Source organism: Azonexus hydrophilus, from assembly GCF_001956855.1.
In the GTDB taxonomy this organism is placed as follows: Bacteria; Pseudomonadota; Gammaproteobacteria; order Burkholderiales; family Rhodocyclaceae; genus Azonexus; species Azonexus hydrophilus_A.
On the sequence record NZ_MTHD01000004.1, the window covers coordinates 112668 to 169337 of the forward strand.

At 62.8% G+C, this 56670-nt stretch carries 53 protein-coding genes and 3 tRNA genes (1 of these 56 cut by a window edge); 22 read left to right on the plus strand and 34 right to left on the minus strand.

Features of this window, described 5'->3' with window-relative positions; translation table 11 throughout:
- Positions 1–185, minus strand: partial view of a CBS domain-containing protein gene (locus BJN45_RS11805; protein ID WP_083651294.1) — the start only. It extends 400 nt beyond the left edge of the window; only the first 185 of its 585 coding nucleotides appear in the window; the start codon lies at positions 183–185; its stop codon lies beyond the left edge, outside the window.
- A 216-nt stretch (positions 186–401) separates the two neighbouring features.
- Between BJN45_RS11805 and BJN45_RS11810 the strand changes: the two genes are divergently transcribed.
- Positions 402–971, plus strand: coding sequence for a DUF2062 domain-containing protein (locus BJN45_RS11810; protein ID WP_076095482.1), 570 nt, complete (start codon positions 402–404; stop codon positions 969–971).
- 7 nt (positions 972–978) lie between these two features.
- Here the strand turns inward: BJN45_RS11810 and BJN45_RS11815 are convergent, their stop codons facing one another.
- The 8 genes from BJN45_RS11815 to BJN45_RS11850 form a co-directional block, all read right to left on the minus strand.
- The gene (locus BJN45_RS11815; protein WP_076095483.1) at positions 979–3603 is read right to left on the minus strand and encodes a hybrid sensor histidine kinase/response regulator; all 2625 of its coding nucleotides are present in this window, start codon (positions 3601–3603) and stop codon (positions 979–981) included.
- 232 nt (positions 3604–3835) lie between these two features.
- A tRNA-Ala gene (locus BJN45_RS11820) sits at positions 3836–3911 on the minus strand.
- 68 nt (positions 3912–3979) lie between these two features.
- Positions 3980–4975, minus strand: a complete 996-nt coding sequence (locus BJN45_RS11825; protein ID WP_076095485.1) for an L-threonylcarbamoyladenylate synthase — start codon at positions 4973–4975, stop codon at positions 3980–3982.
- A complete protein-coding gene (locus BJN45_RS11830; protein WP_076096094.1) occupies positions 4975–6126 on the minus strand; it encodes a 5-(carboxyamino)imidazole ribonucleotide synthase in 1152 nt (383 codons plus the stop codon). The genes BJN45_RS11825 and BJN45_RS11830 overlap by 1 nt, the downstream gene beginning before the upstream one ends.
- A gap of 5 nt (positions 6127–6131) precedes the next feature.
- A complete protein-coding gene (gene purE, locus BJN45_RS11835) occupies positions 6132–6629 on the minus strand; it encodes a 5-(carboxyamino)imidazole ribonucleotide mutase (protein ID WP_076095487.1) in 498 nt (165 codons plus the stop codon).
- A complete protein-coding gene (gene folD / locus BJN45_RS11840; RefSeq protein ID WP_076095489.1) occupies positions 6629–7498 on the minus strand; it encodes a bifunctional methylenetetrahydrofolate dehydrogenase/methenyltetrahydrofolate cyclohydrolase FolD in 870 nt (289 codons plus the stop codon). The genes purE and folD overlap by 1 nt, the downstream gene beginning before the upstream one ends.
- Before the next feature lie 72 nt (positions 7499–7570).
- Positions 7571–8182 (minus strand): indolepyruvate oxidoreductase subunit beta, encoded by a 612-nt coding sequence (locus BJN45_RS11845; RefSeq protein WP_076095492.1) that lies wholly within the window; start codon positions 8180–8182, stop codon positions 7571–7573.
- Positions 8179–10065, minus strand: a complete 1887-nt coding sequence (locus BJN45_RS11850; RefSeq protein ID WP_076095495.1) for a thiamine pyrophosphate-dependent enzyme — start codon at positions 10063–10065, stop codon at positions 8179–8181. Before BJN45_RS11850 ends, BJN45_RS11845 begins: the two co-directional genes overlap by 4 nt.
- Positions 10066–10344: 279 nt before the next feature.
- On the opposite strand from BJN45_RS11850, the gene aceE reads away from it, so the two are divergent.
- The 4 genes from aceE (at position 10345) to BJN45_RS11870 (ending at position 17012) form a co-directional block, all read left to right on the plus strand.
- Positions 10345–13011, plus strand: coding sequence for a pyruvate dehydrogenase (acetyl-transferring), homodimeric type (gene aceE / locus BJN45_RS11855; protein WP_076095496.1), 2667 nt, complete (start codon positions 10345–10347; stop codon positions 13009–13011).
- Positions 13012–13025: 14 nt separating this feature from the next.
- The gene (gene aceF, locus BJN45_RS11860) at positions 13026–14654 is read left to right on the plus strand and encodes a dihydrolipoyllysine-residue acetyltransferase (RefSeq protein WP_076095498.1); all 1629 of its coding nucleotides are present in this window, start codon (positions 13026–13028) and stop codon (positions 14652–14654) included.
- A gap of 10 nt (positions 14655–14664) precedes the next feature.
- Positions 14665–16431, plus strand: coding sequence for a dihydrolipoyl dehydrogenase (lpdA, locus tag BJN45_RS11865; RefSeq protein ID WP_076095500.1), 1767 nt, complete (start codon positions 14665–14667; stop codon positions 16429–16431).
- A gap of 89 nt (positions 16432–16520) precedes the next feature.
- Positions 16521–17012 carry a thioesterase family protein gene (locus BJN45_RS11870; protein WP_076095502.1) on the plus strand — a complete coding sequence of 164 codons (492 nt, stop codon included), beginning with the start codon at positions 16521–16523 and terminating at the stop codon, positions 17010–17012.
- On the opposite strand, the gene ppk2 is transcribed toward BJN45_RS11870, so the two are convergent.
- From ppk2 to BJN45_RS11885, 3 genes are all read right to left on the minus strand, one after another.
- Positions 17009–18118 carry a polyphosphate kinase 2 gene (gene ppk2 / locus BJN45_RS11875; RefSeq protein ID WP_076095504.1) on the minus strand — a complete coding sequence of 370 codons (1110 nt, stop codon included), beginning with the start codon at positions 18116–18118 and terminating at the stop codon, positions 17009–17011. The two genes, BJN45_RS11870 and ppk2, sit on opposite strands and share 4 nt — an antisense overlap.
- A gap of 58 nt (positions 18119–18176) precedes the next feature.
- Positions 18177–18632, minus strand: coding sequence for a SixA phosphatase family protein (locus BJN45_RS11880; protein ID WP_076095506.1), 456 nt, complete (start codon positions 18630–18632; stop codon positions 18177–18179).
- A 70-nt stretch (positions 18633–18702) separates the two neighbouring features.
- Entirely contained in the window at positions 18703–18903 is a 201-nt protein-coding gene (locus BJN45_RS11885; protein WP_076095508.1) for a hypothetical protein, read from the minus strand.
- Positions 18904–19027: 124 nt separating this feature from the next.
- On the opposite strand from BJN45_RS11885, the gene BJN45_RS11890 reads away from it, so the two are divergent.
- A complete protein-coding gene (locus tag BJN45_RS11890) occupies positions 19028–19258 on the plus strand; it encodes a hypothetical protein (protein WP_076095510.1) in 231 nt (76 codons plus the stop codon).
- A 39-nt stretch (positions 19259–19297) separates the two neighbouring features.
- Here the strand turns inward: BJN45_RS11890 and BJN45_RS11895 are convergent, their stop codons facing one another.
- From BJN45_RS11895 to mltA, 12 genes are all read right to left on the minus strand, one after another.
- Positions 19298–20062 carry a class I SAM-dependent methyltransferase gene (locus BJN45_RS11895; RefSeq protein WP_240494564.1) on the minus strand — a complete coding sequence of 255 codons (765 nt, stop codon included), beginning with the start codon at positions 20060–20062 and terminating at the stop codon, positions 19298–19300.
- Positions 20063–20084: 22 nt separating this feature from the next.
- Positions 20085–20270: a hypothetical protein gene (locus tag BJN45_RS11900; protein WP_076095514.1), complete on the minus strand. Its 186-nt coding sequence runs from the start codon at positions 20268–20270 to the stop codon at positions 20085–20087.
- 117 nt (positions 20271–20387) lie between these two features.
- Positions 20388–20463 (minus strand) — tRNA-Phe (locus BJN45_RS11905).
- Positions 20464–20553: 90 nt separating this feature from the next.
- Positions 20554–22071 (minus strand): sensor histidine kinase, encoded by a 1518-nt coding sequence (locus BJN45_RS11910; protein WP_240494565.1) that lies wholly within the window; start codon positions 22069–22071, stop codon positions 20554–20556.
- The gene (locus BJN45_RS11915) at positions 22049–22720 is read right to left on the minus strand and encodes a response regulator transcription factor (protein WP_076095516.1); all 672 of its coding nucleotides are present in this window, start codon (positions 22718–22720) and stop codon (positions 22049–22051) included. The genes BJN45_RS11910 and BJN45_RS11915 overlap by 23 nt, the downstream gene beginning before the upstream one ends.
- Positions 22721–22959: 239 nt before the next feature.
- Positions 22960–24642: a cation acetate symporter gene (locus BJN45_RS11920; protein WP_076095517.1), complete on the minus strand. Its 1683-nt coding sequence runs from the start codon at positions 24640–24642 to the stop codon at positions 22960–22962.
- Positions 24639–24956 carry a DUF485 domain-containing protein gene (locus BJN45_RS11925; protein ID WP_076095519.1) on the minus strand — a complete coding sequence of 106 codons (318 nt, stop codon included), beginning with the start codon at positions 24954–24956 and terminating at the stop codon, positions 24639–24641. Before BJN45_RS11925 ends, BJN45_RS11920 begins: the two co-directional genes overlap by 4 nt.
- A gap of 150 nt (positions 24957–25106) precedes the next feature.
- Complete coding sequence (gene groL, locus BJN45_RS11930) at positions 25107–26759, minus strand: chaperonin GroEL (protein WP_076095521.1); 1653 nt, start codon at positions 26757–26759, stop codon at positions 25107–25109.
- Positions 26760–26804: 45 nt separating this feature from the next.
- Positions 26805–27095 carry a co-chaperone GroES gene (locus BJN45_RS11935; protein WP_076095523.1) on the minus strand — a complete coding sequence of 97 codons (291 nt, stop codon included), beginning with the start codon at positions 27093–27095 and terminating at the stop codon, positions 26805–26807.
- Positions 27096–27560: 465 nt separating this feature from the next.
- A complete protein-coding gene (locus BJN45_RS11940) occupies positions 27561–28943 on the minus strand; it encodes a hypothetical protein (protein WP_139326345.1) in 1383 nt (460 codons plus the stop codon).
- A gap of 873 nt (positions 28944–29816) precedes the next feature.
- Entirely contained in the window at positions 29817–31019 is a 1203-nt protein-coding gene (locus BJN45_RS11945; RefSeq protein WP_076096098.1) for an ammonium transporter, read from the minus strand.
- Positions 31020–31177: 158 nt separating this feature from the next.
- Positions 31178–32401, minus strand: a complete 1224-nt coding sequence (gene mltA, locus BJN45_RS11950) for a murein transglycosylase A (protein ID WP_076095526.1) — start codon at positions 32399–32401, stop codon at positions 31178–31180.
- 47 nt (positions 32402–32448) lie between these two features.
- On the opposite strand from mltA, the gene BJN45_RS11955 reads away from it, so the two are divergent.
- Both BJN45_RS11955 and BJN45_RS11960 read left to right on the plus strand, forming a co-directional pair.
- A complete protein-coding gene (locus BJN45_RS11955) occupies positions 32449–33333 on the plus strand; it encodes an ATP-binding protein (RefSeq protein ID WP_076095528.1) in 885 nt (294 codons plus the stop codon).
- Complete coding sequence (locus BJN45_RS11960; RefSeq protein WP_076095530.1) at positions 33330–34286, plus strand: Nudix family hydrolase; 957 nt, start codon at positions 33330–33332, stop codon at positions 34284–34286. The genes BJN45_RS11955 and BJN45_RS11960 overlap by 4 nt, the downstream gene beginning before the upstream one ends.
- Before the next feature lie 12 nt (positions 34287–34298).
- Here BJN45_RS11960 and BJN45_RS11965 read toward each other — a convergent pair whose 3' ends face one another.
- The 5 genes from BJN45_RS11965 to BJN45_RS11985 are packed head-to-tail and all read right to left on the minus strand — an operon-like array spanning position 34299 to position 38035.
- On the minus strand, positions 34299–34508 hold the full coding sequence (locus tag BJN45_RS11965; protein ID WP_076095532.1) for a DNA gyrase inhibitor YacG: 210 nt from the start codon (positions 34506–34508) through the stop codon (positions 34299–34301).
- 10 nt (positions 34509–34518) lie between these two features.
- Positions 34519–35277: a cell division protein ZapD gene (zapD, locus tag BJN45_RS11970; protein WP_076095534.1), complete on the minus strand. Its 759-nt coding sequence runs from the start codon at positions 35275–35277 to the stop codon at positions 34519–34521.
- A gap of 59 nt (positions 35278–35336) precedes the next feature.
- Positions 35337–35960: a dephospho-CoA kinase gene (coaE, locus tag BJN45_RS11975; protein WP_076095536.1), complete on the minus strand. Its 624-nt coding sequence runs from the start codon at positions 35958–35960 to the stop codon at positions 35337–35339.
- Between the two features lie 7 nt (positions 35961–35967).
- Complete coding sequence (locus BJN45_RS18060; RefSeq protein WP_076095538.1) at positions 35968–36666, minus strand: SPOR domain-containing protein; 699 nt, start codon at positions 36664–36666, stop codon at positions 35968–35970.
- Between the two features lie 4 nt (positions 36667–36670).
- Entirely contained in the window at positions 36671–38035 is a 1365-nt protein-coding gene (locus BJN45_RS11985) for a TrpB-like pyridoxal phosphate-dependent enzyme (RefSeq protein ID WP_076095540.1), read from the minus strand.
- Between the two features lie 123 nt (positions 38036–38158).
- On the opposite strand from BJN45_RS11985, the gene BJN45_RS11990 reads away from it, so the two are divergent.
- From BJN45_RS11990 to BJN45_RS17520, 4 genes are read left to right on the plus strand one after another with little or no spacing between them, the layout of a single operon-like run.
- Positions 38159–38698 carry a DOMON-like domain-containing protein gene (locus BJN45_RS11990; protein WP_076095542.1) on the plus strand — a complete coding sequence of 180 codons (540 nt, stop codon included), beginning with the start codon at positions 38159–38161 and terminating at the stop codon, positions 38696–38698.
- A complete protein-coding gene (locus BJN45_RS11995) occupies positions 38695–39915 on the plus strand; it encodes an exo-beta-N-acetylmuramidase NamZ family protein (RefSeq protein WP_076095544.1) in 1221 nt (406 codons plus the stop codon). Before BJN45_RS11990 ends, BJN45_RS11995 begins: the two co-directional genes overlap by 4 nt.
- Before the next feature lie 4 nt (positions 39916–39919).
- Positions 39920–41161 (plus strand): anion transporter, encoded by a 1242-nt coding sequence (locus BJN45_RS12000; protein WP_076095546.1) that lies wholly within the window; start codon positions 39920–39922, stop codon positions 41159–41161.
- Positions 41162–41219: 58 nt separating this feature from the next.
- Entirely contained in the window at positions 41220–42782 is a 1563-nt protein-coding gene (locus BJN45_RS17520; protein ID WP_083651258.1) for an ATP-binding protein, read from the plus strand.
- On the opposite strand, the gene ftsX is transcribed toward BJN45_RS17520, so the two are convergent.
- Genes ftsX through ftsY form a run of 3 tightly spaced genes read right to left on the minus strand, consistent with a single transcriptional unit; the run spans position 42783 to position 45315 of the window.
- Positions 42783–43682 (minus strand): permease-like cell division protein FtsX, encoded by a 900-nt coding sequence (ftsX, locus tag BJN45_RS12015; RefSeq protein WP_076095548.1) that lies wholly within the window; start codon positions 43680–43682, stop codon positions 42783–42785.
- Positions 43679–44329 (minus strand): cell division ATP-binding protein FtsE, encoded by a 651-nt coding sequence (locus BJN45_RS12020; RefSeq protein WP_076095549.1) that lies wholly within the window; start codon positions 44327–44329, stop codon positions 43679–43681. Before BJN45_RS12020 ends, ftsX begins: the two co-directional genes overlap by 4 nt.
- Positions 44326–45315, minus strand: coding sequence for a signal recognition particle-docking protein FtsY (gene ftsY / locus BJN45_RS12025; protein ID WP_076095551.1), 990 nt, complete (start codon positions 45313–45315; stop codon positions 44326–44328). The genes BJN45_RS12020 and ftsY overlap by 4 nt, the downstream gene beginning before the upstream one ends.
- Positions 45316–45424: 109 nt before the next feature.
- Here ftsY and BJN45_RS12030 point away from each other — a divergent pair, with 109 nt between their 5' ends.
- The 5 genes from BJN45_RS12030 to BJN45_RS12050 are packed head-to-tail and all read left to right on the plus strand — an operon-like array spanning position 45425 to position 49392.
- Entirely contained in the window at positions 45425–46783 is a 1359-nt protein-coding gene (locus BJN45_RS12030) for a M16 family metallopeptidase (protein ID WP_076095552.1), read from the plus strand.
- 11 nt (positions 46784–46794) lie between these two features.
- Positions 46795–48084 (plus strand): M16 family metallopeptidase, encoded by a 1290-nt coding sequence (locus BJN45_RS12035; RefSeq protein ID WP_088179077.1) that lies wholly within the window; start codon positions 46795–46797, stop codon positions 48082–48084.
- Positions 48081–48623: a 16S rRNA (guanine(966)-N(2))-methyltransferase RsmD gene (gene rsmD / locus BJN45_RS12040; protein WP_076095556.1), complete on the plus strand. Its 543-nt coding sequence runs from the start codon at positions 48081–48083 to the stop codon at positions 48621–48623. The genes BJN45_RS12035 and rsmD overlap by 4 nt, the downstream gene beginning before the upstream one ends.
- Positions 48624–48628: 5 nt before the next feature.
- The gene (coaD, locus tag BJN45_RS12045; RefSeq protein ID WP_076096102.1) at positions 48629–49114 is read left to right on the plus strand and encodes a pantetheine-phosphate adenylyltransferase; all 486 of its coding nucleotides are present in this window, start codon (positions 48629–48631) and stop codon (positions 49112–49114) included.
- A 20-nt stretch (positions 49115–49134) separates the two neighbouring features.
- Positions 49135–49392: a YfhL family 4Fe-4S dicluster ferredoxin gene (locus tag BJN45_RS12050; protein ID WP_076095558.1), complete on the plus strand. Its 258-nt coding sequence runs from the start codon at positions 49135–49137 to the stop codon at positions 49390–49392.
- A 63-nt stretch (positions 49393–49455) separates the two neighbouring features.
- Here the strand turns inward: BJN45_RS12050 and BJN45_RS12055 are convergent, their stop codons facing one another.
- Both BJN45_RS12055 and mutM read right to left on the minus strand, forming a co-directional pair.
- A complete protein-coding gene (locus tag BJN45_RS12055) occupies positions 49456–51405 on the minus strand; it encodes a dynamin family protein (protein WP_076096105.1) in 1950 nt (649 codons plus the stop codon).
- A gap of 66 nt (positions 51406–51471) precedes the next feature.
- On the minus strand, positions 51472–52305 hold the full coding sequence (gene mutM, locus BJN45_RS12060) for a bifunctional DNA-formamidopyrimidine glycosylase/DNA-(apurinic or apyrimidinic site) lyase (RefSeq protein WP_076095559.1): 834 nt from the start codon (positions 52303–52305) through the stop codon (positions 51472–51474).
- Positions 52306–52392: 87 nt separating this feature from the next.
- On the opposite strand from mutM, the gene BJN45_RS12065 reads away from it, so the two are divergent.
- The 5 genes from BJN45_RS12065 to BJN45_RS12085 all read left to right on the plus strand — a co-directional run bounded on the left by BJN45_RS12065 (position 52393) and on the right by BJN45_RS12085 (position 56655).
- Positions 52393–54054, plus strand: coding sequence for a tetratricopeptide repeat protein (locus BJN45_RS12065; RefSeq protein ID WP_076096107.1), 1662 nt, complete (start codon positions 52393–52395; stop codon positions 54052–54054).
- Positions 54051–54620 (plus strand): lipoprotein insertase outer membrane protein LolB, encoded by a 570-nt coding sequence (gene lolB, locus BJN45_RS12070; RefSeq protein ID WP_076095561.1) that lies wholly within the window; start codon positions 54051–54053, stop codon positions 54618–54620. The genes BJN45_RS12065 and lolB overlap by 4 nt, the downstream gene beginning before the upstream one ends.
- On the plus strand, positions 54617–55465 hold the full coding sequence (gene ispE / locus BJN45_RS12075) for a 4-(cytidine 5'-diphospho)-2-C-methyl-D-erythritol kinase (protein WP_076095562.1): 849 nt from the start codon (positions 54617–54619) through the stop codon (positions 55463–55465). Before lolB ends, ispE begins: the two co-directional genes overlap by 4 nt.
- A 73-nt stretch (positions 55466–55538) precedes the next feature.
- Positions 55539–55615: transfer RNA gene (locus BJN45_RS12080), tRNA-Gln, on the plus strand.
- Positions 55616–55704: 89 nt separating this feature from the next.
- Entirely contained in the window at positions 55705–56655 is a 951-nt protein-coding gene (locus tag BJN45_RS12085; protein WP_076095564.1) for a ribose-phosphate pyrophosphokinase, read from the plus strand.
- Positions 56656–56670: the final 15 nt, after the last annotated feature.

Sequence of the window (56670 nt, forward strand, 5' to 3'; positions counted from 1 at the left end):
GAAATCATCCGCGCATTGGCTTCATTGATCAGTGCGGCAGGCGCGATGCTGACCGCGTTGATCCGGGAAAAATCGGTCATCGCCTCGATTGCCGGCGAATCCGCGGCAATCAGGTTGAAACCGGAAATACACAAAGAAGCATTCGGGGAAAGCTTGTGCGCACGCACGTGGACAGGCAGGGTCATGATGTCTTCCTCCATCAGGAATTATTATTTTGCGGCTTCGGCCGCTTGCTTTGAGAATCCGGATCAAGCCCGGCTTCCTGACGCACAGTATTCAGCGAACATCGCGCCGATGCAAGCGGGGCAAGCGGCCGCTGAAAGACATTTTTTCCAAGCGGCGAAGCGGTATCATTCGTCGCCTTTCCCCCTCGCCCTTCCAGCCCGACCACCACCGCCAACATGAACCGACTTGCCAGCCGCCTGCGTGCCCTCATCCCGACCCGGGAGCAGATCATGGAGAACCGCTGGCTGGCGTGGCTGCGCCCCTTCCTCGCACATCCGCGGCTATGGCACTGGTCGCGCCGCGGCGTTGCCCTCGGGGTCGCAATCGGCGTCTTTTTCGGCCTGCTCATCCCGATCGCCCAGATCCCGTTCTCGGCCGCCGCCGCCGTCCTGCTGCGCGCCAACGTCCCCGCCGCCGCCGCCAGCACGCTGGTCACCAACCCGGTCACCTTCGGCCCGGTGTATTACGCCGCCTACAAACTCGGCGTCTGGATCCATGGCGGCGAAACTGCCGATGCGCCACCCAAACTGGCGCCAGCGGAAGACGGGAACAGCGGCCTCTGGGACCGGGTCAGCAAACTCGGCCTGCCGCTGATCACCGGCCTCGGCATCATGGCCGTGATCTTCGGCCTGGCCAGCTACGCGATCATCAGCGCGGTCTGGTACTGGCGGGTCAAGGCCAGACGCCGGCAGGCAATCCGCTATTACCAGACGAGGAAAGCCGGCAAGACCACAATGCCGGAGTAAAACAGCTTCAAGGGCGGTGACGACCGCCGCGCCAGCGTGCCAGCGTCGAGAACAGCACCTCGGGCTCGAAGGGCTTGCTGATGTAGTCGCTCATCCCGACCGCCAGACATTTCTCCCGGTCGGTGCTCATGGCGTTGGCGGTGATGGCGATGATCGGAATATCCGCGGATATTTCCTCGCGAATGCGCCGGGTCGCCTCATAACCGCTCATCACCGGCATCTGGCAATCCATCAGCACCACATCGAAGCGCTCCGCCCTGAGCCTATCCAGAGCCTCCTGCCCATCACCGGCAACGACCACTTCGGCACCCGCGACTTCGACCAGCAAATCCAGGGTCACCTGCTGGTTGATTTCGTTGTCTTCAGCCAGCAGGATGCGCATGCCGCTGATCGGCGACGCCCGCTCAGTACGCGCATCGTCCTTTTCCTCGATGACGACAGGGGCAGAGGCGTTGCCGAAGACATTGGTAAAGCTATCGAGCAGTGACGACGCGCTCACCGGCTTGGTCAGGTAACCGTCGAGGCCATACTGAACAACACGCTGCTGAACCGCTTCGTTGCCATAGGCGGTCACCATGATGATCCTCGGCTGGACGATGCCGGGAGACTGACGAATGCAGCGCGCCGCCTCGAAGCCATCCATCCCCGGCATTCGCCAGTCCATCAGGACCAGGTCGAAAGGCGAGGAATCCGTACAACGCCGCAGTTCGGCCAGCCCCTCTTCGGCAGATGCCGCCAGCCTGGGGCGATAGCCCAGACTGACCAGCAGGGCATCGAATATTTCCCTGGCCGTGGGACTGTCGTCGATGACGAGAATGCGCAGATGCCGGATATCCGGTGCCGGCAGCCGCTCCACCACAGCGCCACTGGCGCTGCCGAACGCAGCCGTGAAGTAGAACTCGCTCCCTCGGCCCACTTCGCTGCGGACGCCCATTTCACCATGCATCAGATGCACCAGCTGCTTGCTGATCGCCAGCCCCAGCCCCGTACCGCCGTACTTTCGCGTCACCGACGCATCGGCCTGACTGAAGGGCTGGAAAAGCTGTGCAATCTGTTCCTCGCTCATGCCGATGCCGGTATCGCGAACGGAGAACAGCAGCTTGACCGTCCCGGCATCCGCGCCGACAAGTTTTACCGTCACGACGACGATTTCGCCGCTGTTGGTGAACTTGACGGCATTGCCGCACAGGTTGATCAATATCTGGCCCAGCCTGAACGGGTCGCCAACCAGACGGCGGTCAACATCGCCGGCAGTATTGATCAGGAACTCTAGGCCTTTTTCCTGCGCCTTGGGCGCGATGAGCGAAGTCACATGCTCGAGCACATCCTCCAGCTGGAATTCGATCCATTCCATCTTCAGCTTGCCCGCCTCGATTTTCGAAAAATCGAGAATGTCGTTGATGATGCCCAGCAAGGCACCTGCCGCCGACCTGGCCTTGCCCAGGTAGTTTCGTTGCTGGCCGGTGAGCTCGGTACGCAAGGCCAGGTCCGTCATGCCGATGATGCCGTTCATCGGCGTGCGTATTTCGTGACTCATGTTTGCCAGAAACTCGCTCTTGGCTATCGTCGCCGCCTCCGCCTGCTCCCTCGCCACCTGCAACTCTGCTGTCCGTCGGGCGACCAGTTGTTCAAGCTGCGACTGGTACGCCTTCAACGAAGCCTCGGCCTCGATCTGACGCAGCAGTGCGGCCCGTGCCACGAGGACCAGGAACAGCGACACCAGCGCGATCAGCACGGCGGCGCTGCCATACCAATACACGTGCCGCCACCATTCGGCGAGATAGTCATCCTCGGCAATCGCCGCCAGCACATACAACGGGTAATCGCCAACCTGGCGGAAACTGTAGATCCGCTTGACCCCGTCGGCCGGGCTGTACTCGTCGTAGACGCCCTGCCTGACACCCTGCGCCCGCAGCCGCGCCACCGGATGATCCGGCATGGCCTGCCCCATGTTTGCTTCGAGCCGCGGATGACGAACCATCAGCCGCATCCCGGCATCGCGCATCAGAACCGTGCCACGCGCCCCCATATTGACCGATGCGTAGAACGTTTCCAGTTGCTCGAGCCGCAACACCACGCTGACGATGCCGGCAAACCGGCCGCTGTCATCGGTAATTCGCCGGCTCAGCGAAATGCTCCAGGTCCCGTTGGCGCGTGAAACCAGTGGCGGAGAAATGATCAGCCCGGACGCTCTGTCATCCCGGTGCATCCGGAAATAATCCCGATCCGAAATATTGACCTCCGGGACCGTTGCCAGAGAACTGTGCCGGAATTTTCCGGCAGCATCGACGATATGGATCGCATGCGCCTCCGGCAGCGCAGCCCGTTTCTCGCCGAGCAGCCCCGAAAATGACCCGGCAGAGGCGTTTGCCAGCCTGATTTCCTGGCCGGGTCCCACTTCCAGGTGACCAAGGACATCCTTCAGCATCAGATCAACTTTCTCGACGACTGCCAGCGCATGCTGCTCGAGAATGATGCTTACATTTTCCGTTTCCCGCAGTACCTGGCGCTCCAGATTCCGTCGCTCATCGAACAGGCTGAGACTGATCAGAATGGAAAACCCCAGCGAACTCAATGCACCGGCCAGCATGACGAGCCGGAACACGGGCACCCCGCGAAGCCTGTTGATCATGTTTCAATTCCATCACGACGCCGTTGCGCACCGGCAAGCCGGGGCACGTCGACATCAGTCTCCTCCGGATTTATCCCGGACAAGCGGTCCCGGACATGACCGGCTTGTCTTCCAGCAGATGCTGGTGTTTTGTTTGAGTATAAGTTCGGCGTCGACGAATGGCAAAAGCATTAATCGCGAGTTTCTGGCGGCAGGAACGACAAAGGCCAGAGCAAGCTCTGGCCTTTGAAACTGGTGGACCGAATGAGGATCGAACTCACGACCTCCGCATTGCGAACGCGGCGCTCTCCCAGCTGAGCTATCGGCCCGTAGAGCCCGCATTATAGTTAGCGCCGGGAGGTTTCCACAAGCGCGCCACATTGCGGGGAAAACAAAATCAGGTTTGGCCTGCGCCAGCCGCTGCCCGGCGCAGGCGGTCGGCAACGGCGGTCCATTCGGCGCCGGTCGGCAGTGCCTCGACGACGATCAGGTCGACGCCGGCATGGTCCATGTCGCGCAACGCAGCGTAAAGTTCGTGGGCGTAGCCGACCGGGTCGGCCGGCAGCATCCGCCAGGCGTGCGGCATGCCGGCCTGCGGTGGCTGGTTGGGGCTGATCACGGCACACGTGCCACCGCGGTGGCGCTGGGCGTTGATGAAATCGAGCAGACGCTCGCCGGCAATCATCCGCAACGGCGTCGTCGGTGCGTAATGCGCGGCCAGCGAACCGGAAACGCGCGGTGCGCCGTCGCTGGTTTCAATCGCCGGCAGGCGGCCGAGTACGGCTTCCAGGTGCAGCGGCGAAATATGGCCGGGGCGCAGCACCACCGGTTCGCTGCGCGAGCAGTCGATGATCGTCGATTCGATGCCGACCGCACAGGGGCCGCCGTCGAGGATCATCGGGATGGTGCTGCCGAGTTCTTCTGCGACATGCGCGGCGGTGGTCGGGCTGATGCGGCCGAAGCGGTTGGCCGATGGCGCGGCGATGCCGGCACGCTTGCCCCGGACGGCGGCAAAACGGCGCAGCAGTTCGAGGGCGACCGGGTGTCCGGGCACGCGCAGGCCGACGGTATCCTGGCCGCCGGTTACGGTCGACGGCACCCAGGCCTGCTTTTTCAGGATCAGCGTCAGCGGACCGGGCCAGAAGGTTTCCATCAGCTCCCAGGCAACCGCCGGAACATCTTCGGCCCATTCGTCTACGGCATCGTGGCCGGCGAGGTGAACGATCAGCGGATGATCGGCGGGGCGGCCCTTGGCGGCAAAGATTTTTGCCACCGCCGCCGGATTGGCCGCATCCGCCCCCAGCCCGTACACCGTCTCGGTCGGGATCGCGACCAGCTCACCGGCGACGAGCAGGTCGACGGCGCGCTGGTAATCGGCGTCCGCTGGCGTCATCAGTCCTTGATGCCAATGGCGGCACGGGCGGCGAGTGCCGTCTTCTGCACGGCTTCGGCGTTGTCGCCGATGACCGTGAAGTGGCCCATCTTGCGCCCCGGACGGGCGTGGTGCTTGCCGTAGAGGTGCAGCTTCAGGTTGGGAATGGCGTGCAACACCGACCAGTCGGGTTCGCGGTAGGTATCGCCGGGTTTGCCATTTTCGTACCACAGGTCGCCGAGCAGATTGACCATCACCGACGCGGAGTGAGCGCGCGCTTCGCCCAGCGGCAAGCCGCACAGCGCCCGCACCTGCTGTTCGAACTGGTCGGTGACGCAGGCGTCGAGGGTGTAGTGACCGCTGTTGTGCGGCCGCGGCGCCATTTCGTTGACGATCAACCGGCCGCGGCTGACAAAGAATTCGACGCCCATGGTGCCGACGTAGCCGAGCTTTTCGGCAATGCGCGCGGCGATGTCTTCGGCGTCGCTGGTCAGGCAGCCGGTGGTCCGCGCCGGCACGATGGAGACATCGAGGATGCCGCGGGTGTGCTGGTTCTCGCCGGTCGGGAAGCAGGCGACCTTGCCCTGCAGGTCACGGGCGAGGACGACCGAGACTTCGTAATCGAGCGTCAGGCGCTGTTCGAGCACGCATTGCTCGCCGTTGAAATGGGCGAAAGCAGCAAGCGCTTCGTCACGGTTGTTCACCGTCGCCTGGCCCTTGCCGTCATAACCGAAGCGGGCAACCTTGAGGATTGCCGGGAACAGTTCGTTCGGCGCGGTTTTCAGGTCATTTTCGCTGTCGACCGCAATAAACGGCCCGTGCGGAAAACCGTTGTCGCGCAGGAAGGATTTCTCGCTGACACGATGCTGGCAGACCGCCACCGCCGCCGCGTGCGGACGCACCGGCACGAATTTGGCGAGGTAATCGAGCGTCGCCGCCGGCACGTTCTCGAATTCGGTGGTGACTGCCGCGCAACCGGCAGCAAACTCGTCGAGAGCGGCGTAATCGCCGTAATCGACGCAGAAATGGCGCTCGGCGATCTGCCCGGCCGGGGAATTCCGGTCCGGGTCGAGGACCCAGACCTGGTAACCCAGTTCGTGCGCGGCACTGACGAAAAAGCGGCCAAGCTGGCCGCCGCCGAGCATGCCCAGCGTTGCGGGCGGGAGAATCATGGTGTTCATGCTTCGGGCAGTTTCATCGCCAGGACCTTGTCGGTCTGCGCCTTGCGGAAGGCCTGCAGTTTCTCGTTCAGCGCCGGGTCTTCATTGGCCAGCATGGCAATGGCGAACAGCGCGGCGTTGGCGGCGCCGGCCTCGCCGATGGCGAAGGTGGCAACCGGGATGCCCTTGGGCATCTGCACGATGGAATGCAGCGAATCGACGCCGGACAAGGCCTTCGATTGCACCGGCACGCCGAGCACCGGGACGATGGTCTTGGCGGCGAGCATGCCTGGCAGGTGGGCTGCACCGCCGGCACCGGCGATGATCGCCTTCAGACCACGCGGACCGGCAGTTTCGGCGTATTCGAACAGCAGGTCGGGCGTGCGGTGGGCGGAAACGACGCGGGCTTCGAAAGCAACACCGAAGTCCTTGAGCATGACGGCAGCGGCCTGCATGGTCGGCCAGTCGGAGTCGGAACCCATGACGATACCGACGGCAATCTTCTTTTCAGACATCAGCGCAACCCAGCCTTTCTTTCAGCGGCCTCGATGGTATTGGCCAGCAGCATGGTGATGGTCATCGGGCCGACGCCGCCCGGTACCGGCGTGATCTGCCCGGCGACTTCGAGACAGCCGGCGTAATCGACGTCGCCGCACAGTTTGCCCGCATCTGGCCCATCTTGCAGACGGTTGATGCCGACGTCGATGACGACGGCGCCCGGCTTGATCATGTCACCGGTGACGAACTTCGGCTTGCCGACCGCGGCAACGACGATGTCGGCGCGGCTGGTGTGAAATTTCAGATCGCGGGTGCGCGAGTTGCAGACGGTGACGGTGGCACCGGCATTGATCAGCAGCAGCGCCATCGGCTTGCCGACGATGTTGGAGCGGCCGATGACGACGGCTTCCTTGCCGTTCAGATCAACCTTGCCCTGCTCGAACATCTTCATGACGCCGTACGGCGTGCACGGAATGAACCGCGGATTGCCCTGGGCCAGCGCTCCGACGTTCTCGGCATGGAAGCCATCGACGTCCTTGTCGGCAGAAATGGCTTCGAGCACCTTCTCTTCGTCGAAGTGCTTCGGCAGCGGCAGTTGCACGAGAATGCCGTGAATCGCCGGGTCGGCGTTCAGCTCGGCAATCTTTTTCAGTACGGTTTCCTGGTCGACCGCAGCATCGTAAGTAATCTTCTCGGAATGCATGCCGATGGCCAGGCAGCCATTGACCTTGTTCTTCACGTACACCTGGGAAGCCGGGTCCTCGCCAACCAGAATGACCACCAGACCGGGCTTGTGCCCTTTGGCCGTCAGGGTTTCCACGCGGGACTTGAAGCCTTGCCGGAGTTCTTCCGCCAGCGCCTTGCCGTCAATGATATGTGCCGTCATCGTCGTATCCGTCAAAAAGAAAAGGGGAAAGGCGACTGCCTTTCCCTTTGATTCGGCGCGGATTTTACCAGATTACGCGAGCGCTGCTTCAGCCGCACCCACGGCCGCCCGTCCGGCCTCGAATGCCCGCCGGTTGAGCTCGACCAGTTTCTCGCCCTTGCGCGCGAAACGCTGAAGCACGCAGGCCAGCAGCGTTTCGGCACCAAACGGCAGATGATCGGCAATGGCGCCGAGCATGACGGTATTGCCGAGGCGGATGTCGCCCAGCTCCTGGGCGATCGTCGTCGCGTCGAAGGCGACCACCTTGTTGCCGGATTTGCGGATTTCGGCCAGCGGGTCGTCGGGATAATCAAAGAGTCCGAGTTCGACCACCGGCGGCACCAGCCGGGCGGTGTTCATCAGCGTGATGCCGCCGCGCTTGAGCATGTGCTGCCAGCGCATCGCCTCGGCCGACTCGAAACCGAGCAGTACGTCGGCGGTGCCCGGGGTGATCTGCGGCGACAGCACTTTTTCCCCGAAACGCAGGTGCGACGAGACGACGCCGCCGCGCTGGGCCATGCCGGCGACTTCGGTCTTCTTGGCGTCGTGCCCCAGCGCGATGGCGGCTTCGGCGAGGATTTCGGTGGCGGTCATGACGCCCTGCCCGCCAATGCCGACGACGAGGATATTGGTCGTTGCACTCATGCTGAACAGCCTCCCTTGATGAACTGCAGCGGCGCAGTCGGCACGTGATGGACGATCGCCTTCGGCGCGCAGGGCTGGACGCACAGGCCGCAGCCGGTGCACACCGAAGTCTCGATGCGGACGAAGGCGAGATCGACTTCCTTGCCGCTCGGTTTCACTTCCTTGCCACGCCGCGTCACGTGAATGGCCGGGCAGCCGACGTCGATGCAGTTGCCGCAACCGGTGCACTTGTCGTCGATTACCTCGAACGGTTTCAGCTTGTGATAATCCTTGATCAGCACACAGGGCTGGTCGGTGATGATCACCGACACGTCGGGCACTTTCACTTCCTCGCGGATGGTCTTGAACAGCACCGGCAATTCGTAGGGATTGACGACGTGGATGCGCTCGTCCTTGACGCCCAGCGCCGACACCAGCTTGGCGAAGTCGATGCGCGGCGCTTCGTCGCCATGGATGTCGCGGCCGTTGCCCGGGTTGTCCTGGCCGCCGGTCATGCCGACGGCGCGGTTGTCGAGCAGCAGGACGGTGACGTTGCCCTTGTTGTATACCATGTCGAGCAGGCCCTGCATGCCCATGTGCAGGAAAGTCGAATCGCCGATCACGGCGACCACGCGCTTGTCCTTGTCGGCCTCGCCGCGGCCTTTATCCATGCCCAGCGCGATGCCCATCGACGCGCCCATCGACACGCAGGTGTCGAGCGCGTTCCACGGATGCCCGGCGCCCAGCGTGTAGCAGCCGATGTCGCCGGAGATGTTGAGGTTGCGCACCTGCGACAACGTGTAATAAACGCCGAGGTGCGGGCAGGCGACGCACATCGTCGGCGGCCGCGGGAACACCGGCAATGCTGCGGTCAACGGTCCGGCAACGGCATTTTCCGGCAATGCTTCACCGAGCAGTCGGGCAATCGCCGGCTTCAGCACATTCGGCGCCAGTTCGCCCTGCAGCGGCAGGATTTCCTTGCCGATGACCGCCAGCCCCTGCGCCTTCAGTTCGGTCTCGACCAGCGGTTCGACTTCCTCGACGATGACCACCTGGTCAACCAGTGCAGCCAGTTCGCGGCACTTGGCGAACGGAAGCGGATGCGAAAAGCCGAGCTTGAGCACCGGCGCGTCCGGGAAGGATTCCTTGACGTGCATGTAGGCCGGGCCGGAGGTGATGAAACCGACACGGCGGTCGCTGCCCGGCTCGATGCAGTTCAGCGGCGAACTCTCCGCCACCACCCGCAGATCGCGCTCGCGCTGGAACATCAGCGGAATGCGCTTGCCGGCATTGCCCGGTACCATGACGAAGCGCGACGGATCTTTCTTGAAGCCAAGGCCCGTATGAGCCACGCGCTCGCCGACGGTGACCAGCGACTTGACGTGGTTGATGCGCGTCGTCATGCGCAGGATCACCGGCACTTGGAACTGCTCGGACAAGGCAAAGGCGTCGAGCGTCATCGCGTAGGCTTCCTGCGAATCCGCCGGCTCGAATACCGGCACATGCGCGAAACGCCCCCAGTAGCGCGAGTCCTGCTCGTTCTGCGACGACGACAGGCCGACGTCGTCGGCAATGGCGATCACCAGGCCGCCGCTGACACCGGTCAGCGTCAGCGTCATCAGCGCATCGGAGGCGACATTCATGCCGACATGCTTCATGCAGCAGAACGCCCGCGAGCCGGCATAGGCGGCGCCGATGGCGACTTCCAGCGAGACCTTCTCGTTGACCGACCACTCGGCATACAGATCCGGGTAGGTGGCGATTTCTTCCAGCATCTCGGTGGACGGGGTACCGGGGTAGGCGGCGGCAACCTTGACGCCGGCCTCCCATACGGCCCGGGCGACGGCTTCGTTGCCGGACAAGAGAAGCCGGCTGGCGGCCGGGGCGGGCATGACTGCAGCCATGAATGCTCCTGATAGCGAATGCGGAACCCGTAATTATAGAAACGCCGCAACAAGGCAATTTGATACAGCGCAAGTCATTGCGGATTTGTTTTTGTTTCACATTCGACGCGCAAATTTTTCAATCATCGGCCATTCAAATTATTGCACGATGCGAATTTTGTTTTTACAATGCGGAAAGAACACTAGGTGTAAACACGGGGTGTGATCCTCCGTGCAAAGCGTTAAAGTTGTCCTGCTCAACCGGCAAGACAGAATGAAAACCAACGTAGGAGACAAACCATGGCCGACCAGCCGAACGCCCTGCCCGACACGGACCCGCAGGAAACAAAGGAATGGACCGACGCGCTTGAAGGCGTCATCAGCAACGAAGGGCCGCAACGAGCCCACTACCTGATCGAGACGCTGATCGGTCAGGCCCGCGAAGACGGCATCGACATCCCGTACTCCGCCAATACCGAATACATCAACACCATCCCCGCCGCCCAGCAGCCCAAGTACCCGGGCAATCCGGACATGGAAATCAAGATCCATTCCTACATCCGCTGGAACGCCATGGCCATGGTCGTGCGCGCCAACAAGGACACCAACGTCGGCGGCCACATCGCTTCCTTCGCTTCGGCTGCCGCGCTGTACGACGTCGGCTTCTCGCATTTCTGGCGCAGCATCAACGATCCGTCCGGCGGCGACCTGATCTTCTTCCAGGGCCACTCGGTACCGGGCGTCTATTCGCGCGCCTTCATGCTCGGTCGCCTGACCGAGGAACAGATGGACAACTTCCGCCAGGAAACCGACGGCAAGGGCATCTCGTCCTACCCGCATCCGTGGCTGATGCCGGACTTCTGGCAGTTCCCGACCGTCTCCATGGGCCTCGGCCCGATCCAGGCCATCTACCAGGCCCGCTTCATGAAGTACCTCGACTCGCGCGGCCTGGCCAAGGCCGGTGATCGCAAGGTCTGGGCCTTCCTCGGCGACGGCGAGACCGACGAAGTTGAATCGCTCGGCGCCATCGGCATGGCCGGGCGGGAAAAGCTCGACAACCTGATCTTCGTCATCAACTGCAACCTGCAGCGCCTCGATGGCCCGGTGCGCGGCAACGGCAAGATCATCCAGGAACTCGAATCCGAATTCCGCGGCGCCGGCTGGAACGTCATCAAGCTGATCTGGGGCACCCACTGGGATGCGCTGTTCAACCGCGACAAGAAGGGCATCCTCAAGAAGCGCATGATGGAACTGTGCGACGGTGAGTACCAGACCTTCAAGGCCAAGAATGGCGCCTACGTCCGCGAGCATTTCTTCAACACGCCGGAACTGCGTGAACTGATTGCTGACTGGACCGACGACGATGTCTGGAACCTGAACCGCGGCGGCCACGACATCTTCAAGATCTTCGCCGCCTACAACGCCGCCGTGACCCACAAGGGCGCCCCGACGCTGATCCTGGCTAAGACCATCAAGGGCTTCGGCATGGGCCAGGCCGGCGAGGCAATGAACATTTCCCACCAGCAGAAGAAGATGGACAAGGAGCAGATCGCCCGCTTCCGCGACCGCTTCGGCCTGCCGGTGCCGGACGACAAGCTCGAAGAACTGCCCTACCTGACCTTCGCACCGGAATCGGAAGAATACAAGTACATGCAGGCGCGCCGTGCCGCGCTCGGCGGTTACCTGCCGCAGCGCCGGCGCAAGGCCGAGCCGCTGGCGATCCCGTCGCTCGACAGCTTTGCCGCACTGCTCAAGGCATCCGGCGAAGGCCGCGAACTGTCCACGACGATGGCCATCGTCCGCATCATGAACATGCTGCTGAAGGACAAGAACGTCGGCAAGAACGTCGTGCCAATCGTGCCGGACGAGTCTCGCACCTTCGGCATGGAAGGCATGTTCCGCTCGGTCGGCATCTGGAACCAGCAAGGCCAGAACTACGTGCCGGAAGACCACGACCAGCTGATGTTCTACAAGGAATCGAAGACCGGCCAGGTGCTGCAGGAAGGCATCAACGAGTCGGGCGCGATGAGCGACTGGATCGCCGCCGCCACGTCGTACTCGGTGCATAACGTCCAGACCATTCCGTTCTACATCTGCTACTCGATGTTCGGCATGCAGCGCGTCCTCGACCTGTGCTGGGCGGCTGGCGACCAGCGCGCCCGCGGCTTCCTGATCGGCGGGACCGCCGGCCGTACGACGCTGAACGGCGAAGGCCTGCAGCACGAAGACGGCCACAGCCTGATCCTGTCCAACCTGATCCCGAACTGCATCTCCTACGATCCGACCTTCCAGTACGAAGTCGCCGTCATCGCCCAGGACGGCATGCGCCGGATGTTCCAGGAACAGGAAGACGTCTTCTATTACCTGACGGTGATGAACGAAAACTACGAGCACCCGGAAATGCCGGTCGGTTCGGAAGCCGACATCATCAAGGGCATGTACTCGTTCAGGAAGGGCGCCGACGCCACCGGTCCGCGCGTGCAACTGCTCGGCTCCGGCACCATCTTCCGCGAAGTCATCGCCGCCGCCGACCTGCTCAAGCAGGACTGGGGCGTCGAGTCCGACCTGTGGGGTTGCAGCAGCATGAACGAACTGGCGCGCAACGGTATCGACACCCAGCGCTGGAACATGCTGCATCCGCTGGAAGAACCGAAACTGTCGCACGTCGAACAGAAACTGGCTGGAGCCAAGGGCCCGGTCATCGCTTCGACCGACTACATCAAGCTGTTCTCCGAGCAGATCCGTCCCTTCGTCAAGGCGCCGTACGTGACGCTGGGCACCGATGGTTTTGGCCGCTCCGACACCCGCGAGAAGCTGCGTCATTTCTTCGAAGTCGATCGTCACTGGGTGACGCTGGCTGCCCTCAAGGCACTGGCCGACAACGGCGAAATCAAGCGCGAAGTCGTCGCCGCCGCCCTGGTCAAGTACAACCTTGACCCGAACAAACCCAACCCGATGTCGGTTTAACAGGGAGAGACAACATGAGCCAGATCATTGAAGTCAAAGTCCCGGACATTGGCGATTTCGACAGCGTTCCGGTCATCGACCTGTTCGTGAAGGTCGGCGACAGCATCAAGGTCGACGACGCGATTGCCACCCTCGAATCCGACAAGGCGACGATGGACGTACCGTCCACTGTCGCCGGCGTCGTCAAGGAAGTTTTGGTGCAGGTCGGTTCCAAGGTCAGCGAAGGTGTCGTGCTGATCAAGGTCGAAGCCGGCGCAGCCGCCGCTGCGCCAGCACCGCAAGCTGCAGCCCCGGCGCCCGCCCCCGCTCCCGCTGCCGTCGCAGCACCGGTTGCCGCCCCGGCAGCGGCTGGTGGTGTGGTCGAAGTCAAGGTGCCGGATATCGGCGATTTCGCCGAAGTCCCGGTCATCGAGCTATACGTCAAGGTGGGCGACAACATCAAGGTCGACGATGCGATCGCCACCCTCGAATCCGACAAGGCAACGATGGATGTTCCGTCCACCGTCGCCGGCACGGTCAAGGAAGTGCTGGTCCAGATCGGTTCCAAGGTCGGCGAAGGCACGGTACTGATCAAGGTTGAAAGCGGCGCTGCACCAGCTGCTGCCGCACCGCAGGCTGCTGCACCGGCACCTGCACCGGCCGCCGCCGCGCCAGTTTCTGCCCCGGCCAGCACGTCGACCGCAGCAGCCGCACCGGCTGCGCTGGCACCGGCGCTGCCGATCGGCTCGAAGGTTCACGCCTCGCCGTCGATCCGCGCCTATGCCCGCGAACTCGGTGTCGATCTGGCCAAGGTAGCAGCCACCGGTCCGAAAGGCCGCATCGTCAAGGAAGACCTGACCAAGTACGTCAAGGGCGTGATGTCCGGTGCCAGCGCTGCCCCGGCCGCTGCCGGCGCCAGCCTCGGCGGCGGGCTTGATCTGCTGCCGTGGCCGAAGGTCGATTTCGCCAAGTTCGGCGAGATCGAAGTCAAGCCGCTGTCGCGGATCAAGAAGATTTCCGGTCAGAACCTGTCGCGCAACTGGGTGATGATCCCGGCCGTGACCTACCACGAAGATGCCGACATCACCGACCTCGAAGCTTTCCGCGTCCAGTTGAACAAGGAAAACGAGAAGTCCGGCAACAAGCTGACCATGCTCGCTTTCCTGGTCAAGGCCTGCGTCAAGGCGATGCAGCGCTTCCCGGAATTCAATGCCTCGCTGGATGGCGACAACCTGGTGCTGAAGAAGTACTTCAACATCGGCTTCGCCGCCGACACGCCGAACGGCCTGGTCGTCCCGGTGATCAAGAACGCCGACAAGAAGGGCGTTTTCGAGATTGCCAAGGAATCCGGCGAGCTGGCCAAGCTGGCCCGTGACGGCAAACTGAAGCCGGCCGACATGTCCGGTGCCTGCTTCACCATTTCCAGCCTGGGCGGTATCGGCGGCACCTACTTCGCGCCGATTGTGAACGCGCCGGAAGTCGCCATCCTCGGCGTCAACAAGTCGGCCATGAAGCCGGTCTGGGACGGCAAGCAATTCGTGCCGCGCCTGACCCTGCCGCTATCGCTGACCGCCGACCACCGCGTCATCGATGGCGCGCTGGCGACCCGCTTCAACGTCTATGTCGCCGAACTGCTGGCCGACATGCGCCGCATGATCGTTTAAGGGGAACGCGATGAGCCAGATTATTGAAGTCAAGGTCCCCGACATCGGCGATTTCGCCGAAGTGCCGGTCATCGAGCTGTTCGTCAAGGTGGGCGACAGCATCAAGGTCGACGAGGCCATCGTCACGCTGGAATCCGACAAGGCGACGATGGATGTACCGTCGCCGGTCGACGGCGTGGTCAAGGAAGTGCTGGTCCAGCTCGGCGCCAAGGTGGCCGAGGGCAGCCTGCTGATCAAGGTCGAAACCGGCGCCGCAGCCGCAGCGAGTGCTCCAGCCCCGGCCGCCGCGCCGGTCGCCGCTCCCGTTGCCGCACCGAGCGCTGCCAGCCATGGCGGCTCGGCCGATCTCGAATGCGAGATGCTGGTCCTCGGCGCCGGCCCCGGCGGCTATTCCGCCGCCTTCCGCTCAGCCGATCTGGGCATGAAAACGATCATCGTCGAGCGTTACGCAACGCTTGGCGGCGTCTGCCTGAACGTCGGCTGCATCCCGTCGAAGGCGCTGCTGCACGTCACCGCCGTCATGGACGAAAGCAGCCACCTGGCCGATGCCGGCGTCAGCTTTGCCGCACCGCAGGTCGATATCGACAAGCTGCGCGCGCACAAGGAAAAGGTCGTCGGCAAACTGACCGGCGGTCTGGCCGGCATGGCCAAGGGGCGCAAGGTCGACATCGTCCGCGGCTACGGTCACTTCCTCGATCCGCACCATATTGAAGTCGAGGAAACCACCGGCAACGGGCAGGAAAAGACCGGCGCCAAGAAGGTCATCAAGTTCCAGAAGTGCATCATCGCCGCCGGTTCGGCCGCCGTGCATCTGCCCTTCATCCCGCGCGACCCGCGCATCGTCGACTCGACCGGCGCACTCGAACTGCGTTTTGTCCCGGAGAAGATGCTGGTCATCGGTGGCGGCATCATCGGCCTGGAAATGGCCACGGTGTATTCGACGCTGGGCGCCAAGGTCGATGTCGTCGAAATGGCCGACGCGCTGATGCAAGGTCCGGATCGCGACGCGGTCAAGGTCTGGGAAAAGCTGAACCTGTCGCGTTTCGACAAGATCATGCTGAAGACCAAGACGGTTGCGGTCGACGCCAAGGACGACGGACTTTACGTCAAGTTCGAAGGTGAAGGCGCGCCAAGCGAACCGGTCAAGTACGACATGATCCTGCAGGCTGCAGGCCGTGCGCCGAACGGCAAGAAGTTCGCCGCCGACAAGGCCGGTGTCATCGTCGACGAACGCGGTTTCATCCCGGTCGATGCCCAGATGCGCACCAACGTCCCGCACATCTTCGCCATCGGCGATCTGGTCGGCCAGCCGATGCTCGCCCACAAGGCGGTGCATGAGGCGCACGTTGCCGCCGAAGTCGCCGCCGGCCAGAAATCGGCCTTCGATGTCCAGGTCATCCCCGGCGTCGCCTACACCCACCCGGAAGTCGCGTGGGTTGGCTACACCGAAGACCAGGCCAAGAAGGAAGGGCGCAAGGTCGAAACGTCGAAATTCCCGTGGGCCGCTTCCGGTCGCGCCATCGCCAACGGTGCCGACTACGGCTTCACCAAGCTGATCTTCGATGCCGAAACGCACCGCATCATCGGCGGCGCCATCGTCGGCCCGTCGGCTGGCGACATGATCGGCGAAGTCTGCCTGGCGATCGAGATGGGTTGCGATGCCGTCGATATCGGCAAGACCATCCACCCGCACCCGACACTCGGCGAATCGATCGGCATGGCCGCCGAAATCGCCCACGGCACTTGCACGGACGTTCCGCCGCCGCGCAAGAAGTAAGGTCCTCTGCGTTACGCTAAGTTGTTGTTTTAGCGTTCGTCTTGGGCGACGGCTAACGCCGTCGCCCTTTTTTATGCTAAAAACGGCGGATGCCCAATACCGCCCATCCCCCCCGCCGCTCCGCAGCAGAACAGGCCCGCCTTGAAGCCACGCTGCGCGACATGTTCGAACACCGCATCTGCTTTAATGAAGTGCTTGGCCTGAAGGTCGTCTCCTTCGATCCAGCCGCAGCCCGCCTTGAATTCGCCATGCGGCCCGAACTGATCGGCCATTACCTGCATGGCCGCCTGCACGGCGGCGTGATTGCCGCCGCCCTCGATACCGTCGGCGGCTTTGCCGCGGTCGTCGGCATCGCCGAAAAGTTTTCCAGCGAATCCGCCGAACAGGTCGCGCACCGCTTCGGCCGCATCGGCACCATCGACCTGCGCACCGACTTCCTGCACCAGGGCATCGGCAAGACATTCACGGCCACCGGGCGGATCACCCGCCTCGGCGGCCGCATCGCGTCGATCCAGATGACGCTGGAGAACGAAACCGGCCTGCTGATCGCGACCGGCAGCGCCGCCTACGTCGTCAGTTAAATCAGCGCCACCGACTGCTCGCCGCGCTCATACACCACGTTGGCGCGACCGACGATCAGCGGATCGAGATTGCCGATCCGCGCCGTATCCTTGTTCGTGTACGGCAACTTGTGCAGGACGTAGCGCAAGGCATTCAGCCGTGCCCGTTTCTTGCAGTTCGACTTGATCACCGTCCATGGCGAATCCGCCGTGTCGGTGTGGAAGAACATCGCTTCCTTGGCCTTGGTGTAGTCGTGCCACTTGTCGAGCGAAGCCATGTCGATCGGTGACAATTTCCATTGCTTGAGCGGATGCACCTTGCGCTCGCGGAAGCGGCGGCGCTGCTCTTCCTGGCTGACCGAGAACCAGAACTTGATCAGGTGCGTGCCGTTCCTGACCAGCATGCGCTCGAACTCCGGCGCCTGACGGACGAATTCGCCATATTCCTGATCGGTGCAGAAACCCATGACCCGTTCAACACCGGCCCGGTTATACCAGGAGCGGTCGAACAGCACGATTTCACCATTGGTCGGCAGATGCTGCACGTAGCGCTGGAAATACCATTGGCCACGTTCCATCTCGGACGGCTTTTCCAGCGCGACAACACGGGCGCCCCGCGGGTTCAGATGCTCCATGAAACGCTTGATCGTGCCCCCCTTGCCCGCTGCGTCGCGGCCTTCGAACAGGATCACCACCTTCTGCCCGGTTTCCTTGACCCAGGCCTGCAGCTTCAGCAACTCGACCTGCAGCCGGTATTTCTGGCGCTCGTAGTTGCTGCGCTGCATCAGATTCTTGTAGGGATAGCCCCCTTCGCGCCAGTCCTTGGCCAGCTCCTCATCGGGATTGACAATGGCGTCGTCGACGACGATACGCTTCTGCTTGAGCAGGCTCTTCAGCATCAGCAGCGCTTCCTCGTCCGGCGAATTGGCGAGGATATCGCGCATCGCCGCCATTTTTGCCTCTTGCGCGGCGTCGACCGCAGCATGCACGGTGAACCCCTCGATCCCGGCCGGCGTCTGCACCGGCGGCACATCGCCGCTGGCCACCGGGCGCTTGCGGGTCGTGCGGGTACGAGGTGCGGGAGTTGCGGTCGACGGTGCAACCGTCTTCTTTTTCGCGGTAACCATGAATGCCCCTTGTCGGCGTTGCCAAAGGGTCTATTTCACGCCGAAGGTCAGCGCTTGTCTAGTCCAGCAGTTCGACCGGAATCACCGCCCGCAGGACAGTCTGCGTCTCACCCCGGCGCAGACGGTTGCTCAGCCACCAGACGGCGCCCTTCTTGATGCTCCAGTCGGCTTCGTGGCCAGCCAGCAACAGCGACGCCAGATGCCCCAGCGACGGCTGATGACCGACGATCAGCACCGAACCCTGTGCGTCGGGCCAGCCGCTGGCAGCGATCAGTTCGGAAACGCAGGCTTCCGGTCCGATTTTCCGGTGGGTTTCAAAAGGCAGTTTCAAGGCTTCGGCAGTCTGCTGCGTCCGGATGGCCGGGCTGACGATGATGCGCATATCCTTCGGCTGATTCTCGTGCAACCACGCCGCCATGCGCCGGGCCTGGCGCTCGCCGCGTTCGGTCAAACGGCGCTTCATATCGTCTTCGCCATCTTCGGCTTCGGCATGACGCCACAGCAACAGATCCATTCTGACCTCCGGAAAAGCCGGCATTATGTCACCCGGATGTTACCGCAGCATTTCAACCCGGCCCACAGCTTCAGGCAAACAGATCCGGTTGCGGTTCACGCAGGCTGTCGCGGCTCACCGTCAGGCGCACATTGACGCCCTTGCGGCCGATCGCATCGACGACCATCCGCCCGGCCCGGGCTTCGGCCACGACAATGACGTTACGCGTCCGGACCTTCGTCCGACCGACGTAGAGCGCCAGGCTACCGGGGGTGGGGATCCATTTGGGCATGGCGCATGATAACGGTGCCGGAAAAAACTGTCAGCCCATACCTTGCCGGCACACGGTGCGACTTGACGCTCGCATGCCCCTGTCCCCATACTTGTGCGAAAACAGGAACGCGGAAGGAATCGCCATGCAAGCCGAAAACAGCCAGGCCGCGGAAAGAAACGAAACGGCCAATGAGCTCTCGAAATTGTTTGCCATCGTTCAGGAAATGGGACGCAGGCTGGCCAACGAAACCCATGGCGACGCCTATGACCTGGTCCGTGAACTGAACGAACTGCTGCACCAGACTCGTGCCAAGATCAAGCAGATCGAGGAACACCCGGAATTCAATTCCACTGACGATTTACCCCCGGCGTAAGCACCCCGGCAGGTCACCCATCCCGTCTTGCCACGGCTGTCATGGCCTGGATTTCAGGGTCTTTCGCGCATAGACATCATACCGGCTGGATTTCCCCTCCAGCGCATAGCCAGGTAATGCACCATCGATGGCCGGCGCCTTGCGCGGCCGCTTGACGACCACACGATGCGTCGCCAGCGCCAGCGCCGCCTGCAACAATTGCGCAGCATCGTCGTCGGCACCGACCAGCGGCCGGAATACGCGCATTTCCTTTTTCACCAACGAGCTTTTCTCGCGGTGCGGAAACATCGGGTCGAGATAGATGACCTGGGGCGGCTCCAGCGACCAGTTCCGCATCAAATCGATGGCGTTGCCGAGGCACAAGTGCATGCGCCCGATGATCGGCCCCACTTCCGGGTCGGCAACGGCACGCGCCATGCCGTCGGCGAGCAAGGCGCCAACCAGTGGATTGCGCTCGACCAGCGTGACGCTGCAACCCAGTTGGGCGAGCAGAAAGGCATCGCGACCCAAGCCCGCCGTGGCATCGAGAACCGTCGGGCGTACGCCCGGCTGGATACCGACCGCCTTGGCGATCATCTGGCCGCTGCCACCGCCATGCTGACGGCGATGCGCCACCGCGCCCTCGAGGAAATCGACGCGCACCGGGCCGGACGCCCCTGCCCCGAGTTCCTGCAACTGCAAGCCATCAGCCCCCAGTTGCAAGGCAAACCCGGCCTCACCGGTTTGCGGCAGGCCAAGCGCTTCGGCCAGCGCGACCACCCTGCCCGCAAACGCCGGCGCCAGGGCCTCGATGCGAACAGCCACGCTGCTGCTCACAAGTCCGGCCTCAGAGTTCGGAGCTTGCCGCACCTGAAGGCATGGCGCTGGCAGCTTCTGCCGGGGGCGACGCCACGTCTGCCCCAGAATCCTCGCTGGCTTTGCCGGCCAGCTTCTGGCGGCGTTTCTCTTCCTGCTTGCTCTTCTTGGCGAGGTCTCTCTGGCGCTTTTCGAACTGGTAGTTTGGTTTGGCCAAGGGGCCTCCTCTGATCGCCGATATGGCGGAAGAACGGGTAAGTGGAAGCATGCCACAATGCAAAACGCCAACCGGGTGAGGGTTGGCGTTTTTCCCTCGAATTTCGAGGGGGTGTTCTGGTGGCCAATCGCGGAATCGAACCACGGACACGCGGATTTTCAATCCGCTGCTCTACCAACTGAGCTAATTGGCCAAAAGGAGGGCGCATTATAGCGAGGTGAATCGGGCTCCGCAAGGACATATTGCATTTTTCAGGCACTCACACCCGCTGCAGCAGCGGATATCACGGACCCAGCGGCGGCGACTGGCGATACAGCTCCGAATAGTCTTCGGGCGGCGGCGGTGGCGGCAATGGAGGGAACCAGGCGGCGAAGGCAATCCGGGCAACCGCCCCCTTGCCACGCGGATTGGGGCGAAGACTGGCGCGGGTGCCGTGCTGGTTGGCAATTTCCTGGACGATGGCAAGACCGAGGCCACTGCCTTCGGTGGTGGCATCATCGACTCGATAGAAACGCTCGAACACCAGTTCGGCCTGCTCTTCCGAGATGCCGACACCGTCATCCTCGACCTCCAGCACGATGGTGCTGCCGACATCGATGATCCGGCAGGTGACGTGGCCGCCGGAGGGGGTGTAGCGGATGGCGTTGTCGATCAGGTTCTTGGCCAGTTCACGCAGCAGGAACGGGTTGCCGGTAATCATCGCCTTGCCGGCGGACTCGTAGCCGAGATCGATGTTCTTTTCCAGCGCGATGATGACCCAGTCTTCGACCACCTCGCGGACCAGTTGGGAAATATCGGTCGGTTCGTGTTTCTGCTGGCCGATTTCGCTGCCTTCCGTTCGCGCCAGTGTCAGCAGCTGATTGACCAGGCGGCCGGCCCGGTCGACGCCGGTGGCGATCTGGCGCAGCGCGTGCCGCAGCGCGGCGGGATCGGTTTCGCGGGCGGCGAACTGGGCCTGGGTCTTCAGCCCGGTCAACGGTGTCCGCATCTGGTGCGCAGCGTCGGCAACGAAGCGTTGCTGCGCCTCGACGTTACGCTTCATGCGCTCGAGCATTTCGTTGAAGGCCTCGACCAGCGGCTCCAGCTCTTCCGGCACCCGGCGGGTGGCGATGGGCGAAAGGTCGGCCGGGTCGCGGTCCTCGATCGTGTTGCGCAGCCGGGTCAGCGGGCGCAGGCCGCGCGACAGGCCGAACCAGACCAGCATGACCGCCAGCGGAATGATGATGAACTGCGGCAGGATGACGCTGGCGACGATACGGTTGGCCAGTTGTGTCCGTTTTTCGGTGGTTTCGGCGACCTCGACCAGCACCCATTGCTCCACCGGCATCTGCGAATCGGCGAGGTAGGAATAGGCAACACGAATGTCCTGGCCCTTGTATTCCATGTCGCGGAAATAGATTTCCCCCGGCACGATTCCGGCCATGCCGGTGAAAGTCGGTGCCGGCAGATCCATGTCACCAACGAGCAGCTTCTGGTCCTGGGTCAGGACATGGAAATAGACGCTGTCGAGTTCATCGGCGCGCAGCATCGCACGCGTCGAAGCGTGCAGGGAGATCACCGGCTTGCCTTCAACCAGCTGAACCTGGCGGCTGATCGTGGCGACATGCTCGCGCAGCGATTGGTCGTAAGGAAAATTGGCGACGTTGTTGGCGAAGTAGTGCGTAAACGCAATACTCAAGGGCCAGACGAACAGCAACGGCGCCAGCATCCAGTCGAGGATCTCGCCAAACAGCGAGCGCTCGGTTTCCGGCGACATCGGGCCACCGCTGGCGGCGGCGCTATTCGGTTTGCGGTCGCTCAAGGCAATAACCCAGCCCGCGCACCGTGGCGATCTTCACACCGCCTGGCTCCAGCTTCTTGCGCAAGCGGTGTACGTAAACCTCGATGGCATTGTGGCTGACCTCTTCGCCCCAGCCGCACAGATGGTCGACCAGTTGATCCTTGCTGACCAGGCGCCCCATGCGGGTCAGCAGCACTTCGAGCAAACCGACTTCGCGCGCCGACAGGTCGAGCGAAGCGCCATCGATCTGGGCCACACGGCCGACCTGGTCATAGCTCAGCGCACCGCACTGGATGGTCGGTGCAGTCCCGGCGGAACGCCGGGTCAACGCACGGACACGGGCCTCCAGCTCGGCCAGTTCGAAGGGCTTGACCATGTAGTCGTCGGCCCCGAGATCAAGACCCTTGACCCGGTCATGGGTACCGTCGAGCGCCGTCAGGATCAGCACCGGCAACTGCGAGTTGCGTGAGCGCAGGCGCTTGAGGACATCAAGCCCGGACAGTTTCGGCAGGCCGAGATCGAGAATCAGCAGATCATAGGAAACGGTGAGCAGCGCCGTATCGGCATCCAGGCCATTGGCCGCCCAGTCGACGGCGTAACCCGCCTGACGCAACGAACGGGAGAGGCCATCGGCAATGATGGCATCGTCCTCAGCAATCAGAATTCGCATGTTTCGAACCACCCTTTGCTGGCGTAAGCATTTTGTAAGCCGGCCGCAGTAATCTGAGCGGGCTGTTCTCCTTTTATGGTCTTGGAGTTCGAGGCGCAAGCCCCGACTCAGGGGGTGACCCGATCCTGCACTGGGTAGCCCCCTACCGTTTTTTTCCCCTGAAGCCTGACAAGTCTAGCAAATAAAAGCGCCGGCGGTTTTCCTGCACGGCGAGGCGTCGACCGCAGGATTGTGAAGCGCTAGTGCGAGCGCGGCGCCGAGGCACCGATCCCGGTTTCCGAGCGAATCAGCTGATCCTGAAACAGCGCACGCTCCCGGCACGCCTGCGGCGAACGGTCGAGCAGCGAAATCCCCCAGATCGCCAGGAAAGCCAGCGGCATCGAAACGATCGCCGGTGAAGCATACGGGAACAATGCCGAACCCGCCGGATTACCGAGCACGCTTTCCCAGACCACCGGCGAAAGAACTGTCAGCAACAGTGCCGAAAACAGGCCGAGAAAACCGCCGATCGTCGCCCCGCGGGTCGTGCAATCCCGCCACAGCACGGCCATGAAGAGCACCGGGAAATTGGCCGAGCAGGCGATCGAGAACGCCAGCATCACCATGAAGGCCACATTCTGGTGTTCGAAGACGATACCGAGCACGACAGCCACCAGACCCAGCGAGAAGGTCGTCAGCTTGGACACCCGCCGCTCTTCTTCCGACGTCGCCGCCCCCTTGCGCAGTACCGTGGCGTAAAGGTCATGCGAGACCGCCGATGCGCCGGACAGCGTCAAACCGGCAACCACGGCAAGAATGGTGGTGAAGGCGACCGCTGCGATGAAGCCGAGGAACAGATCGCCGCCGAGCGCGCTGGCGAGGTGGATGGCCGCCATGTTGGCGCCGCCCTGCAAGCCGTTGGCAACCTTGCCGCCGATGAAATACGGGCCGGGATTGGCGACCAGACTGACGATGGCGCCGAAGCCGATGATGAAGGTCAGGACGTAGAAATAACCGATCCACAAGGTCGCCCAGGCAACCGACTTGCGCGCCTCGCGGGCATTGGCCACAGTGAAAAAGCGCATCAGGATGTGCGGCAGGCCGGCGGTGCCGAACATCAGCGCCAGCCCGACGGAAACAGCCGACACCGGGTCCTTGATCAAGCCGCCGGGGGCCATCAGCGCATCCTTCAGGACATGCAGGTCGGTCGCCCGGGAGAACAGCGCATCCGGATTGAAACCGACGCCGAACAGCACCGCCAGCGCCATCAGCGTGGTCCCGGCCAGCAACAGCACTGCCTTGTTGATCATCACCCAGGTGGTCGAGGTCATGCCGCCCAGCAGCACGTACATCATCATGACGATGCCGACCATGATCACCGCGTAGGCGTATTCGAGCCCGAACAGGATCTTCACCAGTTGTCCGGCACCGACCATCTGGGCGATCAGGTAGAACAGCACGACCAGCAGCGAGCCGAGCGCGGCCAGGCTGCGCACCGGCTTCTGCGAGAAGCGGTAGGCGGCGACATCGGCAAAGGTGAATTTGCCGAGATTACGCAGGCGCTCGGCCATCAGGAAGGTAATCACCGGCCAGCCGACCAGCCAGCCGATGGAAAAGATCAGGCCGTCGAAACCGCTGACGAAAACCAGGCCGGAAATACCGAGGAAGGACGCCGCCGACATGTAGTCGCCGGCAATCGCCAGACCATTTTGAAACCCGGAAATGCCACCCCCGGGCGAATAGAAATCGGCGGATGAACGGCTGCGCGCCGTCGCCAGCCGCGTCATCCACAAGGTCGCACCGACGAAAAAGATGAAAGTAGTGATCGCCGACCAGTTGGTCGGCTGGCGCGGCCCGAGCCCGACCGAAGGCATCGCCACCGCAACGCCGGCCACCGCCAGCGTCGCCGCAACCAGCACCAGATACCTGGCCAACAGCGTCATTTCAGCGCCTGCCGACGGATTTCCATCGACTCCTCATCGAACTCGCGATTGGCCCGACGCACATATATTGCGGTCAACCCCACCGTCAGGACAATAATCGACAGCCCCAGCGGCACGCCGACGGTTACCGTCATGCCCGCGAAAACCGGGGTAGCGATCCAGTCCGGACGAAAGGCAACCAACAGAATGAAGGAGAAGTAGGCGATCACGACCAGTGCCGCCAGCGAAAAGGCAAAACGGTTACGTTTCCTGACCAGCGCCTGAAAACGCGGATTTTCCCGGATATGAACGCAACTCGCAGCATGCTTTTGCATGAAGACTTCTCCATCGGACCCAAGGCCCGGTGACGCAAAGGCCGCAAGAATAACGCATTCCGGAAAATGGTGCGACGCCGCAAAACGGGGTACCAAGAAAAAGCCCCGCACAGGGCGGGGCTTCCTTGAGCAAAAGGCTCAGCCGGGCAATTACATGCCCATGCCGCCCATGCCACCCATACCGCCCATGCCGCCCATGTCGGGCATGCCGCCGGCCGGCTTGTCTTCAGCCAGTTCAGCAACCATGCACTCGGTGGTCAGCATCAGGCCAGCCACGGAGGCAGCGTTCTGCAGTGCGGTGCGGGTCACCTTGGTCGGGTCGAGAACGCCCATTTCGACCATGTCGCCGTACTCGCCGGTGGAAGCGTTGTAACCGTAGTTACCCTTGCCACGCTGGACCTTGTCGACAACAACCGACGGCTCGTCACCGGCGTTGGCGACGATTTCGCGCAGCGGCTGTTCCATGGCGCGCAGGACGATCTTGATACCTGCGTCCTGGTCGTGGTTGTCACCCTTCAGCTTGCTGATGGCAGCACGGGCACGGATCAGGGCAACGCCGCCGCCGGCGACGATGCCTTCTTCCACGGCAGCGCGGGTAGCGTGCAGTGCGTCTTCAACGCGGGCCTTCTTTTCCTTCATTTCGACTTCGGTGGCTGCGCCAACCTTGATCACGGCAACGCCGCCAGCCAGCTTGGCAACACGTTCCTGCAGCTTTTCCTTGTCGTAATCGGAGGTAGCTTCCTCGATCTGGATGCGGATCTGCTTGACGCGGGCTTCAATGGCAGCAGCTTCGCCGGCGCCGTCGATGATCGTGGTGTTTTCCTTGGCGACTTCGATGCGCTTGGCCTGGCCCAGATCCTTCAGGGTAGCCTTTTCCAGCGTCAGGCCGGTTTCTTCAGCGATCACGGTACCGCCGGTCAGGATGGCGATATCTTCCAGCATGGCCTTGCGACGGTCACCAAAGCCCGGGGCCTTGACGGCAACGGTCTTCAGGATGCCACGGATGTTGTTCACAACCAGCGTAGCCAGGGCTTCGCCATCGACATCTTCAGCGATGATCAGCAGCGGACGGCCGGCCTTGGCAACTTGTTCCAGGATCGGCAGCAGGTCACGGATGTTCGAGATCTTCTTGTCGAACAGCAGGACGAACGGGTTTTCCAGCAGGGCTTGCTGCTTGTCACCGTTGTTGATGAAGTACGGCGACAGGTAGCCGCGGTCGAACTGCATGCCTTCGACGACGTCGAGTTCGTTGGCCAGGGACTTGCCATCTTCAACAGTGATGACGCCTTCCTTGCCGACCTTTTCCATGGCATTGGCGATGATTTCGCCGATGTCGGAATCGGAGTTGGCGGAGATCGAACCAACCTGGGCGATTTCCTTGGTGGTGGTGCACGGCTTGGAGATAGCCTGCAGTTCGGTGATCGTGGCAGCAACTGCCTTGTCGATACCGCGCTTCAGATCCATCGGGTTCATGCCGGCGGCAACGTACTTCATGCCTTCGCGGACGATCGATTGGGCCAGCACGGTGGCGGTGGTGGTGCCGTCACCGGCGATGTCGGAGGTCTTGGAAGCAACTTCCTTGACCATCTGGGCGCCCATGTTGGCGAACTTGTCCTTCAGTTCGATTTCCTTGGCGACGGAAACGCCGTCCTTGGTCACGGTCGGGCCGCCGAACGAACGCTCGAGCACGACATTGCGGCCCTTCGGACCGAGGGTAACCTTGACTGCGTCGGCGAGGACATTGATGCCTTCGACCATGCGGGCACGTGCGGAATCACCGAATTTGACTTCTTTGGCTGCCATTTATAGCTCCTGAATTTTTAGCTGTAGAGAACGTCGACCGCAGAATTACTTCTGCAGGACACCCATGATGTCTTCTTCACGCATGACCAGGACTTCCTGACCATCAACCTTGACGGCCTGGCCGGCGTACTTGCCGAACAGGACGCGATCGCCGACCTTGACGTCGAGAGCGATCTGCTTGCCGTTGTCGTCGCGCTTGCCCGGACCGATGGCCAGAACTTCACCCTGATCCGGCTTTTCGCCAGCGGAATCGGGGATGACGATGCCGGAAGCAGTGGTGCGCTCGGCTTCGACGCGCTTGACGATCACGCGGTCATGCAAAGGACGAATGTTCATAGATAACTCTCCTGAAGTTGTGTTCATAACACTGGAAATTGGCCGGCCGCACGAAATGCGGTACCGGGACCGGCGAGGGCTGTTGTTAGCACTCATCGCCGGCGAGTGCTAATAATAGGGACGCAACAGCGTTATTTCAAGAGCCCGGTGCAAAATTTCCTGTTGTTGGTTGCTCGGCTTGAAGGTTCGGCGCAAGAAGACGGCACGCCTGCATGCAGGCTCATGAACTACCGCTCCCGCTAATTTCAGCTGTTCGGCCGAAGCGGACAGTGACACGTCGGCCAGTGTCAGACAGCAATCTAGCTCAGATCTGCCGTTCGGCGTTTGATGGCGTCGAACGGCAGCTTCTTCACCTGATGAATACGTGCTCCCGCCCCAAAGTCGTCCTTGGATTTATTGGTGGCTGTTCATCAAACAAAGGGATCAGCTTCGCATTAATTATGGGTGCTGCAATTATGGATTCCATTAATACAAGAGGTAAATAATAAAAATTATCACGAGGGTTATTGCGCCCCGTTTTTTTTCAACAGAAGGGTCTTTGCTTGTCATGAATTGCATAAACTTGGATTTTTTTTCGAATTCATCACATTCCTTTTGCTTTTTATTTTGCTCAATCTCCTGTTGTTTTTGTGCCGTTTCAAGTTCTCTCCGCATATCAGAAGCCCAGATGGTAAATTTTTTGTAATTTATATCCTGAGCATACTTTTCTATAATTGGTATATTCTGATCCCACTCCGAAAGGGTTTGTAATTGATACTTTGCTACTTCCATCTGGAATTCTTTTTCCCTCACTGTATCAAGAAGTTCTTCCAGGTCCTTCTCGTACCCTGCGTACCCAATATTATTTGCAAAGTCGCGAAATAACCCTATGCTTGACTGAATCGCATCGACACTGGAAAGATTCGCATCATTAAGCTTCGATCGAAATATTCTTTCTTTTTCATTCGCAAGACCAGGAATTCCAAAATAATCTGCTACTGCGTCTAATTTACCGGAGTCTGCGCCAAACTTGGTTAGCAAATATTTATATATTCTTTCGTCGTAAGGGTATACGGCGAAAAGACCGAGAATTTCTTTTTGAATATCAGATTCTGGAATTCTGCCATTTTCGGAATTAAGCAAAATAGCACTAGCCTTCTGCGCTTCTTCCTTGGTGTAATTGTAAATTGCCCCGCCGTGGCGTTCATTTAATGCATCAATTACTGCAGATTTGCTTGCTAAAATGATGCTAGACACAGCAGAATCGAGGGCTTTGACAGTTGCGGGGCTTTTAAAAATTCCGTCCTTCTTGATGGAATTTCCAATGGCTGTTACGCCTTTTGCCATCATGTTGAATATGCCGTGACCAATATTGTCAACTGCGTTACTAAAATTGGCGTAGCTCTGTGGACTACGGTAACCATTTTCCATTGATGGTGCCGGCCCGAAACCGACTAGTTTACTCCTGTTCAATCGGCGCTGCGTTCGATAAGAATCTTTTTGGGCAGTTTCCTCCATGATAGCTTCGTATTGAGAAGCAACTAATTCGAAATGTTCATCCCAAATTTCGTATTCACTTAAATATTTTTCTAAAAAATTTTGCTCATCAATATCGTAAATTGAATTTTCTGCAAGGATACCCAGCGCGGCGTTTACAGATTCATGTAGTACATTTTTAGCAAGCTTATCTGATTTTTCGTAAACGTCATCAAGATTCTCAAATATTTTATAGAAGTCATCATTAATCTTATTGTGCCATTTTTCTTCAATAGGCCTCCATGTCCTATGAATTGAATTGGCAAAAACTTTAGGTGCTGGAACGTCAATGATGTGTCCGAAAAGTTCGATCCGATGCGGTTGTATATTCATTTTTTCTCCTAGTGACCTGGTTGATTGGCTGCTCGAGTAGGTAGCGCAAATAAAGGCAGTTCTGGACATCGCGGGGGCACAACAAACCGGTCGGCGTTGTTTGGTGCTATGAAACAGTTGGCCGCCATGAGTAAGTTTCTTGTACGCACCTCAAAAAAGGCGGTCGTTTCTTCAGCTCCCTAACGAAAAGCTTTTATCTGCCGATGCAGACAAGATTGAAAAAGACGGGAAATAATCTCAGCGGATAAACCTCGTTGGACTGAATCACCGCGTGGGCGTGGTTATGGAGATTGTAAGTCGGGCTTGGCTGAAGTCAATCGAATGACATGAATCGTGAAACGTATGCGTCCACCAGCGTCGTTGTGACATTGGTGATCGACGGAGCGCGTCAGAATAAAAGTGCCGGCAGGCTGTTGTCTACCTGCCAGAAGGCTGTTTGGGCAAACGCTGTTGGCAAGTGATCGGGAATGGCTGGGCCGTTCCTGGAATTTGCCTATACAGGGTTGCCGTCCGGCTTCTCAATCGCCCCGAGCCATGATCCTGTGCTTCGGGAGCAAGTTCGCCGTCACCTGAAACAGGCCGCCCCAATGCGGGCAGCGCATGGATGCCTGACGGTGATGCACTGCATGAATGGCGTCATCGATTCGATGACTGCCGCTTCCGGTGGTGATACCGCCACCGCTGCATAGCTAGAACAGCTGGGTAGTGAGAGTTTCTGTTGGTGGCCGCTAAGCGCCGAAACCTGCCACTCACCAGCTGCCGGCGGAAAGTCTCCTAAGGCCGAATCCCGGAAATTCAAAACAGAAAGGCCCGGCAATTACCGGGCCTTTCTTAGATCGGTCGTTTGACAGACCCTATTCCTTACCATCACCATCACCAACTCGGTTCGCGCTCCGGCGTGGCGGTGATCTGGTGGATGCTCAGGTCCGCCCCCTGGTATTCCTCTTCCTGATCGAGGCGCAGGCCGAAAATCAGCTTCAGCGCGCCGTAGACCGCAAAACCGCCGGCCAGCGCGATGGCGATGCCGAAAACGGTCATCACCAGTTGCGACATGAAGGCGACGCCGCCGGCGCCGCCGAGGGCCTGGCTGCCGAAGATCCCGGCGGCGATCCCGCCCCAGGCGCCGCAGATGCCGTGCAGCGGCCAGACGCCGAGCACGTCGTCGATCTTCCAGCGATTCTGGGTCAGCGTAAACATGATGACGAACAGCGCGCCGGCGACGGCGCCAACGACCAGCGCCCCCATCGGGTGCATCAAATCTGAGCCAGCGCACACGGCAACCAAGCCGGCGAGCGGGCCGTTATGGACGAAGCCCGGGTCGTTCTTGCCCAGCACCAGCGCTGCCAGAATGCCGCCGACCATAGCCATCAGCGAGTTGATGGCGACCAGCCCGGAGATGTTCTCGATCGTCTGCGCGCTCATGACGTTGAAGCCGAACCAGCCGACCGTCAGGATCCAGGCGCCAAGGGCCAGGAAAGGAATGGATGAAGGCGGGTGCGCCGAGATGCGGCCGTCCTTCGTGTAACGGCCATAGCGGGCACCAAGAAGGAGCACGGCGGGCAGCGCGATCCAGCCGCCCATCGCATGCACCACGACGGAACCGGCGAAATCGTGGAAGGGCGCACCAAAAGTGACCGTCAGCCAGTCCTGGATGCCGAAGGCCTTGTTCCAGGCGATGCCTTCGAAGAACGGATAGACGAAACCGACGAGCAGGAAGGTTGCGGCCAGTTGCGGGTAGAAGCGCGCGCGCTCGGCAATGCCGCCGGAGATGATCGCGGGGATGGCCGCGGCAAAGGTCAGCAGGAAGAAGAACTTGGTCAGCTCATAGCCGTTCTTTTCCATCAGCGTTTCGACACCGGAAAAGAAATTGATGCCGTAGGCGATGCTGTAGCCGATGAAGAAGTAGGCAATGGTCGACATGGCAAAATCGGTCAGGATCTTGACCAGGGCATTGACCTGGCTCTTCTTGCGGACCGTGCCGACCTCGAGAAAGGCGAAGCCGGCATGCATGGCGAGGACCATGATGCCGCCCAACAAAATGAACAAGACGTTGCTGCCGGAATGCAGATTTTCCATGAAAGCCCCCAGATAAAATTTGGAGGCAAGGAAAGCAAGCACCATTCCAGTGCATAAAACCCATTACGAATCAGTGCATTGCATTTTGCACCAATCCGGAATCCGCACCACCGCCGTGCATCACGGCGTCACGCAGCCCCGGATCGGTGCGCTGATGTTCAGTCCGGCACGTAACCCTGTGGCAACAGCACCCAGATACGGCCATTCTGTTTCATCCGCCCGGCCAGCGCGCCGGCTTCCTTGCCAAAGCCCCAGAAGAAGTCGGCACGGACTGCGCCGCGGATGGCACCGCCGGTGTCCTGGGCCATGACCAGGCGGTTCAGCGGCTGCGCCGAATTGGGGCGCGTCGTTGCCAGAAAGACCGGCGCCCCCAGCGGAATCGAACGCGGGTCGATGGCAATGCTGCGTTCGGCGGTCAGCGGCACACCGAGCGCGCCGATTGGTCCGTCATTGCTGGCCGGCATTTCGCGGAAGAAGACATAGCTCGGATTGCTGTTGAGCAGTTCGTCCAGACGTTCGGGATTGGCCCGCGCCCAGGCCTGGATGCCCTGCATCGAGGCTTCTTCCAGTTTCAGGTCGCCACGCTCGACGAGCAGGCGTCCGATCGAACGATAGGGATGACCGTTCTGATCGGCGTAATTGACTCGCATCATGCTGCCATCGGGCAGGCGAATACGTCCGGAACCCTGGATCTGCAGGAAGAAGAGTTCGATGGCGTCATCCACCCAGGCCAGCGTTTTCGCCGGCAGTTTGTCGCCCTGGGTCAGGATCTCGCCGCGCGGCCAGTAAGGCACCACCTTGTTGCCCTCGACACGGCCGCGCACGCGCTTGCCCTTCAGTTCGGGGAAAAGATCACCCAGCTCGACGGTCAGCAGGTTGTCCGGCACGCCATGCACCGGATGCGCAAAGTTCTTGCCGGGCTTGCGGCTGCCAAGCAGCAGCGGCTCGTAGTAGCCGGTGACCATGCCATCGACGGCGCTGGTATCGGCCGGCGAGACCGCGTGCGGCTGCAGGTGGGTTTCGAAGAAACTGCGCACGGCGGCATCCGACTTGCCGTCGACCGTTTCGGCCAGCGCGCAGATCTGGCGCCAGACTTCGGCGCCACTGCGGTTGCGCAGACCACGGCAGCTTTGCTGGAAAGCTGGCCAGGCGGCGGCGTGGGCATCGTCCTGCCAGCCCGGCAGATCGCTCCAGGTGGCCGGCGTGAAAACACGGGAAAAAGCCGGTGGTGCGACCGGTTTTTCCACTGCCGGACATACCGGGCAGGCGGCGCAAGCCGGGCAACTGGCCGGCTTTTCGGCGGGCTGTCCGAGCTCAGGCAAGGTTGAACAACCCGCCAGCAGAAGGGCGGCGGCGAACAGGGCGGCTTGGAGTTTTCGCATGGCTTTCGTTAGAGTGGGCGACTTCGCCACGCAGTATACCCGCCACCATGACCGACTCTGCCCAACTCGAACGTCTGCTCTCCCGCGCCGAACATGTGCTCGGCCGTCTCGAAGCTGTCCTGCCGCCGGTGCCGCCGCTGCCCGACTGGAAATCCGCCGTCGCCTTCCGCTGGCGCAAGAATGCCGGCCGCGGCTGGCTGCAGGGCGTCGCCAAGCCGCACCCGATCCGCCTCGCCGATATCGAAACCGTTAACGACCAGAAGGCGCGCATCGTCGCCAACACCCGCCAGTTCGTCGCCGGCCAGGGCGCCAACAACGTGCTGCTGACCGGCGCCCGTGGCTGCGGCAAGTCGTCGCTGGTGAAGGCCGTGCTCAACGAGTTCTCGGCCGACGGCCTGCGCCTGATCGAGGTCGACAAGAACGACCTGATCGACCTGCCGGATATTGTCGATATGGTCGAAGGTCGACCGGAGAAATTCATCATCTTCTGCGACGACCTGTCGTTCGAAGCCGGCGAAACCGCCTACAAGGCGCTGAAATCGGTGCTCGACGGCTCGGTCGCGGCACCGCCGGACAACGTGCTGATTTACGCCACCTCGAACCGTCGCCACCTGATGCCCGAGTACATGTCGGAGAATCTGGAAATCCAGCGCGTCGGCGACGAGATTCATCCGGGCGAAGCGGTCGAGGAAAAGATCTCGCTGTCCGAACGTTTCGGCCTGTGGATTTCCTTCTACCCGTTCTCGCAGGACGATTACCTGGCGGTGTTCGCGCACTGGGCGCGGCAACTCGGCGTCAGCGAAGCCGTGATCGCTGCCAGCGAACGCGAGTCGCTGAACTGGGCGCTGTCGCGCGGTTCGCGCTCGGGCCGCGTGGCCTGGCAGTTCGCCCGCGATCTGGCCGGGCGCCAGGACGACGGGACGGCGGCATGAGCGCTGTCGTACGCGTCGCCGCTGCCGTCATGCTGCGCTCGGACGGGCGCGAATTCCTGCTCGCCCAGCGCCCGGAAGGCAAGGTGTACGCCGGCTACTGGGAATTTCCCGGCGGCAAGGTCGAAGCCGGCGAGAGCATGCGCGATGCGCTGGTGCGCGAACTGCACGAGGAAATGGGCATCACCGTAACCGCGTGCACGCCGTGGCTGACCCGGCGGTTCACCTACCCGCACGCAACGGTCCATCTCGAATTCTGGCGCGTTACCGCGTGGACCGGAGAAATCGGCATTACCGGGCCGCTCGAACATGCTGCGGTCGACTGGCAGGAAAAGGCAAAAAGCCCGACGGTGGAACCCATCCTGCCGGCCAACGGACCGATCCTGAAAGCGCTGTCGCTGCCTGAAACAATGCTGATCACGCATGCCGAAGGCGACGGCACACAGGCCCAGTTGGCCCGCCTGGCCGCCCGGCTGAAGCAGCACGAAGGCTCTCTGCCGCCGCTGATCCAGTTGCGTGACAAGCAACTGCCGGCGAACGAGCGGCAGGCGTTTGCCGCTGCGGTCGTCGACCTGGCGCATGCGCATGGCGCGCTGGTCGTCATCAACGACGATGCCGCACTCGCCCGCGATTGCGGCGCCGATGGCCTGCACCTGTCGGCGGGCGCACTGGCGGCAACACAGCAGCGCCCGGATTTTGCCTGGGTCGGCGCGTCCTGCCATACGGCCGGAGAAGTCGCCCGTGCCGGCGAACTGGAACTTGATTACGCGCTGCTCGGCCCGGTTCTGCCGACACCGACGCACCCGGAACATCCGGGCATCGGCTGGGATGAATTCGCCGCACGGCGTGCCGACAACGGCATTCCCGTGCTGGCGCTCGGCGGCATGCAGGAAAGCCTGCGCGCAACGGCAATGGCGCACGGCGCCCACGGCATCGCACTGATGCGCGGCTGGTAAGACGGCGGAGTTTTAGTCGCGGTTCTGTTCGCGGAAATCGGTGCCCGGTGCACCGATCTCGTCGTCGGTCGGCTGGCCGGGGATGCTGTAGCTGCCGGCAGCCCAGGCGCCCAGGTCGATCTGCTTGCAACGTTCGGAGCAGAACGGCCGCCAGGCGTTTTCCGGAGCCCACAGGGCATCTTTCCCGCACTGCGGACAACGGACGTAACGTGGTTTGCTCATCGACGGGAAATCAGAGATTGCAGAAGGTCAGGTCGAACTCGACATCGCGTTCGCAACTGCGGGCCTTCAGTTCATTGACCGGCGGCTTGGTGAAGCGGATGTTGAGGAAATACTTGTTGGCACTGACTTCCGGTACAGCGGCTTCATCGGCCGCCAGCGACACGCGTACCATCTGCGCCGAGGTGCCGCCGAGATTGAGCTGAAACTGGCCGTTGACCGCAACATGCCGCTTCGGCCGGCCGCTGGAACGCAGCAGGCGAAGCACGATGGCCGATGCGTCGCGCAGCGCGAACATCGGCTTGCTCCAGCTTTCCAGCGCTGCCCGCCGGGCTTCCACGTCACGATGCAGCCACCAGTGATAGGACGGCAGGTCGAATTCGCAGACCCCGCCGGGAATCGCCGCCCGGCTCTTGATGCTCATCAGCCAGTCGTTGTCGCGCAGGTACTGGCCGAGCTTGCCGCTCATGCCGAGCAGCGCGGCCGAGGATTGCTCGATTTCGTACAGCGCGCCGGACAGGGCTTCTTCGGAAATATCGGGATTGTTGCGAAAGGCAAGCAGCGTCTGCCGCTGCCGTTCGAGCTCCTGGATCAGGTCCATCTTCAGGTCGGCACGACCGGCCGCCTCAAGAATCTCGAACAGGGTCACCAGTGCTGCATGATGTTCGTGCTGGCCGTCCGCCCGTGCGAAGTACGCCGTCTTCTCGAAGAGGTCTTCGAGACGCAACAGCGTGCGGATGCGCTCGTTGAACGGATATTCGTAGGTGATCACTCGGCCGGCTTCCGGAATCGGAAAAATTTGCTGAATTCTGAGCTATTTGCATGCAAATCTCAACAGTTTGCTTTAGGTATTTTCATTGCCGTTTGCAAATACTTCAGATGCAGCGCCGCGACCTGCGGGTCAAGCATCGCCCGCTCGCCATCATTGACCAGGACATCATCGGCAATCGCCAGCCGTTGCTCGCGACTCGCCTGCGCCGCCAGGATGGCGCGCGCTTCCTCGACCGACAAGCCGCTGCGGGCCATCACCCGTTCGATTTGCAGGCTTTCCGGGCAGTCGACGACAAGGATGCGCTGACAGCGCTCGCGATAGCTGCCGGACTCGACCAGCAGCGGCACGGCCAGGATGACGTAAGGGGCTGCTGCGGCCTGGCAACGTTGAGCCGACAGGCTGCGGATCAGCGGATGCAGGATGCCCTCCAGGCGGCTGCGCGCCAGCGGATCGGCAAAGGCCAGCCGGCGCATGGCGGCGCGATCCAGCGCCCCGGCAGCATCGGCAATGGCCGGGCCGAACGCGTCCAGCAGCGCCGGCATGGCGGCACCGCCGGGCGCCGTCAGTTCATGGGCAATCGCATCGGTATCGACCAGGGGTACGCCCCGGGCAACGAACAGATCGGCGACGGTACTCTTGCCGCTACCGATCCCGCCCGTCAGGCCGACGACGTAATCGCTCACGTCCGGCTCATTGGCAACTTTCCGGACGGCTTTTCGGGAGCGCTTCCAGCAGCGCCGCCTGCAGTGCTTCAAGGCGCTCGGTCGGACCACGCAGTTCAAGCCGCAGGTTTCCTTCCTTGTCCGGGCGGATACCGAGTCGCGCCGAGCGCACGCCCTGCGCCTGCAATTCAGCCAGGCGCTCCTTGCCGCCTTTTTCGCTGCTGAAGACGCCCAGCGAAATGGCATGACGCACCGGACCGTCCTGGACGACGAAGTAATCGGAGACACCGAGGGTTTTCAGTTCCTGAGCCTTCTTTTCGGCAGTCGCCTTGTTGGCGAGCGGCGGGATGTGCACCCACCAGCCACTGCCGTCGCCGCCGGTTGCCAGTCGCAGCGCAGTGAAGTCGTTGAAACCGCCGCCAAGCACGCGCGACACCCGCTCGGCTTCAGCCAGCGACAGCGTTTCCCAGCGCAGGCAGGCCTGCGGCGCTGACGCAGCAGCAGGCTCCTCCTCCTCAGTCGCTGGTGCCGGTGCTGGCTCGGGCTCGGCAGCAGGTGCGACCGCCGGTGCCGGCGGCTCGCCACGGGCAACGATGTTGATGCGCTCCGGCTGCACCTGCTGGGCCAGCCGGACGCCCTCATCAACGTCCGCCGTACCGATCAGCCCGGTGGAAAAAGCGTAGAACAACAGATTGGCAAGGACGAGGACGAAGACCAGGGCTTTCACGCGCTCACCCTACCTTGGGCAGATGCTTCAGCGATTCGACGATGGCCTCGGCCGGGTATTCGTAATCCTCCAGCTTGCCGGCGAAATACTTGTCGTACGACGCCATGTCGAAGTGGCCGTGGCCGGTCAGGCAGAACAGGATCGTTTTGGCTTCGCCGGTCGCCTTGCAGCGCAGCGCCTCGTCGATGGCGGCGCGGATCGCGTGACAGGATTCCGGCGCCGGGATGATGCCTTCGGCACGGGCGAACTGGACGCCGGCTTCGAAGGTGCCAACCTGCGGCACTGCGATGGCTTCGAGCTGCTTTTCGTGGAACAGTTGCGACAGCAGCGGCGAGGCGCCGTGATAACGCAGGCCACCGGCGTGGATGCCGGGCGGCATGAAGTCGTGGCCGAGCGTGTACATCTTCATGATCGGCGTATAGCCGGAGGCGTCGCCGTAATCGTAGGTGTAGGCGCCCTTGGTCAGCGTCGGGCAGGAGGTCGGTTCAACCGCGACGCAGCGCAGATTGGTCGCCCGCTTGTCGCCGGCCGCCTTGTCGGCGAGGAAGGGGAAGGCGATGCCGCCGAAGCTGGAACCGCCGCCGCAGGGCCCGAAGATCACGTCCGGGTAGAGGCCGATCTTGTCGAACTGCTTCTTGGCTTCGAGGCCGATCACCGTCTGGTGCAGCAGCACGTGGTTGAGCACCGAACCGAGCGTGTAGCAGGTGCCAGGATCGGCAGCGGCTTCCTCGACGGCTTCCGAGATCGCCAGGCCGAGCGAGCCCTGGCAGTCCGGATCAGCGGCCAGCGCGGCGCGGCCGGCGTTGGTCAGATTAGTCGGCGAGGCAAAGACCTCGGCGCCCCAGGTCTGCATCATCGAGCGGCGGAAGGGCTTCTGCTGATAGCTGACATTGACCATGAAGACGCGCACCGGCAAGCCGAACATCTGGCCGGCGTAGGCGATCGACGAACCCCACTGGCCGGCGCCGGTTTCGGTGGTCAGTTTCTTGGTGCCGGCGAGCTTGTTGTAGAAAGCCTGCGGCACGGCGGAATTCGGCTTGTGCGAACCGGCCGGCGAGACGCCTTCGTACTTGAAGAAGATCTTCGCCGGCGTGCCCAGCATCTGCTCCAGGCGCAGCGCCCGACAGAGCGGCGCCGGACGCCATTGCGCGTAGATCTGGCGGACTTCCTCGGGAATCGGAATCCAGCGCTGGGCGCTCATTTCCTGTTCGAGGATGGGATCAGGGAAAATCGCCCCCATCGCTTCCGGCGGCACCGGGTTGCCGTCCGGCCCGAGCGGCGGCGCCGGCGGATTGGCCAGGTCGGCAACGACGTTGTACCAGTGGGTGGGGATTTCTTCCTGTTCCAGATTGATGCGCAACGGTGTCATGTTTTTCTCTCTCCCTGCGGTCTGTGCCGCAAAGGCGCTAAATTACTCCAAATCGCCGCCCGGACCAAGGGCGCGCGGTGGCGATCCGGGGTAAAGTAGCGCCTGCTTTTTGCCCGAAAAACCGTGTCGACCGCAAACTTTCACCCCCTGCAATGTCATGCCACCGGCAATCCACCGGCCGGGCTGGAAATCCATGTTTCTGCCAGCCGCGCGGACAATGGCGACCTGCATCTGACTTACCGCCTGCACGGCGCCGCCGCTGCCATGCTGGTGCCGCCGCCAGCAACACCTGGAGCGGCCGACGGCCTGTGGCAGCACACCTGCTGCGAAGCCTTCATTGCTGCGGTCGACGGCCCGGAATACCGGGAATTCAATTTCTCGCCGTCCGGCCAGTGGGCGATCTACGATTTCGCCGACTACCGCCAGCACAACACCGGCTGGCATGCGCCGGCAGCGCCCCGCATCGACTGCTCGCGTAATGGCGATAGCCTGCTGCTGAGCGCCGACATCCCCGCCGCGCTGCTGCCCGCTGGCGCCGCCCGCCTCGGCCTGACTGTCGTTGCCGAAACAGCAGCCGGCGACAAAACCTACTGGGCACTGACCCACGCCGGCGCCCAACCCGACTTCCACCTTGCCGCCAGCTTCACGCTGCCCCTGCCATGACGCAATCCATTCAATTCGGCATTGACCGCCTGCTTGCCGACCCCGAACTGCGCCGCCCGCTCGCCGGCCGGCGCATCGCCCTGCTCGCCCATCCGGCCTCGGTCACCGCCGACCTGACGCACAGCCTCGACGCGCTGGCCGCGCTGCCCGATCTCAAGCTGACCGCCGCCTTCGGCCCGCAGCACGGGATCAAGGGCGACAAGCAGGACAACATGGTCGAGTCGCCGGATTTCCTCGACCCGCAACATGGCATCCCGATTTTCAGCCTGTACGGCGAAGTGCGCCGGCCGACGGCGGCGATGATGGACACCTTCGACGTGCTGCTGGTCGACCTGCAGGATCTCGGCTGCCGCATCTACACCTTCATCACGACGCTACGCTACGTGCTCGAAGCCGCCGCCGAACACCATAAGACGGTGTGGGTGCTCGACCGCCCGAACCCGGCCGGCCGGCCGGTCGAAGGCTTTACGCTGCGCGACGGCTGGGAGAGTTTCGTCGGCGCCGGCCCGCTACCGATGCGCCACGGCCTGACGATGGGCGAACTCGGCGCCTGGTTCATCGCCCAATTGAAGCTCGACGTCGACTACCGCATCGTCGAAATGCAGGGCTGGCAGCCCGACGCGGCGCCCGGTTTCGGCTGGCCGCTGGGCGAGCGGACCTGGGTCAATCCCAGCCCGAACGCGCCCAACCTGTGGATGGCGCGCGCCTACGCCGGCACCGTCATGCTCGAAGGCGCCACATTGAGCGAAGGACGCGGCACGACGCGACCGCTGGAATTCCTGTTCGGCGCACCGGATATCGACGCGCGCGCCGTGCTCGCCGAGATGCAGGCACTCGCTCCCGAGTGGCTCGCCGGCTGCAAATTGCGCGAATGCTGGTTCGAGCCGACCTTCCACAAATTCCACGGTCAACTGTGCCAGGCGCTGCAAATCCACAGCGAAGGCCCGTATTACGACCACGCCGCGTTCAAGCCCTGGCGGTTGCAGGCACTGGCCTTCAAGGCGATCCGCCGGCTCTACCCGGATTACCCGATCTGGCGCGATTTCGGCTACGAGTACGAATTCGACCGGCTGGCGATCGACCTGATCAACGGCTCGCCGCTGCTGCGCGAGTGGGTCGACGACCCGGCAACGACGCCGGCCGACCTGGAGCGTGCGGTTTTTGCCGATGAAAGCGCGTGGACCGCAGCACGCGAGCCTTTCCTGATCTATCGCTGACGCGATGTTCGCCACCGTCGGCAGCCATCCGCTGGAAACCGCCATCGTCGGCATCTTCGCCGTCGTCTACCTCGGCATGTTCCTCGGCGGCCTGCCGAAACTGAAACTCGACCGCAGCGGCGTCGCCTTGCTCGGCGGCATCGCCATCGTCGGCATCGGCGCGATGAGCACCGAGGAAGCGGCGCGCGCCGTGCATCTGCCGACCATCCTGCTGCTCTTCGCCTTCATGGTCGTGTCGGCGCAGATGCGCCTGGGCGGCTTCTACACCGAAGTCACCCGCCGCGTCGCCGCGCTGCCGCTGACCGAGCCCTGGCTGCTCGGCGCGCTGATCTTCGTCGCCGGCGCACTGTCGGCGGTGTTTTCCAACGACATCGTCTGCCTGGCGATGACGCCGGTGGTCGCCCGCCTGTGCATCGAACGCCGGCTCGACCCGGTGCCTTTCCTGGTCGGCCTGGCCTGCGCCGCCAACATCGGCTCGGCGGCAACGCTGATCGGCAATCCGCAGAACATGCTGATCGGCTCGATGCTGCAACTGCATTTCGCCGACTACCTGCGGCAGGCGCTACCGCCGGTCGTGCTTGGCCTGTTCGCACTGTGGGCCTGGCTGGTTTTTGCCCCGCGCGGGCAGTCGACCGTAAAAATCCCCGATATTGCGGTCGACCGCGAAATTCTGCCGGTTTTCGACCGCCTGCAAAGCGCCAAAGGCCTCACCGTTGCCGCCTGCCTGCTGTTCATCTTCCTGTTCACCGACTGGCCGCGCGAAGTCGTCGCGCTGGTCGGCGCCGGCGTGCTGCTGCTGTCGCGCCGCTTCCATTCGTCGCACGTCATGGGCTTCGTCGACTGGGAATTGCTGGTCCTCTTCGTCGGCCTGTTCGTCGTCAACCACGCCTTCCAGCAAACCGGGCTGGCCGCCGCTGCCGTCGCCTGGCTGACCGCGCACGGCATCCACCTCGGCGACACCGGCCCGCTGTTCGCCATCGGCGTCGCGCTCTCCAACCTAGTATCCAACGTCCCGGCGGTGATGCTGCTGCTCCCCCATCTGCAAACACCGGACGCCGGCGTCACGCTGGCGCTGGTCAGCACACTGGCCGGCAACCTGCTGCTGATCGGCTCGATCGCCAACCTGATCGTCGTCGACCTCGCCGGCAAACAAGGCATCGCCATCGACTGGCGCCAGCACCTCGCCATCGGCCTGCCGGTCACGCTGCTGACGCTGGGCATCGTCCTCGGCTGGCTGGCCATCTAGCGCCGCCAAACAGGATTTTCCGCCATAATGGACGGACACGTCCTCGTCCGAATGCCTGATGGAAGCCCTGCACAACCACCAGATCCACAGCACGGTTCCGCGCTACATCCGCCAGCGCCGCTGGTGGCTGTTGCCTTTGCTGCTCTGGCTCGGCGGCAGCTTCCTGTACTTTCATCTGCACCTGCTCACCTTGCGCGAGCAGACCATGGCGATCGCCATCGAAGGCGCCCGCAACATGTTCCGCATGGTCGAGCTGACGCGCAACTGGAACTCCTCGCACGGCGGGGTTTACGTCCCCGTTGCCGCGAACGCGCAGCCCAACCCCTATCTGGAACATCCGCGTCGCGACATCACGACGACCGATGGCATGGCGCTGACCATGATCAACCCGGCGTACATGACCCGGCTGATCGGCGAGATGAGCGAATCGGAATCGGGTACGGTGTTTCGCCTGACCAGCCTGAAACCGATCCGACCCGCCAACCGTCCCGATGACTGGGAAGCCATGCAACTGCGGCGTTTCGAAACCGGCGTGACGGAGAGCTGGTCAGTAGAGAACAAGGGAGAGCTGCCGCAGTTGCGCTACATGGCCCCCTTGCTGGTCAAGGAAAGCTGCCTGGCCTGCCATGGCAACCAGGGCTACCGGGTTGGCGACATCCGCGGCGGCATCAGTGTCACCCAGGCGTACGCGCCGATCGAGGCGGCGGTGCTGAAACATCGCACCGAACTGCTGGCAACGACCGCCGGCACCTGCCTGCTGGTCGCCCTGCTCGCCTGGCGCCTGCTCGAAGTCCTGCGTCGGCGCTGGTTCGAGCTGGCCGCCAAGATCGAGGAGGTCGACGCGACGCACCGGCAGTTGCTGCAATCGGAAAAGCTCGCCGGCATCGGCCAGCTGGCCGCCGGCGTCGCCCATGAAATCAACAATCCGGTCGGCTTCGTCAATTCCAACCTGGGGACACTGGGCAACTACAGCCAGCAGATGATCACCCTGCTGGAAAAATGCCGGGCCGGCCAGGCCAGCGAAAGCGACTTTGCTGCTGCGGATTTCGACTATCTGCGGCGCGATCTGCTGGAGTTGCTGAACGAGTCCCGGGAAGGGCTGGGCCGGGTCAAACGCATCGTTGCCGATCTCAAGGATTTCTCCCGCGTCGATCACGCCGAGGCCCAGGAATTCGATGTCAACGCCGGCATCGAGAGCACGCTCAACGTACTGTCGAACGAACTGAAATACAAGGCGACGGTGATTCGCGAATTCGGCGAATTGCCGCCACTGCACTGCATCGGTGCCCAGCTCAACCAGGTGGCGATGAACCTGCTACTGAATGCCGCCCACGCCATTGCCGAACACGGCACGATCACCGTCCGCACCGGCCATGACGCGACCCACGTCTGGTTCGAGGTTGCCGATACCGGCTGCGGCATGACGCCGGAAATCATGCAGCACATCTTCGAGCCGTTCTATACGACACGCCCGGTTGGCAAGGGCACCGGACTCGGCCTAGCGCTGTCCTACGACATCGTGCACAAACATGGCGGCGAGATCCGGGTGAGCAGCCAGCCCGGCGAAGGCAGCTGCTTCCGCGTCAGCCTGCCGCGCACCGACACGGCAAGCGTCAGCTGATCAGTCGAACTGCCGCAACGACAGACTGACCGACAACTGGCCGCCAATCCAGCCGAGCAGCGCACCGAGGCCGGTCAGCAGCGCGACGTCGATGGCATCGGGTGCATGCAGCACGAAACTGCCGCCGTACAGTGCCGCCAGTTCGCCCACCGGGCCACTGAGCAGATGCAAGGCACCAAGCACCAGGGCAGCGGCGAGCAGGCCGCCGAGCGCGCCCTGCAGCGCGCCGAAATAATAGAAGGGACGGCGGATGAAGGCATCCGTCGCGCCGATCATCCGCGCCACTTCGATTTCCGCTGCCTGGGCCATGACCTGCAGGCGGATGGTGTTGAAGGTGACGGCGACCAGGCCGGCACCGAACAGTCCGGCGAGCAGCAGCACGGCCAGCTTGCCGAGGCGCAGGAAGGCGTCGAAGCGCTTGACCCAGGCCGAATCGAGCTGGACATGCGCCACCTTGGGCCAGCCGGCGAGCTCCTGGCGCAGCACTTCCAGCGCTTCCGGACCGGTGTTGACCGGCTCGACAATGAACGCATCGGGCAGTGGATTGCGCGGCAGGCTGGCAACGATTTCAGCCATTTCATCGCTCTTCTGCAGGCGCTTGAGCGCCTCGTCGCGCGGCACAAAAGTGAATTTTGCGGTCGACACCGCGCGCAGGCGATTTTCGATCTCGGCCACATCCTTCTTCGTCGCGGCCGTATCCATGAAAAGACTGATCTGCTGCACACCGGAAGCGCTCTGGCCGAGCTCGCGCAGGTTGTCCAGGGCGACGTAGCCGAAGGCCGGCAGGGTCAGTGCGATGCCGATGACGAGCAGCGACAGCAGGGTATTGAGCGGCGTGGCGACCAAGCGGCGCAGGGCCAGCCTGAAAGCTGCACGGTGCTGTGACAACCAGCGTCTCATACGATCCTCCCGTGATCCAGACGCAGCACGTTGCCACGGCAGTGCTCGACCCACGACTGGTCGTGGGTGGCGACGACCACGGTGACGCCGACCTGGTTGAAGTCGGCGAACAGTTCGAGAATGTCGTGCGCCGAATCGTTGTCCAGATTGGCGGTCGGCTCGTCGGCCAGCAGCACGGTCGGGCGGTTGACGACGGCGCGGGCGATGGCCAGGCGTTGTTGCTCGCCCCCGGACAGGGCGATCGGATTGGCTTTCTCGCGCGCCAGCAGGCCGACCTTGTCGAGCGCCGCCTGCGCCCGGCGGACAGTTTCGCGGTGCGACAGGCCGGCGATCTGCAGCGGCAGCATGACGTTGTCGAGGGCGCTGCGGTCGAACAGCAGCTTCTGGTCCTGGAAGATCATGCCGAAATGCCGGCGCACATACGGAATGGCGCTGCGGCGCAAGGCCGACAGGTTCTGCCCGTTCACCACCAGGCTGCCCGAGGTCGGCCGTTCGATCGAGGCGATCAACTTGACCAGCGTCGTCTTGCCGGCCCCCGAATGGCCGGTGATCAGCACCATGTGGCCGGCGCCGATCTGGAAGCTGACATCCCGGACGGCGTCGAAACCGCCGGGATAGCGCTTGGTCAGGTTGTTGGCGACGATCATTGGTCGAACAGTGCATCCACGAAGTCACGCGCCGAGAACGGGCGCAGGTCGTCGATCTGCTCGCCGACGCCGATGAAGCGGATCGGCTTCGGGCACTGGCGGGCGATGCCGGCAACGACGCCGCCCTTGGCCGAGCCGTCGAGCTTGGTCAGCACCAGACCGGTGACGTTGATCGCCTTGTCGAAGGCACGGACCTGCTGCAGCGCGTTCTGGCCGATGTTGGCGTCAAGCACCAGCAGCGTTTCGTGCGGGCCTTCCGGTTCGACCTTCTGGATGACGCGGCGGACCTTGGCGATTTCTTCCATCAGGTGCAGTTGCGTCGGCAGGCGGCCGGCGGTATCGGCGAGCACGATGTCGATGCCGCGCGCCTTGGCGGCAGAAATGGCATCGAAGATCACCGCCGCCGGATCGCCCGACTCCTGCGCAATGACCGTGACGTTGTTGCGCTCGCCCCAGGTCTGCAACTGCTCCCGGGCGGCGGCACGGAAGGTGTCGCCGGCGGCCAGCAGCACGCTCTTGCCCTGGGTCTGGAAATACTTGGCCAGCTTGCCGATCGAGGTCGTCTTGCCGGCGCCATTCACCCCGGCGATCATGATCACGTAGGGTTTGTGGGTACTCACATCGAGCGGCTGCTCGAGCGGCGCGAGGATTGCGTACAGGGCGTCGGACAAGGCCTGCTGGATCGCTTCCGGCGTTTCCAGCTTGTCGCGCTTGGCCGCCTTCTTCAGTTCGTCGAGCAGGTGGGCAGTCGCCTCGACACCGACATCGGAGGTCAGCAGCAGGGTTTCGAGTTCTTCCAGCAGTTCGTCGTCGACCTTGCCGCGGGAGAAGATGGATTTGAGCTTGCCGCCGAGCTGGGCGCGGGTCTTGGCCAGGCCCTTGAACAGGCGTTCGCGCCAGGACGGCGCGGCCGCGGCATCAGGCGGCAAGGCGGCCGGCGCCTCGGGTTTTGCGTCGGGCGCGGATTTTTTCAGGAAACTGAACATGGGTGTTAAGGTCTCAGGCCTTGCTGACAGGCGGACAGGCAGCCGTTAAGATGCCGTCCGGATCGATGCAGTTACAGCGTTGAATTCTAGCAGAAAGCCCCAACATCCCATGACCATGCGACACCTGCTCCCCATTTTCCTTGCTCCCTGGCTGTTGACCGCAGCCCTCGCCAACCCCTACGAAACCACGCTGGACAATGGCCTGCGCGTCATCGTCAAGGAAGACAAGCGGGCCCCGACCGCCGTGCACATGGTCTGGTACCGCATCGGCAGCATGGACGAGGTCGACGGCACATCGGGCGTCGCCCACGTGCTCGAACACATGATGTTCAAGGGCACGCCGGATGTCGGCCCGGGCGAGTTCAACAAGCGCGTGGCCGCTGCCGGCGGGCGCGACAATGCCTTCACCAGCCGCGACTACACCGCCTACTTCCAGCAGATCCCGAAGGAAAAACTGGACGAGATGATGCAGCTCGAAGCCGACCGCATGCGCCACCTGACCGTCGACGAGAAGGAATTCGCGCAGGAAATCCGGGTCGTCATGGAAGAACGCCGCATGCGCACCGACGACAATCCCGAAGCCAAGCTGTTCGAGCAGATGAACGCCACCGCCTTCCAGGCCCACCCGTACCGCCGGCCGATCATCGGCTGGATGAGCGACCTGGAAAACATGAGCGCCGCCGACGCCAAGGCCTGGTACGAAACCTGGTACGTGCCGAACAACGCCTATGTCGTCGTTTCCGGCGATGTCGACCACAAGGAAGTCTTCGCGCTGGCACAGAAGCACTACGGGGCGCTGACAGGCCGGGCACTGCCGGCACGCAAGGCGCAGATCGAGCCGCGCCAGGAAGGCCCACGCCGGATCACGGTCAAGGCGCCGGCTGAACTGCCGGTGCTGATCATGGGTTACAAGGCACCGATCCTGCGCAACCCGCAAACCGACCGCGACCCGTACGCGCTGGAAATCCTCGCCGCCATCCTCGACGGCCACGACGCGGCCCGCTTCAACAAGAAACTGGTGCGCGAGGACAAGATCGCGCTGTCGGCCGGCGTCGATTACAGCAACACCGCCCGCGGCCCGGGCATGCTCTTCCTGTACGGCAGTCCGTCGGAAGGCAAGACCGTCGCCGACCTGGAAGCCGCACTGCGCGCCGAGATCACCCGCATCCAGCAGGATGGCGTCAGCGCCGCCGAACTGAAACGGACCAAGGCGCAACTGGTCGCCGGCCAGGTCTACAAGCTCGACTCGATGTTCGGTCAGGCCATGGAAATCGGTCAGATGGAAGCCGTCGGCCTGTCGTGGAAAGACGTCGAGATCATGCTTGAGCGCCTGCAGCAGGTGAGCGCCGCCGACGTCCAGGCGGTGGCCAGGAAGTACTTCGCCGACGACGCGCTGACCATCGGCGTCCTCGACCCGCAACCGCTGGACGGCAAGCCGCGCCGCCCCGGTATCGCCACCCGCCATTGATGAAAATTGCCATGAAACGACTGTTGACCGCAGCATTCACCCTTCTCGTCGCACAGGCGGTGCTGGCCGGCGTTGCCATCGAGCACTGGACGACCGGCAACGGTACCCGCGTCTATTTTGCCGCCGCCCCCAGCCTGCCGATGCTCGACATCCAGATCGATTTCGCCGCCGGCTCGATGTTCGACCCGGAAGGCAAGGCCGGCCTGGCCGCGCTGACCCGCGGCATCCTCGACCTGGGCGCCGGCGAACGCGACGAAACGGTGATTTCCGAACAACTCGCCGACATCGGCGCCCTCCTCGGTGGCGGCGCCGACACCGACCGCGCCAGCATCACGCTGCGCACGCTGACGGCCAGGGACAAGCTTGAGCCGGCGCTGGCCATCCTGCGCGACGTACTGCACCAGCCGGCGTTCGACGCGGCCATTCTCGAGCGCGAGAAGACCCGCACCATCACCGGCCTCAAGGAAGCGATGACCCGTCCCGACAGCATCGCCGGCAAGGCTTTCTGGGAAGCGCTGTACCCGGGCCACCCCTATGGCCGGCAGGCGACGCCGGAAAGCGTTGCAACCTTGACCCGCGACGACCTCACCGCCTTCCACGCCCGGCTGTACACCGCCGGCAACGCCAGCATTTCGCTGGTCGGCCAGTTGACCCGCAAGCAGGCCGAACAGATTGCCGAGCGTCTGAGCAGCGCGCTGCCCGCCGGCCAACCGCCCGAGCTTCCGGCAGCGCCGGCCCCGGCCCGCTCGGCCGTAACCGCGATTGGCCACCCGGCCAGCCAGGCGCACATCTACCTCGGCCTGCCGGCGATCGAACGCGGCAATCCGGATTTCTTCCCGCTGCTCGTCGGCAACTACACGCTCGGCGGCGGCGGCTTCGTCTCGCGTCTGGTCAAGGAAGTCCGCGACAAGCGCGGCTTCGCCTACAGCGTCTACAGCTATTTCGCCCCGATGCGCCAGACCGGCCCGTTCCAGATCGGCCTGCAGACGCAGCGCAAGCAGGCCCAGGAAGCGATCAAGGTGGTGCGTGAGGTGCTCGGCGAGTTCGTCGCCAAGGGACCGAGCGAAGAAGAGCTGGCGGCTGCCAAGGCCAATCTTTCCGGCAGTTTTCCGCTGCGTCTGGACAGCAACAGCAAGCTGCTCGGCAATGTTGCAGTGATCGGTTTCTACGGCTTGCCGCTCGATTACCTCGACCACTACCAGGCCAGGATCGAGGCTGTTACGGTCGACGACGTGAAAGCGGCATTTTCCCGCCACGTCCAGCCGGCCAACCTGGTCACCGTGACGGTGGCGGCGGATTGAACTCGGTCCGTATCGTCGGCGGCGAATTCCGCCGCCGCGTCCTGCGCTTTCCCGACAGCGAGGGCCTGCGGCCGACGCCGGACCGGGTGCGCGAGACGCTGTTCAACTGGCTCGGCCAGGAACTGGACGGCTGGCATTGCCTCGACCTGTTCGCCGGCAGCGGCGCACTTGGTTTCGAAGCGGCCTCACGCGGCGCCGCCCGTGTGGTAATGCTGGAAAAAACGCCGCGCGTGCTGGCGGCGTTGCATGAAAACCACGAATTGCTCCATAAACCTGCCGCCGTGGAGATACGGCGCGGGGATGCGCTACAATATTTGGCTTCCGCACCAGCGAAATTCGACCTGATCTTCCTCGACCCACCGTACCACAAGGGCTGGCTTCCCCGCCTGGAACCCTTGCTGGCCGGTGTGATGAACGAAGATGGAGCGCTTTACGTCGAGGCGGAACACGAAATCGAAACGCTTGGCGCGTGGCACACGGTGCGTCACGGCAAAGCGGGCGAAGTCCATTTTCACTTGTTGCGGCGACCGACAGATTGAACAAACTGAACCACCGCGTAGCGATCTACCCGGGCACTTTCGACCCGATCACCCGGGGCCACGAAGATCTCGTGCGCCGCGCCGCGACCCTGTTCGACACGCTGATCCTGGCGATTGCGGAAAGCCCGGCGAAGAAGCCGCGCTTCACGCTGGCCGACCGGGTCGACATGGCCCGCGAAGTCGTCGGTGACCTGCCCAACCTGCAGATCGTCGGCTTCAACACCCTGCTCATGAGCTTCGTCCATGAGATGGGCGCCAAGGTCATCGTCCGCGGACTGCGGGCGGTTTCCGATTTCGAATACGAATTTCAGATGGCCGGCATGAACCGAAGCCTCTACCCTGAGGTCGAAACGGTGTTCCTGACGCCAGGCGAGCAATACATGTTCATTTCCGCAACGATGGTAAGGGAAATTGCGCGCCTGGGCGGTGATGTAGGAAAATTCGTCCATCCTTCTGTAGAAAAGCGCCTGCGGGCAACAACCACTGCATAAACGAGAGAGGAACAACAGCCATGGCTCTGATGATTACCGACGAGTGCATCAATTGCGACGTGTGCGAACCGGAATGCCCGAATGAGGCCATTTCGCAGGGCGAGGAGATCTACGTGATCGATCCGGCAAAGTGCACGGAGTGCGTCGGTCACTATGACGAACCGCAATGCGTGCAGGTCTGCCCGGTCGATTGCATTCCCAAGGATCCCGGTCACGAGGAATCCGAGGACCAGCTCTGGGGCAAGTACGAAAAGCTGACCGGCAACGCCCGCCACTGAGCAATGTATCGATGAAAAAGCCCACGATGAAAATCGTGGGCTTTTTTACGTCGACCGCAGCAATCAGGCGGCGCGCAATTCTTCCATCTGGGCGGGTGACAGCAGGTCGCGAACCTGCAGTTCGATGGCGTCCAGCCGCGCCAGTTGCTGGTCGAGAACCTTGCCGACGCTTTCCAGTTCGGCAATGCGGTCTTCCAGCGTATCGGTCGCCTGGTGGATGCGCTTGATGCTCTCCAGGCGCCGCTTCAACTGGATCTGGTGTTCGCGTACCTGGGTTTCCATCGGCGCCATGATCGCCCGCAACCACACTTCGGCATCCTTGTTCGCGCGCTCGAAGGCACGCCGCACCTGGATCGCGACCTCTTCGAAGAACTTCTGCGTGATGTTCTTCTTGTCGTGGGTCAGCAGCGAGACCATGGTGTTCAGGTGGCTGTCGCACCAGGCTTCCAGACGATCCAGTTCCTTCTCGTAGCGCAGCAGCGAGAAGCTGGTCGGTGAGCCGAGCTTGAGGCCATGCTCGACGGAAAATTTCTTGTACACCGCTTCCATCATCGCCAGGATTTCGCCGACTTCGCGACCGGAATTGCTCAGCGCAGCCCGCGACTGGACGAAGAAGGCATGCATGGCAACCGACAGGGTTTTCGAGAAGGTGGCATCCAGCATCGCCTCGCGGGTTTCCCCGGTCAGCTGACGCAGGCGGTCGAGACCAAGGTGCGCGAACAGGTTGTTGGTCAGCGTCGAGAACACGCTGCGCACGGCGTAGTAGCGCTGCAGCCCCTCTTCGAACTCTTCCTTTTCGGCACGCACCTTGCCCATCATGTATTCGACGACACCACGGTTCTTGCCGCGCAGTTCGGTCAATTCGGTCAGTTGCTCCTGCAGGCCGGACAGACGGGAATCCAGCAGGCCGCGCACGCGCCGGACAACATCGCCGAATTCGCTCTCCGTGCTTTCGCAGACGATATCGCGCTTGGCCGGAATCAGTTCGCCGGACAGCGCCGCCTCCAGCGCCGGCAGGCGACTGCGGGCGAGCAGGTCGGCGTCGCCGCCGATCTTGGCGACCAGGCCCTTCTGGGCGGATACCGGGAAAACCTGCGTCGTCGGCAAATCGAGGATAGCGGCACAACTTTCAACCTGGCGATTGATCTCGGCTTCGATTTCCGCCGCCGTCTTCAACTCGTCCCACTGGCCGTCGATCTTGTTGAGCACGACCATGCGCCCGCGCCGGGTGGAACCGCCGGTACAGATGTGTTCCTTCCAGATCGTCAGGTCGGACTGGGTAACGCCGGTATCGGCGGCCAGGATGAACAGCACGGCGTGGGCATTGGGCAATTGCGACAGCGTCAGTTCCGGCTCGGCACCGATGGCGTTGAGCCCCGGCGTATCGAGGATGACCAGCCCCTGCTTGAGCAGCGGATGCGGGAAATTGATCAGTGCATGGCGCCAGCGCGGGACTTCGACCAGGCCATCGTCACCGATGCGATACAGGTCGATTTCACCGGCGCCAACCTCGAAGCCCAGGCGCCCGGCTTCCTCGGGCGTCACCCGGGTGGTTTCGCTGACATGGCGCAGCGCGTCCTGCATGCTCTCCGGCGAATCGATATCGAGCGGCAGTACCGTCCATTCCTCGGGGAAACGTTTGTACTCGCTGACCCCGGCATTCGAGGCGCGCGTCTGGATCGGCAGCAGCTCGATCCCCGGCAGCTTGCCGGCATCGAACAGCAGTTCGGTCGGACACATCGTGGTGCGACCGGCCGACGAGGGCAGCATGCGGTTGCCGTAATCGGCGAAGAAGATGGCGTTGATCAGTTCCGACTTGCCGCGCGAGAACTCGGCAACGAAAGCGACATTCAGGCGGTCTTCGCGCAGTCGCTCCTGCAACTGGCTGAGGCGCAGGTCGATCTGTCCGTCGGACAATTCATTTTCGCCCAGCCAGGCCTGAAACCCGGCGATATCGTTGGACAGCAGCGTGCGCCACGCGGTGTAGGCAGCAAATTGATTGGCGAGCGACATGTGAACGACCCCGGCGACAAACAGGAGCTTCAATTTAGCATAAACACAGCAGCTTGCCGCCGACTTTCAATGCTGACAGGCTGGACAATAATAGGTGCTGCGGCCGGCCTGACGCACCTGGCGAACGACACCGCCACAGCGCAGACAGGGCTCGCCGGCGCGGTCATAGACGCCGGCCTGGATCTGGAAACAACCGGCCCCGCCATCGCTGTGCACATAGTCGCGAATGCTGCTGCCACCGGCGGCAATGGCGTCTGAAAGCGTTTCCCGAATGGCCCCGAACAACACTTCGTAACGCAGGTAGCTGATGCGGTTGGCCGCGCGCAACGGGGAAATCCCGGCACGGAACAGACTTTCCGACGCATAGATGTTGCCGATGCCAACGACCATGTGCCCGTCCATCAGCACCGGTTTGACCGGTGCGCTGCGCCGGGAAATCGCCGCGTAGAAGCTGTCGACCGTGAAATCCGCCGACAGCGGCTCGACACCGAGCACGGCGATCAGCGGATGCGCTTCAGCCGCCGCCGGCGGCCCCGGTTGCCACAGGACGACACCGAACCGGCGCGGATCGGCGAAGCGCAGGATCTGGCGCGACAACACCAGGTCGAAATGATCGTGCTTTTCCGGCGGCAGTTCGGACGGCACGAAGCGCAGGTTGCCGGACATCCCGAGATGGATGATCAGCGTCCCCTCGACAGCGTCACGGCGGCAATCGATCAACAGGTATTTGCCGCGCCGGCGCACGGCGACGATCAGACAGCCCGGCAGCAGTTCGCGCAGGGCCGGCGGAATGTCGTGGCGCAGCTTCGGCACGCGGATGACCACGGCACGAATGATCTCGCCCTCCAGTTCGGGGGCGATCCCCAATCGACAGACCTCGACCTCGGGCAATTCCGGCATTGCTTGTTCCTCCACGCATTCCCAAATAACATCGCAAACTTGTCCGTTATTATGCGTTCAAATACGCAAGCCATCCGGAAAGCCATCATGTCCCCGAAGCAACTCGTCGTCGCCCTCACCCTGGCCCTGGGCCTGCCCGCCTGGGCTGCCGAAAAACCGGCCGAAGACCTGCTCGGTCGTACGGTATTCCAGGTCCTGCTCGGCGAACTGGCGCTGCGCCAGGGCGCCGTCGATCTCAGCATCGAAGCCTGGGCCGACCTCGCCGAACGCACGCGCGACCCGAAGGTGCTCGCCCGCGCCGTCGAGATCGCGGGTTTTGCCGGCGACAACGAACGGGCACTGCGTCTGGTCCGGCTGTGGCTGAGCGTCGAGCCGGACTCCGCCGTCGCCCGCCAGTCGCAGGTGGCGCTGCTCGTCCAGTCGCGCCAGCTCGACCAGTTGGGGCCGCACCTTGGTGCACTCCTGGCAACGGACAAGGAGAACCTGCCGAACAACCTGCTGCAACTCAACCGCATGCTCGCCCGGATGACCGACAAGGTGGCCGTGCTGCAGATGCTCGACGAGATGCTGAAGCCCTACCATGACATTCCCGAAGCCCATTTCGCGCTCGCCCAGGCAGCCCTCGCCGCCGGCGACGAAGCACGTGCGCTCAGCGAAGCCAACGCCGCGCTGAAACTGCGGCCGACCTGGGAAACCGCCGCCATTGCCCAGGCCAAGCTGCTTGGCCGCCAGGATGCGACGCGCGGCATCGACAGCCTGGCGAAATTCGTCGACCGCAACCCCGATGCCCGCGATGCCCGTCTTGCACTGGGCCAGATGCTGGTCGCCGAAAAACGGCTGGTCGAGGCACGCAAACAGTACGAGCGCCTGGTCAAGGACTATCCGGATGAGCCGAGCGTTCTCTATCCGGCCGCCATCCTCGCCCTGCAGGCCGGCGACCAGGAAACCGGCCGGCGCCAGCTCGAACACCTGCTGGAAACTCCGTTCCCGGACAAGAGCAGCATCCACTATTTCCTCGGCCAGATCGCCCAGGAAGCCGGCCAGACGGATCAGGCACTGAGCCACTTCCGCCAGGTCACCGCCGGCGAGCGCTACATTGCGGCGCGGGCACGCGTTGCCGTCATCCTGCTCAGCCAGAACAAGGCCGCGGAAGCCCTGGCGCTGCTGCGCGACACGCGCGGTGCGACACCGGCCGAACGGACCCAGCTGGCACTGGCGGAAGCCCAATTGCAGCGCGAAGCGGGCAACGAGGCCGGCGCCTACGCGGCCATCGAAAAGGCCCTGGCCGGCAGCCCGGACGACCCCGAACTGCTCTACGACGCGGCCCTGACCGCCGAACGCCTGGGCCGGCACGAACCGATGGAGGCCCACCTGCAGCGCCTGCTGAAGCGCCACCCCGATCACGCCCATGCACTGAACGCCCTCGGCTATTCGTTTGCCGATCGCAACATCCGCCTCGACGAAGCGGCCACGCTGCTGACCCGCGCCGTCGCTCTCGCCCCGGACGACGCCTTCATCATGGACAGCCTGGGCTGGCTGCAGTACCGCCAGGGCAAGCTGGCCGAAGCGCTGCAAACGCTGGAAAACGCCTACCGGATCAAGGCCGATCCGGAAATCGCCGCTCACCTCGGTGAAGTCCTCTGGCAACTCGATCGCCGTGACGAGGCCCGGCGCATCTGGCAGGAAGCCAGCCAGCGCAATCCGGAGAACAAGGCTCTGACGACAGCCATCAAGAAATTCCTGCCTTGAGAATTCTCGCCGTCTGGCTGCTGACCGCAAGCCTGCTCGCCGGCTGCGCGCAAATCCCGGCGCCGCCGCTGGCGGCCCGCGCAGCCGTCGGGAATTTTGCGGTCGACGCACGTTTTGCGCTGAAAATCACCCACCCGGACGGCCGCATCGAAAACTCGGGCGGGCGCCTGAGCTGGACCCACGAAAACCGGATGGACCGCATGCTGCTGGCCAATCCGCTGGGCATCGGCCTGGCCGAAATCGAATCCGCACCGGGCCACGCCAGCCTGCGCACCGGCGACGGCAAGAACTACAGTGCCGCAGAACCGGACCAGCTGCTCGCCGAAGTCACCGGTCAGCCACTGCCGGTCAGCCACCTGCCGGCCTGGCTGCTCGGCCGTCCGCACGGCGCCGGCACCGTCGAGCACGACGCCTGGTCGCGCCCGAGCCGCTTGCGCGAAGCCGGCTGGCAGATCGATTACCTCTACGCCGACGACGCGCCCGACGCACTGCCCACCCGCCTGACGGCGATTGGCGACAACATCGAACTGCGTCTGCGCATCGAAACCTGGAAGACCACCCCATGAGCGACTGGCATTGGCACAGCGCCTGGCCGGCACCGGCCAAGCTCAACCTTTTCCTGCACGTCGTCGGCCGCCGCGCCGACGGCTACCACCTGCTGCAAACCGTTTTCCGCTTCATCGACCGTTGCGACACGCTGCGTTTCACCCCGCGCAGCGACGAGCGCATCGAACTGGCGACACCGATCCCCGGCGTCGCCCCGGACGATGACCTGACCGTGCGCGCCGCCCGCCTGCTGCAACAGCACACCGGCTGCCGGCAGGGCGCCACCATTCATCTCGACAAGCAACTGCCGATGGGTGGCGGCCTCGGTGGCGGCTCGTCGGACGCTGCCACCGTGCTGCTCGCCCTCAATCATCTGTGGCAGACCGGCGTCGACCGGGCCACGCTGGAACGCATCGGCCTGACGTTGGGCGCCGACGTGCCGGTCTTCGTGCATGGCCGCAACACCTTCGCCGAAGGCGTCGGCGAAAGCTTCACCGACATCGAACTGCCGCCCGCCTGTTATCTGGTGCTGCATCCTGCGGTCAACGTGCCGACCGCGGCAATTTTCGGCGCCCCCGAACTCTGCCGCAACACCCCGGCGATGCGCCCCGCCGACTGGCAGCCGGGGATCGGCCACAACGACCTGGAGGCCGTCGCCTGCGCCCGCTTCCCCGCCGTGGCCGGACATCTGGCCTGGCTGAAACAGCAGGCACCGAGCGCGATGATGACCGGCTCGGGCGCCTGCGTCTTTGCCGGTTTCCCCTCCCGGGAGGCCGCCGCTGCGGCACTGGCAAGGCTCCCGACCGGGATGAACGGCTGGATTGCCGATGGGCTGACGCAACACCCATTGGCAGAAATTGTTTAAAAAGGCTGGATTTTAAAAAAGCGCTCCTGTATTATTCGCGCCTCGTTCGAACGCGAACCCGTTCAACGACCGCTGGGGAGTCGCCAAGTTGGTCAAGGCACCGGATTTTGATTCCGGCATTCGAAGGTTCGAATCCTTCCTCCTCAGCCAGTTTCCTTCGGGCAGGTCTTAGGCCTGCCCGATTTTCATTGTATCGGGCAAATTCGCGGCGCGCGCGAACACCCCTGAGGAATGCGGAAATGGCCTACAACAGCCTGATGGTCTTTACCGGCAACGCCAACCCCAAACTGGCAGCCGACGTCGCGAAACAACTCAACGTAGACCTCGGCCGCGCCAATGTCGGCCGTTTCTCCGACGGCGAAGTCAGCGTCGAACTGCAGGAACACGTCCGCGGTCGCGACATCTTCGTGCTGCAGTCTACCTGCGCCCCGACCAACGACAACCTGATGGAACTGCTGGTCATGGTCGATTCGCTGAAGCGCGCATCGGCCGGCCGCATCACCGCCGCCATCCCGTATTTCGGCTACGCCCGCCAGGATCGCCGCTCGCGTTCGTCGCGCGTGCCGATCGCCGCCAAGCTGGTCGCCAACATGCTCGCCGCCTCCGGCGTCGACCGCGTGCTGACCATGGACCTGCACGCCGAACAGATTCAGGGCTTCTTCGACATTCCGGTCGACAACATCTACGCCCTGCCGATCCTGCTCGACGACATCATGAAGCAGAACTACGAGAATCCGATGGTCGTCTCGCCCGACCACGGCGGCGTCGTCCGTGCCCGCTCGCTGGCCAAGCGCCTCGAATGCGACCTGGCCATCATCGACAAGCGCCGGCCGAAAGCCAACGTCTCGGAAGTCATGAACATCATCGGCGAAGTCGACGGCCGCACCTGCATCATCATGGATGACATGGTCGACACCGCCGGCACGCTGTGCAAGGCTGCCACCGCACTGAAAGCCAACGGCGCCAGCAAGGTCGTCGCCTACTGCACGCACCCGGTGCTGTCCGGCCCGGCAATCGAGCGCCTCAACGATTCCGATCTCGACGCCCTGGTTGTCACCGACACCATTCCGCTGCGCGACGATGCCGCTGCCTGCCCGCGCATCCGCCAGCTGTCCGTGGCCGACATCATGGCCGAAACCATTCGCCGGATCAGCAACGACGATTCCGTTTCGTCGCTGTTCATCGATTAAGTTTTTTCAACCTTC

Excerpts from the sequence above, each read along its gene's own strand:
- BJN45_RS11850 (WP_076095495.1), bottom strand. The coding sequence starts at position 10,065 with ATGGCTGCAGTCATGCCCGCCCCGGCCGCCAGCCGGCTTCTCTTGTCC.
- BJN45_RS11845 (WP_076095492.1), bottom strand. The coding sequence starts at position 8,182 with ATGAGTGCAACGACCAATATCCTCGTCGTCGGCATTGGCGGGCAGGGC.
- BJN45_RS11995 (WP_076095544.1), top strand. The coding sequence starts at position 38,695 with ATGACGCAATCCATTCAATTCGGCATTGACCGCCTGCTTGCCGACCCC.
- groL (WP_076095521.1), bottom strand. The coding sequence starts at position 26,759 with ATGGCAGCCAAAGAAGTCAAATTCGGTGATTCCGCACGTGCCCGCATG.
- BJN45_RS11880 (WP_076095506.1), bottom strand. The coding sequence starts at position 18,632 with ATGGATCTGTTGCTGTGGCGTCATGCCGAAGCCGAAGATGGCGAAGAC.
- BJN45_RS11810 (WP_076095482.1), top strand. The coding sequence starts at position 402 with ATGAACCGACTTGCCAGCCGCCTGCGTGCCCTCATCCCGACCCGGGAG.
- BJN45_RS12055 (WP_076096105.1), bottom strand. The coding sequence starts at position 51,405 with ATGTCGCTCGCCAATCAATTTGCTGCCTACACCGCGTGGCGCACGCTG.
- BJN45_RS11940 (WP_139326345.1), bottom strand. The coding sequence starts at position 28,943 with ATGAATATACAACCGCATCGGATCGAACTTTTCGGACACATCATTGAC.
- BJN45_RS11955 (WP_076095528.1), top strand. The coding sequence starts at position 32,449 with ATGACCGACTCTGCCCAACTCGAACGTCTGCTCTCCCGCGCCGAACAT.
- BJN45_RS11885 (WP_076095508.1), bottom strand. The coding sequence starts at position 18,903 with ATGCCCAAATGGATCCCCACCCCCGGTAGCCTGGCGCTCTACGTCGGT.
- BJN45_RS12085 (WP_076095564.1), top strand. The coding sequence starts at position 55,705 with ATGGCCTACAACAGCCTGATGGTCTTTACCGGCAACGCCAACCCCAAA.
- BJN45_RS11890 (WP_076095510.1), top strand. The coding sequence starts at position 19,028 with ATGCAAGCCGAAAACAGCCAGGCCGCGGAAAGAAACGAAACGGCCAAT.
- BJN45_RS11960 (WP_076095530.1), top strand. The coding sequence starts at position 33,330 with ATGAGCGCTGTCGTACGCGTCGCCGCTGCCGTCATGCTGCGCTCGGAC.
- ftsX (WP_076095548.1), bottom strand. The coding sequence starts at position 43,682 with ATGAGACGCTGGTTGTCACAGCACCGTGCAGCTTTCAGGCTGGCCCTG.
- BJN45_RS11965 (WP_076095532.1), bottom strand. The coding sequence starts at position 34,508 with ATGAGCAAACCACGTTACGTCCGTTGTCCGCAGTGCGGGAAAGATGCC.
- ftsY (WP_076095551.1), bottom strand. The coding sequence starts at position 45,315 with ATGTTCAGTTTCCTGAAAAAATCCGCGCCCGACGCAAAACCCGAGGCG.
- BJN45_RS12050 (WP_076095558.1), top strand. The coding sequence starts at position 49,135 with ATGGCTCTGATGATTACCGACGAGTGCATCAATTGCGACGTGTGCGAA.
- purE (WP_076095487.1), bottom strand. The coding sequence starts at position 6,629 with ATGTCTGAAAAGAAGATTGCCGTCGGTATCGTCATGGGTTCCGACTCC.
- BJN45_RS11945 (WP_076096098.1), bottom strand. The coding sequence starts at position 31,019 with ATGGAAAATCTGCATTCCGGCAGCAACGTCTTGTTCATTTTGTTGGGC.
- BJN45_RS11870 (WP_076095502.1), top strand. The coding sequence starts at position 16,521 with ATGCCCAATACCGCCCATCCCCCCCGCCGCTCCGCAGCAGAACAGGCC.
- BJN45_RS12030 (WP_076095552.1), top strand. The coding sequence starts at position 45,425 with ATGACCATGCGACACCTGCTCCCCATTTTCCTTGCTCCCTGGCTGTTG.
- BJN45_RS12065 (WP_076096107.1), top strand. The coding sequence starts at position 52,393 with ATGTCCCCGAAGCAACTCGTCGTCGCCCTCACCCTGGCCCTGGGCCTG.
- BJN45_RS11825 (WP_076095485.1), bottom strand. The coding sequence starts at position 4,975 with ATGACGCCAGCGGACGCCGATTACCAGCGCGCCGTCGACCTGCTCGTC.
- BJN45_RS11815 (WP_076095483.1), bottom strand. The coding sequence starts at position 3,603 with ATGATCAACAGGCTTCGCGGGGTGCCCGTGTTCCGGCTCGTCATGCTG.
- ppk2 (WP_076095504.1), bottom strand. The coding sequence starts at position 18,118 with ATGGTTACCGCGAAAAAGAAGACGGTTGCACCGTCGACCGCAACTCCC.
- aceE (WP_076095496.1), top strand. The coding sequence starts at position 10,345 with ATGGCCGACCAGCCGAACGCCCTGCCCGACACGGACCCGCAGGAAACA.
- BJN45_RS11985 (WP_076095540.1), bottom strand. The coding sequence starts at position 38,035 with ATGACACCGTTGCGCATCAATCTGGAACAGGAAGAAATCCCCACCCAC.
- BJN45_RS11920 (WP_076095517.1), bottom strand. The coding sequence starts at position 24,642 with ATGACGCTGTTGGCCAGGTATCTGGTGCTGGTTGCGGCGACGCTGGCG.
- BJN45_RS11935 (WP_076095523.1), bottom strand. The coding sequence starts at position 27,095 with ATGAACATTCGTCCTTTGCATGACCGCGTGATCGTCAAGCGCGTCGAA.
- mltA (WP_076095526.1), bottom strand. The coding sequence starts at position 32,401 with ATGCGAAAACTCCAAGCCGCCCTGTTCGCCGCCGCCCTTCTGCTGGCG.
- aceF (WP_076095498.1), top strand. The coding sequence starts at position 13,026 with ATGAGCCAGATCATTGAAGTCAAAGTCCCGGACATTGGCGATTTCGAC.
- BJN45_RS12035 (WP_088179077.1), top strand. The coding sequence starts at position 46,795 with ATGAAACGACTGTTGACCGCAGCATTCACCCTTCTCGTCGCACAGGCG.
- BJN45_RS12000 (WP_076095546.1), top strand. The coding sequence starts at position 39,920 with ATGTTCGCCACCGTCGGCAGCCATCCGCTGGAAACCGCCATCGTCGGC.
- BJN45_RS11925 (WP_076095519.1), bottom strand. The coding sequence starts at position 24,956 with ATGCAAAAGCATGCTGCGAGTTGCGTTCATATCCGGGAAAATCCGCGT.
- ispE (WP_076095562.1), top strand. The coding sequence starts at position 54,617 with ATGAGCGACTGGCATTGGCACAGCGCCTGGCCGGCACCGGCCAAGCTC.
- BJN45_RS12020 (WP_076095549.1), bottom strand. The coding sequence starts at position 44,329 with ATGATCGTCGCCAACAACCTGACCAAGCGCTATCCCGGCGGTTTCGAC.
- BJN45_RS17520 (WP_083651258.1), top strand. The coding sequence starts at position 41,220 with ATGGAAGCCCTGCACAACCACCAGATCCACAGCACGGTTCCGCGCTAC.
- BJN45_RS11830 (WP_076096094.1), bottom strand. The coding sequence starts at position 6,126 with ATGATTCTCCCGCCCGCAACGCTGGGCATGCTCGGCGGCGGCCAGCTT.
- mutM (WP_076095559.1), bottom strand. The coding sequence starts at position 52,305 with ATGCCGGAATTGCCCGAGGTCGAGGTCTGTCGATTGGGGATCGCCCCC.
- lpdA (WP_076095500.1), top strand. The coding sequence starts at position 14,665 with ATGAGCCAGATTATTGAAGTCAAGGTCCCCGACATCGGCGATTTCGCC.
- folD (WP_076095489.1), bottom strand. The coding sequence starts at position 7,498 with ATGACGGCACATATCATTGACGGCAAGGCGCTGGCGGAAGAACTCCGG.
- BJN45_RS11915 (WP_076095516.1), bottom strand. The coding sequence starts at position 22,720 with ATGCGAATTCTGATTGCTGAGGACGATGCCATCATTGCCGATGGCCTC.